The 56,652-nt window shown below is 60.4% G+C and carries 54 protein-coding genes (2 of these 54 cut by a window edge); 29 read left to right on the top strand and 25 right to left on the bottom strand.

What is annotated here, in order from left to right:
* Both ACU688_RS10585 and ACU688_RS10580 read right to left on the bottom strand, forming a co-directional pair.
* Positions 1–315, bottom strand: the beginning of a protein-coding gene (locus tag ACU688_RS10585; RefSeq protein WP_448184651.1) for an ABC transporter permease. The gene continues 633 nt to the left of window position 1, outside the view; 315 of the gene's 948 nt are visible here — the first part of the coding sequence; its start codon is at positions 313–315; its stop codon lies beyond the left edge, outside the window.
* A gap of 3 nt (positions 316–318) precedes the next feature.
* Positions 319–1,206: a proline iminopeptidase-family hydrolase gene (locus ACU688_RS10580; RefSeq protein ID WP_448184650.1), complete on the bottom strand. Its 888-nt coding sequence runs from the start codon at positions 1,204–1,206 to the stop codon at positions 319–321.
* Positions 1,207–1,389: 183 nt separating this feature from the next.
* On the opposite strand from ACU688_RS10580, the gene ACU688_RS10575 reads away from it, so the two are divergent.
* Both ACU688_RS10575 and ACU688_RS10570 read left to right on the top strand, forming a co-directional pair.
* A complete protein-coding gene (locus tag ACU688_RS10575; RefSeq protein ID WP_017734488.1) occupies positions 1,390–2,154 on the top strand; it encodes a LuxR family transcriptional regulator in 765 nt (254 codons plus the stop codon).
* A 94-nt stretch (positions 2,155–2,248) separates the two neighbouring features.
* On the top strand, positions 2,249–3,181 hold the full coding sequence (locus tag ACU688_RS10570; RefSeq protein WP_448184649.1) for a proline iminopeptidase-family hydrolase: 933 nt from the start codon (positions 2,249–2,251) through the stop codon (positions 3,179–3,181).
* A gap of 97 nt (positions 3,182–3,278) precedes the next feature.
* On the opposite strand, the gene ACU688_RS10565 is transcribed toward ACU688_RS10570, so the two are convergent.
* Positions 3,279–4,781 carry a nucleobase:cation symporter-2 family protein gene (locus ACU688_RS10565; RefSeq protein ID WP_448184648.1) on the bottom strand — a complete coding sequence of 501 codons (1,503 nt, stop codon included), beginning with the start codon at positions 4,779–4,781 and terminating at the stop codon, positions 3,279–3,281.
* Positions 4,782–4,954: 173 nt separating this feature from the next.
* Between ACU688_RS10565 and ACU688_RS10560 the strand changes: the two genes are divergently transcribed.
* Complete coding sequence (locus ACU688_RS10560) at positions 4,955–5,902, top strand: LysR family transcriptional regulator (RefSeq protein ID WP_448184647.1); 948 nt, start codon at positions 4,955–4,957, stop codon at positions 5,900–5,902.
* Positions 5,903–6,045: 143 nt separating this feature from the next.
* Positions 6,046–6,879: a nucleoside-binding protein gene (locus tag ACU688_RS10555; protein WP_448184646.1), complete on the top strand. Its 834-nt coding sequence runs from the start codon at positions 6,046–6,048 to the stop codon at positions 6,877–6,879.
* Positions 6,880–7,021: 142 nt separating this feature from the next.
* Here the strand turns inward: ACU688_RS10555 and punC are convergent, their stop codons facing one another.
* Entirely contained in the window at positions 7,022–8,206 is a 1,185-nt protein-coding gene (gene punC, locus ACU688_RS10550; protein ID WP_448184645.1) for a purine nucleoside transporter PunC, read from the bottom strand.
* A gap of 122 nt (positions 8,207–8,328) precedes the next feature.
* On the opposite strand from punC, the gene punR reads away from it, so the two are divergent.
* Entirely contained in the window at positions 8,329–9,270 is a 942-nt protein-coding gene (gene punR, locus ACU688_RS10545) for a DNA-binding transcriptional activator PunR (protein ID WP_448184644.1), read from the top strand.
* Here punR and ACU688_RS10540 read toward each other — a convergent pair.
* Entirely contained in the window at positions 9,251–10,420 is a 1,170-nt protein-coding gene (locus ACU688_RS10540) for an aspartate aminotransferase family protein (RefSeq protein ID WP_448184643.1), read from the bottom strand. The genes punR and ACU688_RS10540 overlap by 20 nt on opposite strands.
* Positions 10,421–10,522: 102 nt before the next feature.
* Here ACU688_RS10540 and ACU688_RS10535 point away from each other — a divergent pair, with 102 nt between their 5' ends.
* Positions 10,523–11,428 carry a LysR family transcriptional regulator gene (locus ACU688_RS10535; protein WP_448184642.1) on the top strand — a complete coding sequence of 302 codons (906 nt, stop codon included), beginning with the start codon at positions 10,523–10,525 and terminating at the stop codon, positions 11,426–11,428.
* Here the strand turns inward: ACU688_RS10535 and ACU688_RS10530 are convergent.
* Together ACU688_RS10530 and fabV are read right to left on the bottom strand one after the other, a co-directional pair.
* Positions 11,425–12,048, bottom strand: coding sequence for an HAD family hydrolase (locus ACU688_RS10530; RefSeq protein WP_448184641.1), 624 nt, complete (start codon positions 12,046–12,048; stop codon positions 11,425–11,427). The two genes, ACU688_RS10535 and ACU688_RS10530, sit on opposite strands and share 4 nt — an antisense overlap.
* Positions 12,049–12,296: 248 nt before the next feature.
* A complete protein-coding gene (fabV, locus tag ACU688_RS10525; RefSeq protein WP_448184640.1) occupies positions 12,297–13,490 on the bottom strand; it encodes an enoyl-ACP reductase FabV in 1,194 nt (397 codons plus the stop codon).
* A 307-nt stretch (positions 13,491–13,797) separates the two neighbouring features.
* On the opposite strand from fabV, the gene ACU688_RS10520 reads away from it, so the two are divergent.
* The 4 genes from ACU688_RS10520 (at position 13,798) to ACU688_RS10505 (ending at position 16,968) form a co-directional block, all read left to right on the top strand.
* The gene (locus ACU688_RS10520; RefSeq protein ID WP_448184639.1) at positions 13,798–14,622 is read left to right on the top strand and encodes an aspartyl/asparaginyl beta-hydroxylase domain-containing protein; all 825 of its coding nucleotides are present in this window, start codon (positions 13,798–13,800) and stop codon (positions 14,620–14,622) included.
* A 150-nt stretch (positions 14,623–14,772) separates the two neighbouring features.
* Complete coding sequence (ppnN, locus tag ACU688_RS10515) at positions 14,773–16,146, top strand: nucleotide 5'-monophosphate nucleosidase PpnN (protein ID WP_448184638.1); 1,374 nt, start codon at positions 14,773–14,775, stop codon at positions 16,144–16,146.
* Positions 16,147–16,318: 172 nt separating this feature from the next.
* Positions 16,319–16,576: an AbrB/MazE/SpoVT family DNA-binding domain-containing protein gene (locus ACU688_RS10510; RefSeq protein WP_207045350.1), complete on the top strand. Its 258-nt coding sequence runs from the start codon at positions 16,319–16,321 to the stop codon at positions 16,574–16,576.
* A complete protein-coding gene (locus ACU688_RS10505; RefSeq protein ID WP_448184637.1) occupies positions 16,573–16,968 on the top strand; it encodes a type II toxin-antitoxin system VapC family toxin in 396 nt (131 codons plus the stop codon). The genes ACU688_RS10510 and ACU688_RS10505 overlap by 4 nt, the downstream gene beginning before the upstream one ends.
* Positions 16,969–16,979: 11 nt before the next feature.
* Here ACU688_RS10505 and ACU688_RS10500 read toward each other — a convergent pair whose 3' ends face one another.
* Together ACU688_RS10500 and ACU688_RS10495 are read right to left on the bottom strand one after the other, a co-directional pair.
* A complete protein-coding gene (locus tag ACU688_RS10500; RefSeq protein ID WP_026136855.1) occupies positions 16,980–17,309 on the bottom strand; it encodes a YXWGXW repeat-containing protein in 330 nt (109 codons plus the stop codon).
* A 90-nt stretch (positions 17,310–17,399) separates the two neighbouring features.
* Positions 17,400–18,326: a LysR family transcriptional regulator gene (locus tag ACU688_RS10495; RefSeq protein ID WP_448184636.1), complete on the bottom strand. Its 927-nt coding sequence runs from the start codon at positions 18,324–18,326 to the stop codon at positions 17,400–17,402.
* 66 nt (positions 18,327–18,392) lie between these two features.
* Here ACU688_RS10495 and ACU688_RS10490 point away from each other — a divergent pair, with 66 nt between their 5' ends.
* Complete coding sequence (locus ACU688_RS10490; RefSeq protein ID WP_448184863.1) at positions 18,393–19,097, top strand: NADPH-dependent F420 reductase; 705 nt, start codon at positions 18,393–18,395, stop codon at positions 19,095–19,097.
* Positions 19,098–19,182: 85 nt separating this feature from the next.
* Here the strand turns inward: ACU688_RS10490 and mqo are convergent, their stop codons facing one another.
* Complete coding sequence (gene mqo, locus ACU688_RS10485; protein WP_207045353.1) at positions 19,183–20,829, bottom strand: malate dehydrogenase (quinone); 1,647 nt, start codon at positions 20,827–20,829, stop codon at positions 19,183–19,185.
* Between the two features lie 490 nt (positions 20,830–21,319).
* Here mqo and ACU688_RS10480 point away from each other — a divergent pair, with 490 nt between their 5' ends.
* The 5 genes from ACU688_RS10480 (at position 21,320) to tal (ending at position 26,676) form a co-directional block, all read left to right on the top strand.
* Positions 21,320–21,970: a Wzz/FepE/Etk N-terminal domain-containing protein gene (locus ACU688_RS10480; protein WP_448184862.1), complete on the top strand. Its 651-nt coding sequence runs from the start codon at positions 21,320–21,322 to the stop codon at positions 21,968–21,970.
* A 264-nt stretch (positions 21,971–22,234) separates the two neighbouring features.
* Positions 22,235–23,422, top strand: coding sequence for an MFS transporter (locus tag ACU688_RS10475; protein ID WP_448184635.1), 1,188 nt, complete (start codon positions 22,235–22,237; stop codon positions 23,420–23,422).
* Between the two features lie 138 nt (positions 23,423–23,560).
* Positions 23,561–24,400, top strand: coding sequence for a protein kinase family protein (locus ACU688_RS10470; protein ID WP_448184634.1), 840 nt, complete (start codon positions 23,561–23,563; stop codon positions 24,398–24,400).
* 100 nt (positions 24,401–24,500) lie between these two features.
* Entirely contained in the window at positions 24,501–25,496 is a 996-nt protein-coding gene (dusA, locus tag ACU688_RS10465; protein WP_448184633.1) for a tRNA dihydrouridine(20/20a) synthase DusA, read from the top strand.
* 253 nt (positions 25,497–25,749) lie between these two features.
* Entirely contained in the window at positions 25,750–26,676 is a 927-nt protein-coding gene (gene tal / locus ACU688_RS10460) for a transaldolase (RefSeq protein ID WP_017737360.1), read from the top strand.
* Between the two features lie 144 nt (positions 26,677–26,820).
* Here tal and rssC read toward each other — a convergent pair whose 3' ends face one another.
* Positions 26,821–27,303: an anti-sigma factor antagonist RssC gene (gene rssC, locus ACU688_RS10455; protein WP_003172602.1), complete on the bottom strand. Its 483-nt coding sequence runs from the start codon at positions 27,301–27,303 to the stop codon at positions 26,821–26,823.
* Positions 27,303–28,484, bottom strand: coding sequence for a two-component system response regulator RssB (rssB, locus tag ACU688_RS10450; protein WP_017737359.1), 1,182 nt, complete (start codon positions 28,482–28,484; stop codon positions 27,303–27,305). Before rssB ends, rssC begins: the two co-directional genes overlap by 1 nt.
* 277 nt (positions 28,485–28,761) lie before the next feature.
* Between rssB and ACU688_RS10445 the strand changes: the two genes are divergently transcribed.
* On the top strand, positions 28,762–29,058 hold the full coding sequence (locus ACU688_RS10445) for a PilZ domain-containing protein (RefSeq protein ID WP_448184632.1): 297 nt from the start codon (positions 28,762–28,764) through the stop codon (positions 29,056–29,058).
* A gap of 63 nt (positions 29,059–29,121) precedes the next feature.
* On the opposite strand, the gene ACU688_RS10440 is transcribed toward ACU688_RS10445, so the two are convergent.
* Positions 29,122–29,811: an MlaA family lipoprotein gene (locus ACU688_RS10440; protein ID WP_448184631.1), complete on the bottom strand. Its 690-nt coding sequence runs from the start codon at positions 29,809–29,811 to the stop codon at positions 29,122–29,124.
* Between the two features lie 196 nt (positions 29,812–30,007).
* Here ACU688_RS10440 and pcrP point away from each other — a divergent pair, with 196 nt between their 5' ends.
* The gene (gene pcrP / locus ACU688_RS10435) at positions 30,008–30,616 is read left to right on the top strand and encodes an HAD superfamily inactivated hydrolase PcrP (RefSeq protein ID WP_448184630.1); all 609 of its coding nucleotides are present in this window, start codon (positions 30,008–30,010) and stop codon (positions 30,614–30,616) included.
* 110 nt (positions 30,617–30,726) lie between these two features.
* The gene (locus ACU688_RS10430; protein ID WP_448184629.1) at positions 30,727–30,993 is read left to right on the top strand and encodes a DUF4404 family protein; all 267 of its coding nucleotides are present in this window, start codon (positions 30,727–30,729) and stop codon (positions 30,991–30,993) included.
* Positions 30,994–31,069: 76 nt separating this feature from the next.
* Here ACU688_RS10430 and queF read toward each other — a convergent pair whose 3' ends face one another.
* Positions 31,070–31,900 carry an NADPH-dependent 7-cyano-7-deazaguanine reductase QueF gene (gene queF, locus ACU688_RS10425; protein WP_448184628.1) on the bottom strand — a complete coding sequence of 277 codons (831 nt, stop codon included), beginning with the start codon at positions 31,898–31,900 and terminating at the stop codon, positions 31,070–31,072.
* A gap of 61 nt (positions 31,901–31,961) precedes the next feature.
* Positions 31,962–32,477 (bottom strand): copper-resistant cuproprotein CopI, encoded by a 516-nt coding sequence (copI, locus tag ACU688_RS10420; protein ID WP_448184627.1) that lies wholly within the window; start codon positions 32,475–32,477, stop codon positions 31,962–31,964.
* 155 nt (positions 32,478–32,632) lie between these two features.
* Between copI and ACU688_RS10415 the strand changes: the two genes are divergently transcribed.
* Positions 32,633–33,313 (top strand): heavy metal response regulator transcription factor, encoded by a 681-nt coding sequence (locus ACU688_RS10415; RefSeq protein WP_448184626.1) that lies wholly within the window; start codon positions 32,633–32,635, stop codon positions 33,311–33,313.
* Positions 33,310–34,650 (top strand): heavy metal sensor histidine kinase, encoded by a 1,341-nt coding sequence (locus tag ACU688_RS10410; protein ID WP_448184625.1) that lies wholly within the window; start codon positions 33,310–33,312, stop codon positions 34,648–34,650. Before ACU688_RS10415 ends, ACU688_RS10410 begins: the two co-directional genes overlap by 4 nt.
* A 120-nt stretch (positions 34,651–34,770) precedes the next feature.
* Here ACU688_RS10410 and ACU688_RS10405 read toward each other — a convergent pair whose 3' ends face one another.
* Genes ACU688_RS10405 through ACU688_RS10395 form a run of 3 tightly spaced genes read right to left on the bottom strand, consistent with a single transcriptional unit; the run spans position 34,771 to position 38,015 of the window.
* Positions 34,771–36,015 carry a lipoprotein-releasing ABC transporter permease subunit gene (locus tag ACU688_RS10405; protein ID WP_448184624.1) on the bottom strand — a complete coding sequence of 415 codons (1,245 nt, stop codon included), beginning with the start codon at positions 36,013–36,015 and terminating at the stop codon, positions 34,771–34,773.
* A 58-nt stretch (positions 36,016–36,073) separates the two neighbouring features.
* The gene (gene lolD, locus ACU688_RS10400; RefSeq protein ID WP_448184623.1) at positions 36,074–36,757 is read right to left on the bottom strand and encodes a lipoprotein-releasing ABC transporter ATP-binding protein LolD; all 684 of its coding nucleotides are present in this window, start codon (positions 36,755–36,757) and stop codon (positions 36,074–36,076) included.
* A 7-nt stretch (positions 36,758–36,764) separates the two neighbouring features.
* A complete protein-coding gene (locus tag ACU688_RS10395) occupies positions 36,765–38,015 on the bottom strand; it encodes a lipoprotein-releasing ABC transporter permease subunit (RefSeq protein ID WP_026136852.1) in 1,251 nt (416 codons plus the stop codon).
* A 94-nt stretch (positions 38,016–38,109) separates the two neighbouring features.
* Here ACU688_RS10395 and ACU688_RS10390 point away from each other — a divergent pair, with 94 nt between their 5' ends.
* Both ACU688_RS10390 and ACU688_RS10385 read left to right on the top strand, forming a co-directional pair.
* Positions 38,110–38,694, top strand: coding sequence for a PilZ domain-containing protein (locus tag ACU688_RS10390; protein WP_017737348.1), 585 nt, complete (start codon positions 38,110–38,112; stop codon positions 38,692–38,694).
* Positions 38,695–38,737: 43 nt separating this feature from the next.
* Entirely contained in the window at positions 38,738–39,460 is a 723-nt protein-coding gene (locus tag ACU688_RS10385; protein ID WP_448184622.1) for a glycerophosphodiester phosphodiesterase, read from the top strand.
* A 42-nt stretch (positions 39,461–39,502) separates the two neighbouring features.
* Here the strand turns inward: ACU688_RS10385 and sthA are convergent, their stop codons facing one another.
* Positions 39,503–40,897 carry a Si-specific NAD(P)(+) transhydrogenase gene (gene sthA, locus ACU688_RS10380; protein WP_017737346.1) on the bottom strand — a complete coding sequence of 465 codons (1,395 nt, stop codon included), beginning with the start codon at positions 40,895–40,897 and terminating at the stop codon, positions 39,503–39,505.
* Between the two features lie 234 nt (positions 40,898–41,131).
* Here sthA and ACU688_RS10375 point away from each other — a divergent pair, with 234 nt between their 5' ends.
* Positions 41,132–41,653 carry a chalcone isomerase family protein gene (locus ACU688_RS10375; protein WP_448184861.1) on the top strand — a complete coding sequence of 174 codons (522 nt, stop codon included), beginning with the start codon at positions 41,132–41,134 and terminating at the stop codon, positions 41,651–41,653.
* A gap of 192 nt (positions 41,654–41,845) precedes the next feature.
* Here the strand turns inward: ACU688_RS10375 and ACU688_RS10370 are convergent, their stop codons facing one another.
* Complete coding sequence (locus ACU688_RS10370) at positions 41,846–43,309, bottom strand: glyceraldehyde-3-phosphate dehydrogenase (RefSeq protein WP_207045392.1); 1,464 nt, start codon at positions 43,307–43,309, stop codon at positions 41,846–41,848.
* Positions 43,310–43,649: 340 nt separating this feature from the next.
* Here ACU688_RS10370 and mfd point away from each other — a divergent pair, with 340 nt between their 5' ends.
* From mfd to ACU688_RS10355, 3 genes are read left to right on the top strand one after another with little or no spacing between them, the layout of a single operon-like run.
* On the top strand, positions 43,650–47,099 hold the full coding sequence (gene mfd / locus ACU688_RS10365) for a transcription-repair coupling factor (protein ID WP_124528040.1): 3,450 nt from the start codon (positions 43,650–43,652) through the stop codon (positions 47,097–47,099).
* Positions 47,100–47,110: 11 nt separating this feature from the next.
* Positions 47,111–47,680, top strand: coding sequence for a CsiV family protein (locus ACU688_RS10360; RefSeq protein ID WP_448184621.1), 570 nt, complete (start codon positions 47,111–47,113; stop codon positions 47,678–47,680).
* A gap of 9 nt (positions 47,681–47,689) precedes the next feature.
* Complete coding sequence (locus tag ACU688_RS10355; RefSeq protein WP_448184620.1) at positions 47,690–50,380, top strand: DEAD/DEAH box helicase; 2,691 nt, start codon at positions 47,690–47,692, stop codon at positions 50,378–50,380.
* Between the two features lie 113 nt (positions 50,381–50,493).
* Here ACU688_RS10355 and nagZ read toward each other — a convergent pair whose 3' ends face one another.
* Entirely contained in the window at positions 50,494–51,504 is a 1,011-nt protein-coding gene (gene nagZ / locus ACU688_RS10350) for a beta-N-acetylhexosaminidase (RefSeq protein ID WP_448184619.1), read from the bottom strand.
* A 145-nt stretch (positions 51,505–51,649) separates the two neighbouring features.
* Entirely contained in the window at positions 51,650–52,357 is a 708-nt protein-coding gene (locus ACU688_RS10345) for a TetR/AcrR family transcriptional regulator (RefSeq protein WP_110624226.1), read from the bottom strand.
* 262 nt (positions 52,358–52,619) lie between these two features.
* Between ACU688_RS10345 and lexA the strand changes: the two genes are divergently transcribed.
* Positions 52,620–53,228 (top strand): transcriptional repressor LexA, encoded by a 609-nt coding sequence (lexA, locus tag ACU688_RS10340; protein ID WP_003172575.1) that lies wholly within the window; start codon positions 52,620–52,622, stop codon positions 53,226–53,228.
* 10 nt (positions 53,229–53,238) lie between these two features.
* Positions 53,239–53,715 carry an SOS-induced cell division inhibitor SulA gene (sulA, locus tag ACU688_RS10335; protein ID WP_124528035.1) on the top strand — a complete coding sequence of 159 codons (477 nt, stop codon included), beginning with the start codon at positions 53,239–53,241 and terminating at the stop codon, positions 53,713–53,715.
* Between the two features lie 224 nt (positions 53,716–53,939).
* Here sulA and ACU688_RS10330 read toward each other — a convergent pair whose 3' ends face one another.
* The 3 genes from ACU688_RS10330 to topA all read right to left on the bottom strand — a co-directional run.
* Positions 53,940–54,173, bottom strand: coding sequence for a hypothetical protein (locus ACU688_RS10330; protein ID WP_026136850.1), 234 nt, complete (start codon positions 54,171–54,173; stop codon positions 53,940–53,942).
* 130 nt (positions 54,174–54,303) lie between these two features.
* Positions 54,304–54,825, bottom strand: a complete 522-nt coding sequence (locus ACU688_RS10325; RefSeq protein ID WP_448184618.1) for a DUF6586 family protein — start codon at positions 54,823–54,825, stop codon at positions 54,304–54,306.
* Between the two features lie 176 nt (positions 54,826–55,001).
* On the bottom strand, positions 55,002–56,652 hold the 3' portion of the coding sequence (topA, locus tag ACU688_RS10320) for a type I DNA topoisomerase (protein WP_017737335.1). 971 nt of this gene lie beyond the right edge of the window; the window shows 1,651 of its 2,622 coding nt (coding positions 972–2,622); its start codon lies off the right edge, out of view; the stop codon is at positions 55,002–55,004.

The raw sequence follows: 56,652 nt of genomic DNA, 5'->3' as shown, positions 1-56,652 counted from the left end.
CAGCACCAGGGTCGGTTCGATGCGGGTGACGATCAGCTTCAGGGCATCGACCTTGTACAACAGCGATTGGCCAAGATCGCCCTTGAGCAGGTTTTTCAGAAAGTAGAAATATTGCAGCCACAACGGCTGGTCGAGGCCGTACTGGGCGCGGATTTTCAGCAGCGCGTCCGGTGTGCTGCGCGAGCCCAGCAAGGCCCGCGCCGGATCGCCGGGGATCGAGCGCACGAGGATAAAGGTGATCAGGCTGATGCCAAACAACACCGGCAGCAATTGCAGCGGCCGGGACAGCACAAAACGGTAGCGCGCCAGGTTCATCCGTCAGCCTCGGTGACGAGCGAGGAAGTCCAGCAACACCGGGAAATAGGCCAGGGGTTCTTCGTAAAACGGCATATGGCTGCTGTTGGGAAATACGTGCAGCTCGGCGTGCTTGACCGCCATCTTCATGCGCATCGCACAGGCCGGGGTGAGTTCGTCGTGCTGGCCGGTGGTGATCAGCGTGGGCATCTTGAAGTCGGCCATCTCGGGGATGCGGTTCCAGTCCTTGAGGTTGCCGACATAAAGGAATTCGTTGGGGCCTTGCATGGTTTCGTAAGGGCCCATGTTCCAGTCGCCGAGGGAGCGCTTGACTGGCTCGGGCCATTCGTCGAGGCGGCACACGTGGCGATAGTTGAGCAAGGTGATGGCGGCCTGGTACTGCGGATGGTCGAGGGTGCCCATGGCTTCGTGGCGCTGCATCATGGCCACGGTTTCACTGCCGAGGGCGCCGCGCAGGCGTTCGAGTTCCTGGGACAGGTGCGGAATGTCGCCGACGGTGTTTTCGAGGATCAGGCTTTTCAGCGCATCGGGGTAATGGATGGCGTATTCGATGCCGAGCCAGCCGCCCCAGGAATGCCCGAGCAGATGCACGCGCCCCAGATTCAGGGTTTGGCGCACGGTTTCGACTTCTTCGACATAACGGCGGATTTCCCACAGGGAAACATCGGTCGGTCTGGCTGATGCGCCGGTGCCAAGCTGGTCGAATGCAACCACTCGCAGGTTATGGTCCTTGAGCCAGCCATGGGCGTCGCGCAAGTAGTCACACGGCAGGCCCGGGCCGCCGTTGAGGCACAAGAGCACCTCATCGCCTTCGCCGAAGCTGTAGACCACGAGGTTATGGCCGTCGACTTGCACGTTGTACTGCTGGTCGGGGGCAATTTCACGCCACATGCATACATTCCTTGTGTGGTTTCGGCCTGGCTGGCAGCGGCCGTTGATCAGGCCAACACTACCGAGGATGCCGTGCGTCCATAACCTAGTATTTCTTATAGGTTTGGCCTGGCAGTCCTTCGCCGGGGCGTGGCATTCTACTTGCCGCAAGTCGAGATTCAAATGAATTCGGGAGCAGAACGGATGCTGGCCAAGCTTACTGCCTTCAATAACCGTCTGATGCCGGGCAGGAGCCTGGACGAACAGATGGACAACACCTTTATCCTCGCCCAACAGTTGGGTTTTGATGCACTGGTGTATGACTACACCCCGGTGCCCATCGACCATGACGGCGCCTTGATCACCCCTTCGGTACTGGAACTGCGCAACACGCCGCCCGACTGGCACGCGTTGTGGTGTGGCGAAGGCTTCTACCAGATCGACCCGGTACAGCACCTGGCCTTGAGCACGGTATCGCCATTTGTCTGGTCCTACGAGGCTAAAGCCCAGACGGCGCTGCAAAAAATCATCGACCCCTGTCACGCCCCTGTTTCTTCGTACCTGCACGAACGCCAACTGACGTGCGGCGTCAGTGTGCCCATCCACCTGCCACGCGGCGGCTTCGCCTCGTTGACCGGCTTGCGCATCGGCAAGGCCCGCAGTGTGTTGCAGGATGCGCAGCAGACCCTGGCGGATTTCAGCCTGATCACCCACGCCTTGCAGGAAGCGGCCTACCCGCTATTCAGCAAAGAGCTACGCACTTACCCGCATATCCACCTGACCAAACGCGAACGCGAATGCCTGAAATGGGCCGCCGACGGCCTAACCGCCGCCGAAATCGCCACGCAATTGAGCCGCTCACTGGCGGTGGTCACCCTGCACCTGGCTTCGGCGATGCACAAGCTGGGGGCCAAGAACCGCGTACAAGCGGTGGTGCGCGCCACCCATTACCGCCTGCTGGAAGATTGACCAATGGGTAAAACCTAGCTGTTTTGCTAGTTACCTAAATCTGGCGTGCCGACTATCGTGTCCCTGATCCTTTTTCCAAAGAGCAGGGTACGAAATGGAATTCATCGAACAGATCCGCGAAGGGTATGCGGCCTTTGGCGCCTACCAAACCTGGTACCGCGTCACCGGCGACCTGTCCACCGGCCGCACGCCGCTGGTGATCATCCACGGCGGCCCCGGCTGCACCCATGACTATGTCGACGCCTTCAAGGACGTCGCCGCCAGCGGCCATGCCGTGATCCATTACGATCAACTGGGCAACGGCCGCTCCACCCATTTGCCGGATAAAGACCCGTCGTTCTGGACCGTCGATCTGTTCCTCGACGAGCTGGACAACCTGCTGGACCACCTGAACATCCGCGATAACTACGCGATCCTCGGCCAGTCCTGGGGCGGCATGCTCGGCAGCGAACATGCGATCCGCCAGCCCAAGGGGCTGCGCGCGTTTATCCCGGCCAACTCGCCGACGTGCATGCGCACCTGGGTCAGCGAAGCCAACCGCCTGCGTAAGTTATTGCCCGAAGGCGTGCACGAAACCCTGCTCAAGCATGAAGCCGCCGGCACCTATCAAGACCCGGAATACCTCGCCGCCTCGCGGATTTTCTATGACCAGCACGTGTGCCGCGTCAATCCGTGGCCGGAAGAAGTCGCGCGAACCTTTGCCCAAGTCGACTCGGACCCCACGGTGTACCACGCCATGAGCGGCCCGACCGAGTTCCACGTGATCGGCAGCTTGAAGGATTGGAAATCGATTGGCCGGTTGTCGGCGATCAATGTGCCGACCCTGGTGATCTCCGGGCGGCATGACGAGGCCACGCCATTGGTGGTCAAGCCGTTCCTGGATGAGATCGCGAATGTGCGCTGGGCGCTGTTTGAAGACTCCAGCCACATGCCCCATGTCGAAGAGCGCCAAGCGTGCATGGGCACTGTGGTGAAGTTTTTGGACGAGGCGTGTTCGGTACCGTACCCAAAGCTTAAAGCTGGCTAAATTAATAGGTGGGAGCTGGCTTGCCTGCGATAGCGGCGGTGAATACACCACCGCTATCGCAGGCAAGCCAGCTCCCACATTGGTTCCTCAATCCGCTTTAGACCTCAGTGGTCTCGGGCTTTGCGGTCTTCTTTTGGACCTCCGCCACCAGCGGAATCTCCTTACCCTCAGCATCAAACAGCTTGCCGCCCCGGAAGTAATCCCCGTCGCGCAACGCGGCCACATCGTGGAAGCACAAACTGCGCTCCGTTCCCGCCACAAACACCGATTGCTGGTCCGAGTTACCGGCGGTGAAGTGGTTGAATGCCAGGTTCAGCAGGATCGCCATGATCGCCGACGAACTGATGCCGGAGTGGAAAATGGTGGCGAACCAGGTTGGGAAATGATCATAGAAGCTCGGTGCCGCAATCGGGATCATGCCAAAACCGATGGAAGTGGCGACGATGATCAGGTTCATATTGTTGCGGTAATCCACCTTCGACAGCGTGCGGATACCGCTGGCCGCCACGGTGCCAAACAGCACAATACCCGCCCCGCCCAGCACTGAGGTCGGCACCGCTGCGATCACCCGGCCCATAAATGGCAGCAGGCCGAGGATCACCAGGAACAACCCGCCCGTCGCTACCACAAAGCGACTCTTCACCCCGGTAACCGCCACCAGGCCGACGTTCTGGGCAAAGGCGCTCTGGGTGAACGAACCAAAGATCGGCGCGAACATGCTCGACAACATGTCGGCGCGCAAGCCGTTACCCAAGCGTTTCGAGTCAACCTTGGTGTCGATGATCTCACCGACCGCCAGGATGTCCGCCGAGGTTTCCACCAGCGTCACCATCACCACGATGCACATTGAGATAATCGCGGCCACATGGAAGGTTGGCATGCCGAAATGGAATGGCGTGGGGAAACCGAACATCGGCCCCTGGGTCACCCCGGAGAAGTCCGCCATGCCCAGGAACACGGCAATCACGGTGCCGATCACCATCGCCAGCAGGATCGACAGGCGGGAAATGGTCGCGCTGCCGATCTTGCTCAACAGCAACACCAGCATCAGGGTCAACGCGGCCAGGCCGATGTTGGACATGCTGCCAAAATCCGCCGCGCGGCTGTTGCCGCCCATCGCCCAGCGCGCTGCAACGGGCATCAGGGTCAGGCCGATGGTGGTGATGACGATACCGGTCACCAGGGGTGGGAAGAATTTGGTTATTCGCGAGAACACCGGGGTAATCAACAGCCCGATAAACGACGCGGCCATCACCGCCCCGAGAATCGCCGGCACCCCGCCGGCGCCATCGCTGCCGACGATCGCCACCATGGTGGCCACACCCGCAAACGACACGCCCTGCACCAGCGGCAACTGACAACCAAAAAACGGTAAACCCAAGGTTTGCAACAAGGTGGCCAGGCCACCGGCAAACAGCGACGCGGCGATCAACAGGCCGATATCCGCCGGCGACAACCCGGCCGCCTGGCCGACGATCAGCGGTACGGCGACGATGCCACCGTACATGGTGAGGACATGCTGCAGGCCGTAAGCCATGTTGGCGGCGACGCCTAGATTTTCATCTTCGGGCCGCTGCGGTGACGCCTTCGGGATAGTCATGGTGAGGGGATCTCTGTTTTTGTTGTGCAATCACTGTATGCAAAGGAAACACGGGATGTCCATAGAGTTGTATACAATCAATTTCACAACAAGCTTGTAATCTCCGTTACAAAAATCCATTCAGCCGCCCTGTCCCATGGCCTGAAGACCTGCGCAAAAGGACCTGAAAAAAAATGCTCAACCGCAAACTGCGCATCCACGCCCCGGCGATCTACTACTTCGACATGGTGCGGCGCTGCCATTCGATCCGCGAAGCCGCACGGCGCTTGAACGTCGCGTCATCGGCGGTGAACCGGCAGATCCTCAAGCTGGAGGATGAGATGGGGACAACGCTGTTTGATCGCTTGCCGGGCGGTCTGCGTGTGACGGCGGCGGGCGAGATCCTTACGCGGCACATCACGCTGCTGTTGCAGGATGTGGAACGGGTACGCGGTGAACTGGATGGGCTGCACGGTGTGCAAACCGGTCATGTGGAAATCGCCACGGTGGAAGGGGCTGCCGTCGAGCTGCTGCCCGCCGCCCTCAAGCGCATGCGCGAGCGCTATCCGAAGGTGACGATTGGTGTCACGGTGCAAGGCTCGCAGTCGATTCCCAGCGCAGTGGTCAATGGCCAGGCGGATTTGGGACTGGCTTTTGCCCTGCCGCGCAGTGGCGAAATCACCCAACTGTGTGTCGGCCATTTCCGCCTCGGCGCGTTGATGACACCAACACATGTATTGGCCGGGGAAAGTCATGTCAGCTACGCACAGTGTTGCGAACACGGGGTGATCCAGGCCAAGAGCGAGCTGTCGGTGCATCACCTGATCGCCCCGCTGCACAAGCGTGCGGCGCCAAACAAGGCGCTGCTGCACAGCAACTCCATGGAGTTGGCCCGGCAGTTGGCACGCCAGCAATTGGGCATTGCGTTCCAAACCCGCATCGGCATTGAGGCCGACCTGGCACGTGGCGAATTGCTGCATATCCCCTTGAGTGACCAGGGCGGAATCTTCAGCGACCTGGGCGTGTATGCGCGCAAAGACCGCGACCTGCCGGTGGCGGTGCAAGCGTTGGCGCATTTGCTGGGTGAAGAAATTGCCTTGCGCGAACGCGATGAAATGAGCGCTGCCCCGCGTATTTCCTGACTTCCAGGGCAGGCCGACTGCTGCCGTTTCGGCATCGGCCCAGGCGAGATTCTGTTCTTTGGCGTGCGCCATCCTTGTGTCGATACTGCGCCCGGCGACCCCTGCAAGGTCGCCATGAGCCAAACGCCAAAGGAATTAAAACAATGAAAAAGGCACTGCACGGCGCAACCGTATTGCTCACCCTCCTCGGCGGCGGGGAGGCTGTCGCGGTGGAATGGATGAACAACAGCGTAGGGTTTCGCTACGGCCAACAGTTCACCAACCCGAATAACCCCGACGAATTCAGCAAGCGTATCTACAGTTTCACCCACGCCAGCGGCTACACGTATGGCAGTAATTTCCTCAACCTGGATGTGTTCCTGTCCGACAGCAGTGACCCGCGCAAGGGCACCGACCACGGCGGCAGCGAGGTGTACGCGGTGTATCGGCACCAGCTGTACGCGTCACGGGTATTCGATGTGCCGTTGGGCACCGGGCTGGTCAAGGATTACGCGCTGACCCTGGGCTTCGATGCCAACCGCAACAACAACTTCGCCTCGGCGAAAAAGCGTGCGGTGGTGGTTGGACCGACCTTGAAGTTCAACACCGTCGGTGTATTGGACCTGAGCCTGCTGTACTACAAGGAAAAGAACCACACCGGCATTCCCGGCGCGCAAGAATCGAACCACACCTTCGACGACACCTACATGCTCAACCTGACCTGGATGCGCCCCTTCGAAATCGCCAGCCACGCGGCGAAATTCCAGGGGTTCATCAATTACGTCGGCGAGAAAGGCGAGGACTACCACGGCCGCGACACCGCGCCCGAAGCGCTGGTGCGCAGCGCGCTGATGGTCGCGGTGCTTCCAGGGAAAAACGTGAAGCCGAACCTGTATCTCGGTGTGGGTTACGAGTATTGGCACAATAAGTTTGGGGTGGATGGTGGTCGGGGTAGCCGCACGTCGACGCCAACGGTGAATATGGAAGTCACCTTCTAGGGCTCTACTGGAGAAACAGGGTCAACTGTGTGGCTTGTGTGGGAGCTGGCTTGCCTGCGATAGCATCACCTCGGAACTACTGAAACACCGAGTCGCCAGCATCGCAGGCAAGCCAGCTCCCACAGTTGATCGCATTACACTTCTAAGCTTGTGCCAGCTTCGAACCGTCAGCCTTAGGCCGCGCCAACCAGTACCCCAACACCGCCAACGGCGCAGTCGCCAGCATCACGATCACGGTAATCAGCAACGGTTGGTCAATCATCGACGACACCAGCAGGCTGCTGAGAAAGCACAGGCCCAGTTGCAGGGTGTTTTGCAGGGCTGCCGCCTTGCCGGAATTTTCCGCAAACGGCATCAGCGCATTCGCCACCACAATCGGGTAACTGGCACCGTTGACTAGCGCCATCAGGCAGAACGGAATCAGCAAGGTGGTGAGGGTCGGCACGGTCAGCGTCGCGACCAGGTACAGCGCCACCATGCTGATGCAATACGCCACCAGCAACCACGGCAATAGAGTCTTGCCCTGAAAGCGCTGCAAGGCGCTGCGGCAACTGTAACCACCCACCAGAAACGCCAATGTCGGCAGCACATAGCTCAGACCAATATCGTTCGGGCTGTAGCCCATATCGCCAAGGATGAAGGGCGAAGCCGTCAGCCAGGCGAAGAAACTGGCAGAGCATGCGGCAAAGATCATCACGTTGCCGGTGAACACACGGGAGGTCAGCAACTGGCCATAGCCGAGACGCGAAGGTGCACCCTCTTCTGCAGGACGTTTCGGCATACGACGCAGGAGCAATGTCGGCAGCAGCAACAGCAACGAGACCCCCAGCAACACGCCGAAGATCGCTTGCCAGCCAAAGTGATTCAACACGATCGCCCCCAACAACGGCGCCAACGCGGGCGACAGGGACATCAGTGGCATGATGCTGGCGAACACGCGATGGGCCTTGTCAGCCGGGTAGCGGTCGATCACCAGTGCCTGCCAGCTCACGGCGGCGGAACATACGCCAATCGCCTGGATAAAACGCAGCGCGAGCAATTGCGCCGCCGTCTCGACCCAGAACATACCCGCACAGCCCAGCACGAACAGGCTCAAGCCGGCAAGCAGAATCGGCTTGCGCCCCAGGCGGTCGGACAACGGCCCCCACAGCAATTGCCCTACCGCAAAGCCGGCGAGGAAAATGCTCAAGCTGGCGCCCACCGCGCCAGCGCCAATCTGCAGTTGCTCGCCCATGGCGCCGAACGCCGGCAAGTACATGTCCATGGCGAGGTAACCGAGCATGCTCAGCCCCGCCAGATACCAAGTAAAACCAAAAGAATTTTTCATCGAAGCCTTGTAGGTCCTGCCATCAAACTATTTGCTGACTGGCACCCATTATGAAGCTGACAGTTTCTGTGTGAAGCGATAATAATTGGACACTCCTATCAATAATTTTGAAGGCAACAGCCATGTGGTCCGAATACTCCCTGGATGTCGTCGATGCGGTGGCACGCCACGGCAGCTTCAGCGCCGCCGCGCAGGAACTGAACCGTGTGCCGTCGGCCATCAGCTATACGGTGCGTCAGATTGAAGAGTGGCTGGCGGTGCCGCTGTTTGTACGTCGGCACCGTGATGTCGAACTGACCGCCGCCGGGCGCCTGTTTGTAGACGAGACACGGGGCGTGATGAAAAAAATGCTCGGCACCCGGCGCTTGTGCCAGCAGGTGGCCAATGGCTGGAGCGGCCAATTGAAAGTGGCGGTGGACTCCATCGTCAAACCCCAACGTTGTCGGCAACTGGTGCTGGATTTCTATCGGCAGTTTCCCGAGGTGGAATTGCTCCTGGAGTACGAGGTGTACAACGGCGTATGGGATGCCCTGGCCGACGAGCGCACCGACATCGTCATCGGCGCCACCAGCGCAGTGCCGGTGGCCAGTCACTTCACCTTTCGCGACATGGGCCTGTTGAACTGGCTGTGCGTGGTCAGCACACGGCATCCGTTGGCGGCCGTGGAAGGCTTGCTCAGTGACGATCAACTGCGGCCCTTCGCCTCGCTGTGCATGACCGACACCTCGCGCAACCTGCCCAAGCGCGACACCTGGACCCTGGATAACCAACGCCGGCTGGTGGTGCCGAATTGGGCCTCGGCCATCGATTGCCTACGCGACGGCCTATGTGTCGGCATGGCGCCGGCGCATCAGGTGCTGCCGTGGATCGAACGCGGTGAGTTGGTGGCGTTGCAGTTGAGCCGGCCGTTTCCGGCCAGCCCATCGTGTGTAGCGTGGGCGCAGAGCAAGTTATCGCCGGCGATGGCTTGGTTGTTGGAGTACCTGGGGGACAGGGAGACCATGAACCAGGAATGGCTCAATGGCCCCCCCATTGGATCCACGGTTAATTCAATAGGCGGGTGATGGCCCGTACGATCATCTCGACCTCTTTGGCATCCAGGGTCAGCGGCGGCAACAGGCGAATGATCTTGCCCCGCGTCACGTTGATCAACAAACCGTGCTCCTGCGCCGCACGCTGGGCCAGGTCACGATAGGGGCTGGCCAGCTCGATGCCGATCATCAAGCCCTGACCGCGAATCGCCAGCACCTGAGGATGCTCACTCAACTCCACCCGCAGCCGGGCCAGCAGGCGCTCGCCCTGTTGCGCGGCGTTTTGGAGCAAACCTTGCTCTTCAATAATATCCAGCACGGTGCACCCCACACGGCAGGCCAGCGGGTTGCCGCCAAAGGTGCTGCCGTGACTGCCTGGGGTAAACAACTGCGCCACCGCCGACCGCGCCAGGCAGGCGCCGATGGGCACACCGTTGCCAAGGCCTTTGGCCAGGGTCATTACGTCCGGGAGGATGCCTTCGTGCTGGAATGCAAACCAGGTGCCGGTGCGGCCGATGCCGGTCTGGATTTCGTCGAGCATCAGCAGCCAACCGTGGCGCGTACAGTGATCACGCAGGGCTTGCAGATAGCCGGGCGGTGCGGGCAGTACGCCACTTTCGCCCTGGATGGGTTCCAACAGGACGGCGGCGATACGCGCGCCGCAAGCCTTTGTGATCGCCTCGATCGCGGTGATATCACCAAAGCCCACCTTGATGAAATCCCCCGGTAAACGCTGGAACCCCAACCGTACGGACGGCCCGTCGCTGGCCGCCATGGTGCCCAGGGTGCGACCGTGGAAGGCGTTTTCCATCACCACTACCAAAGGCTCTTCGATGCCCTTTTTCCAGCCATGCAAGCGCGCCAGTTTCAGCGCCGTCTCGTTGGCCTCGGCGCCGGAGTTGTTGAAGAACGCGCGGTCGAGGCCGGATAGACGGGCCAGGCGCTGGGCCAAGCGTTGTTGCCAGTCGATGCTGTAGAGGTTGGAGGTGTGCAGCAGCAATCCCGCCTGCTCACTGATGGCGCTCACCAGTTTCGGATGGGAGTGCCCCACATTGGTCACCGCCACACCCGCCACCGCGTCCAGGTATTCGCGGCCTTGCTGGTCCCACAGGCGCGTGCCCAGGCCACGGGTAAAACTCAGGGCCAAGGGTTGGTAAGTGGTCATCAGGCAGGTGGCGGTCATGGTTGCAGCTCCAGTACATCGTTGTGGTGCCTGCAGTATCGTTAGCCACCTGAGCTGGATAAACTGCGCTTTCGTGTAATGACTTTGAATCAGGACTTGATAATGGATTTGTTCCAGGCGATGTCGGTGTACGTAAAAGTCGTGGAAACCGGCAGCATGACGGCCGCCGCCCAGAGCTGCGGGATGTCGACTACCATGGTCGGCAATCACCTGCGCGCCCTCGAACAGCGCCTTGGGGTCAGCCTGCTCAAGCGCACCACGCGCAAACAAAGCCTCACGGAATTCGGCGGGCAGTATTACCAGCGTTGCCTGGAAGTGCTGGGGCTGGTGGCTGACTCCGAACAACTGGCCGAGCAGGCCCACAGCGACGTGCCCAAAGGCACCCTGCGCATCACCGCGCCACCGGCCTTTGGCACCGAGCGCCTGGCCCCGGCCTTGAGCGAATTTTCCCAGCGTTATCCGCTGATCAAGCTCTATGTCGTGCTCAGCAACCAGCGCATGGACATGGTCGACAGCGGCTTCGACGTCGCGATCCGCCTGGGCGACCTGGAGCCCTCCAGCCTGATCGCCCGGCCGATGCAGGATTACACCATCACCCTGTGTGCCTCACCGAGCTACCTGGCGCGACGCGGCACCCCGCAAACCCCCGAAGACCTGCAACAGCACGACTGCCTGGCCTTCGCCTACCCCTCCACCGACGATTGGCGCAACGCCGACAAGCTCTGGCGCATGAGCGGCGAAGAAGGGGAAGTGGAAATTCCGGTGTCTGGTTCACTGACCATCAACAGTTCGCAAGCGCTGCGCCAGGCGGCCGTGCAAGGCATGGGCATCGTCATGCTGCCCGATGCCCTGGTGCAACCCGACTTGCAGGACGGCAAGCTGACGGCCTTGCTGACTGCCTATCAACTGCCCAGCCGCCCCATGCACTTGCTGTACGGCCAGGATCGTTATCGCCTGCCAAAACTGCGGGCGTTCGTGGATTTTGCCATGGAGAAATGGGCGCGCTAGAAGCCCACTCCAAGCTCCCGCAGGCAGGCGGCGGTGTGCTCGGCGGATACGTGATGAATGCCTTGCCAACCCAGGGCAACCGCCGCGTCGATATTGCCGGCCACATCATCGATGAACACCACTTCTGCCGGCTGGATATCCGGTAGGTGGACGCGTATCTGGTTGAGGCTCGCGTGGTAGATCGCCGCGTTGGGCTTGATCAACTGCAGTTCGCCGGACACCACGATGTCGCGAAAACACTGCAGGAACGGGTAATTGGCCCGCGCGTAAGGAAAGGTTTCGGCCGACCAGTTGGTGAGCCCGAACAACGGCATATTGGCCTGGTGCAATGCCTTGAGGATCGCCACGCCTTCCGGCAGCGGACCGCGCAGCATCTCGTGCCAACGCTCGTAATAAGCGCGGATCAACGCTTCATGATGAGGGTGCTGCTCGACCAGGCTGCGGGTGCCTTCGGCCAGTGAACGGCCGGCGTCCTGCTCGGTGTTCCAGGCCTGGGTGCAGATGGTGTCGAGGAACCATTGCCGCTCGCGGTCGTCGGCAATCAGCTTGCGGTACAGATGGTGCGGGTTCCAGTCGAACAGGACACCGCCGAAATCAAAAACTACTGCACGAATCGTCATCAGATCCTCCGTTAGTGTGAGTGATAGCGCACGGAGTCTGGCAGATTTGGCAACCCGGGCACGCTCTAAAGAGCGTACGAAGATTCTGAGAATACACAAAACAAATGTGTGGGCTTATGTGGCGAGGGAGCTTGCTCCCGCTGGGCTGCGTAGCGGCCCAAAAAATCTTGGGAGCGCTTCGCACTCCAGCGGGAGCAAGCTCCCTCGCCACAGCAAGCCCACACCTACATGTTTTGCTCGCCCGGATTTTAGGCCTGGATCAGGCCCTTGATCTTCACATCCGGGTTCACATCAGCGTCGTAGTCAACGCCGTCGATTTCAAAGCCGAACAAGCGCAGGAACTCCGCCTTGTAGCCGGCAAAATCGCTGATCTCGTTGACGTTGTCGTCAGTCACCTGGTTCCACAGTGCAGCCACGGCGTCCTGGACCTTGGGTTCCAGCTCAGCCAGGTCCGCACGCAGGCGGCCGTCGGCGTCGAGTTTCGGCTCGTTACCGTACAGGCTGTCCTTGAACAGGCCGTAGACCTGCTCGATGCAACCTTCGTGGGTGCCCTGCTCTTTCATCACCTTGAACAGCAGCGACAGGTACAGCGGCATGATCGGGATCGCCGAGCTTGCCTGGGTGACCACGGCCTTGAGCACCGACACACGGGCGTCACCCTTCAGCGCAGCGAGATTGTCGCGCAGGGTCAGGACTTTTTTGTCGAGGTCTTTCTTGGCTTCGCCGATGGAGCCATTCCAGTAGATATCCTGGGTCAGCTTTTCACCGAGGTAGGTGAACGCAGTGGTCTTGGCGCCTTCGGCCAGGACGTCGGCGTCACGCAGGGCGTCGATCCACAGCTGCCAGTCTTCGCCGCCCATCACTTTGACGGTGCCGTCGATTTCTTCCTGGGTCGCAGGCTCAAGGGTGGTATCGACCACAACGCCTTTGTCGGTGTTGATACCGCGCAGGGTCACAGGCTTGCCGATTGGCTTGAGGGTGGAGGTGTGCACCACGCCTTGCGGGTCGGTACGGCGTGGCGCGGCCAGGCTGTAGACCACCAGGTCGATCTTGCCCAGGTCTTTCTTGATGGTCTCGATGGTCAGGCGCTTGATCTCGTCGGAGAACGCGTCGCCGTTGATGCTCTTGGCGTACAGGCCTTTCTCGACAGCGAACTTCTCGAATGCGGCGCTGTTGTACCAGCCGGCCGAACCGAGCTTGCCGTCTTCACTTGGCTTCTCAAAAAACACGCCCAGGGTGTCGGCACCGCAGCCAAACGCAGCACTGATGCGCGCAGCCAGGCCGTAGCCGGTGGAAGCGCCGAGGACCAGCACCTTCTTGGCGCCGCCTTCGATGACGCCGTGTTGGGTCACGTAGTCGATCTGTTGCTTGACGTTCGCTTCACAGCCAACAGGGTGAGCGGTCACACAGATAAAGCCACGAACCCGCGGTTTGATGATCATAAAATTTCTGCCTCTTCCAAGGGGTCGATGGCCAGTGGTGGCCATTCAACTTCAATCGTACCGGTCTATGACGTCCGAAAAACCGAAGCGTCACGATAGTCGCAAATCTTCTGTTTACAAAATCCAATCGGTAAACGCGTATGCCGTTAAAAACTGTGTAAAGCGTTCACAATTTCGCAATATTTGTAACGCCTCTGCGGCGCTGAACGCCTTATCATGACGCAGTTGTTTCATCATGTTTCAAAACCCACCACTCGCAGCCACGGATACGGACCTGTCGATTGGCGTCCAGCCGGAGCTGAGTTTCATGAACAAGTCTGCCCTACGCAAAAAAGCAGTGTCCATCGCCTGGATACTTGGCGTGCTCCTATTTATCGGTCTGTTTCCCCTGACCACCGTGGTGTTCCTCGGCCTGGTGCTGGTGTGTGGCATCTATGATTTCCTGCGCAACGGCCTGTATGACGCGCCCACCATCAAGAAATACTTTATCGGCAGCGGCCGCAACACCTGGTTGCTGGCGCCGTTCAACACGCTGTTCGACCTGTTGAGCTCACGCAACCGCCACATCTACACGATGAACGACCTGCCGCCTGCCTGGCGTGCAGACCTGCAGCAGGTGCTCAAGGAAGCCATGGACCACAAGGATGAAATCATCGGTTACCTGGATGAACGCATGGCCGAGAAGAAGCGCGGCATGTTGTTTTTCCAGTGGTACGGGCGTCCGATCGAAACCACCCTGGACATTCCGAAACTGCGCGAGAAACTGCCGTTCGTGAAGACCATCGGCGTGTCGGTGTTCAACGAAAACCGTTCCACCTCTTTTCACTTCGGCCCACTGCGCATGATGTTCCGGGTGCTCTACAACATGGCACCCGCGCCCCATCATGACGGCGTCTACATCCAGGTCGGCGAGCACAAACATTACTGGCACGACGACCCGCTGTTCATCTTCGATGACACGCTGATGCACGCCTCCTTCAACAAGAACGATGCAAAGCGTTACTGCCTGTTTATCGATATCGTGCGGCCGACCCCGCTACCGCGGGTGCTCAATGCCGTGATCGCGGGGTTTGCTGCAATGGTCTTTACCCTGCGTCGGGTTTTCTACAAAAACTGGAAGCTGATTCAGTAAGTTCTGCGGCATGATGGTGCGCGACACTGTTTGCACTCGGCCTTGCGCCTGAGGTAAACAACGGTCTCGTGCGACCGAGTTCGGCGCCCATCATTCTCAAGCCATCGCGGCCCCCTGCGGGTGCGGTGGCTGCGCTTTCAAGGAATCAGAATGCCCCAACGTCAAGTCATCAATGCCTCCGTCAGCCCCAAGGGCAGCCTCGAAACCCTGTCCCAACGTGAAGTGCAGCAACTGAGCGAAGCCGGCACCGGCAGCACCTACACCCTGTTCCGCCAGTGCGCCCTGGCGATCCTCAATACCGGCGCGCATATCGACAACGCCAAGACCATCCTCGACGCCTACAAAGATTTTGAAGTGCGCATCCACCAGCAGGATCGCGGTGTGCGCCTGGAACTGCTGAACGCGCCGGCCGATGCCTTCGTTGATGGCGAAATGATCGCCAGCACCCGTGAGATGTTGTTCAGCGCCCTACGCGATATCGTCTACACCGAGAACGAACTGGACAGCCAGCGCATCGACCTGAGCAATTCCCAGGGCATCACCGACTACGTGTTCCACCTGCTGCGCAACGCCCGTACGCTGCGTGCCGGTGTCGAACCGAAAATCGTGGTGTGCTGGGGTGGCCACTCGATCAATACCGAAGAATACAAATACACCAAGAAAGTCGGCCACGAACTGGGCCTGCGCAGCCTGGACGTGTGTACCGGTTGCGGGCCTGGCGTGATGAAAGGTCCGATGAAAGGTGCGACCATTTCCCACGCCAAGCAACGCATTACCGGCGGGCGCTACCTGGGCCTGACAGAGCCCGGCATCATCGCCGCCGAAGCGCCCAACCCGATCGTCAACGAGTTGGTGATCCTGCCGGACATCGAAAAACGCCTGGAAGCGTTCGTGCGCGTCGGCCACGGCATCATCATCTTCCCGGGCGGCGCCGGCACGGCCGAAGAATTCCTGTACCTGCTGGGCATCCTGATGCACCCGGACAACCGCGACCTGCCGTTCCCGGTCATCCTCACCGGGCCGAAACACGCCGCGCCGTACCTGCAACAACTGCACGCGTTCGTCGGGGAAACCCTCGGTGAAGCGGCACAGGCGCACTACCAGATCATCATCGACGACCCCGCCGAAGTGGCCCGCCAGATGACGGCCGGGCTCAAGGGCGTGAAGCAGTTCCGCCGTGAGCGCAACGATGCGTTTCACTTCAACTGGCTGCTGAAAATCGACGAAGGCTTCCAGCGCCCGTTCGACCCGACCCACGCCAACATGGCCAGCCTGCAACTGAGCCATGCGCTGCCGCCCCACGAACTGGCGGCCAACCTGCGCCGCGCGTTCTCGGGGATCGTGGCAGGCAACGTCAAGGACAAGGGCATTCGCCTGATCGAAGAACACGGCCCGTACGAGATCCACGGTGACCCGGCCATCATGAAACCGCTGGATGAGCTGCTGCAGGCATTTGTTGCCCAACACCGCATGAAGTTGCCCGGTGGCGCGGCCTATGTACCGTGCTATCGCGTGGTGCAATGACGCCAGCAACTGGTCATACGTTGTAGCGCTTTGGGCGGGTTCCAGGGCGTGCTGATGGTGTGAATCGGGCTAGGGTTTAGTGAGTCCGATTCACTCACAACAGAAGGCACAACCTATGGACCAACGGATCTTGTCCTCCATAATTCCTTACCCTAAGGTAAGGAGTATCACGATGGAGATTTTCAATATGGCGACCGCCACACTGACCTCGAAAGGGCAAATCACCATTCCTGTCCAGGTAAGGACCGCCCTGGGCCTTGAGACAGGCGATCGCGTTGAATTTGTCGAAATGGAAGACGGCAGGTTTTCGATCATTGCCGCGAGCAAAACCGTGCATGACCTGAAGGGCCTGATCCAGAAACCCGCCAAGGCCGTATCCCTTGAAGACATGAACCGCGCTATTGCCGCACAGGGAGCAAAAGCCGGATGATCGGCCTGGATACCAATGTGCTGGTGCGCTATGTCACCCAGGATGATCCCATCCAATCGGCCAAGGCTTCAGATCTGATTGAATCGCTCACCACGCTGTCGCCGGGCTTTGTAAGCCTGGTCTCAGTGGTGGAACTGGTATGGGTGTTACAAAGCTGCTACCAATCGGCCAAGAGTGACGTGGTGGTGGTTCTGGAGACGTTACTGCGCACCCGCGAGCTGACTATCGAGCATGCCGAAATCCTTTGGCAGGCACTCCGACGATTTACCGCAAGCAAGGCCGACTTCGCCGACTGCCTGATTGAACGCTGCGCCCATGCAGCAGGATGTGAGTACACCGCCACCTTCGATCTCAACGCCGCGAAGGCAGCGGGCATGAAGCGGCTGATCTAGCCGTGCAGGTCTCAACGAACCCAGCCACCGCCCTGCCAGTGGTAACCGTCATTGCGTTGTACCCAGTGCGGGTGTACATAACGATAGCCTTCGCGCACCGGCTCCCAATGACCGTGTACAGCGACATAGCGCCCGCTTTCCCAACGCCAATAACCGCGTGACCACACATAGCCGTAACGTGGCACGGGTTCGACTTCGATCACTTGCACCGGCGGTGGCTGTGGCGCGATGACTTCGACATACTCTCGTTGCACTGGCCTGCGCTCATGCACGACACGTTCCTGTACACACCCAGACGCGGCAACCACCACTGCCGCCAATGCTGCATAACGTAGCAACATACAAACCCCTCGGGCGTTATCGCCCTAAGCCTACACCGGTAAAAAATCCCCCCTTGTCACAGCCGCGCTCCTGCTTGGCCTGGGTTCTTTTTAACAGGTGGTGTCTGTCGGATTGCTGAACTCATCGCCGCCAAAACGCTGCAGCACGGCGTCGACAAAGCGACGCAACTTGGCGGTGCGCTGGCGGTTCGCGGTGTAGACCAGGTGCATCGGCCGGCTCGGCGCATCAAAGCCCGGCAGCACCCGCACCAGTTCGCCCTTGGCCAACGCCGTACGTAAAAAGTCTTCCGGGCCGAGCACGATGCCAAAACCGTCCAGCGCCGCAGACATCAACGCCCGGCTTTCATTGATCTGCAACCGGCTGGCTACCCGTACGCGGTAAGAAGCCGAGCCTTGATGCAGAACCCATTCGCGATCCGCCGGGCGCGACCAGAAGGCGTACCCCAGGCATTCATGCTGTTCAAGATCTGCCGGCACCCGCGGCATGCCTCTTGCCGCCAGGTAAGCCGGCGCTGCGCAGACCACAAGCCGATACGGCGCCAGCGGGCGAGCGGTAAGACTGGTCGTCGCAAGTGGCCCGATACGAAAAGCCACCTCGTAGCCTTCCTCCACCAGATCGACAAAACGGTCAGTCAAATGCAGGTCGATTTCCACATCGGGGTGGTCACGTAAAAACCGGGTAATCAGCGGCATCAGGCTGTAGGAGCCGAACGTCACCGGCGCGGTGATTTTGAGCTTGCCACGCGGCGTGTCATTCATGATCTGCGCGAGGGAATCGGCGGCATCGGCCTCTGTCAGGATGTGTTTGCAGCGCTCGTAGTACGCACTACCCAACTCCGTCAGGCTTTGCCTGCGCGTGGTGCGATTGAGCAGACGGGCGCCAAGGCGCTGTTCAAGCGCAGCGACATGCTTGGCCACCATCTGCGCGGACATGTTCAAGCGCTCGGCAGCACGCGCGTAGGAGCCCAACTCGGCAGCCATCACAAAGGCATTCATGCTTGAAAGACGGTCCATCATTCACCACTCTGAGTAACAACAGCGACACTAAAATGGTTATTTATCACAAAATGGTAGCCAATCATCATAACCACTCCCGCAACTCACCGGAGCAAGGATATGAAAATTGGCGTTATTGGAGCAGGTTTCATCGGGCGCGCCGTGGCGCAATTGGCACTGGCTGCAGGGCATGAGGTGATGCTCAGCAACTCCCGTGGCCCGCAGAGCATGACCAGTGTGGTCAGCGGCATACTCGGCGTGCAGGTCGGTAGCGCTGAAGAGGCCGCCAGGTTTGGTGATGTAGTGCTCGTTGCCATTCCTTTTGAGCATTGCCGCAGTATTTCCCCGCAATGGCTGGCAGGAAAAACGGTGATGGACGCCAACAACTATTATCCAAACCGCGACGGACATTTCCCCGTGCTGGACCGCTTTGAAACCACTACCAGCAGGCTGCTCGCCGAGCACCTGCCACAGGCGCACGTGGTGAAGGTGTTCAACGCGATTTTCGCCCCCGACCTGACTCAGGACGCCCGCCCCCATGGCGCAACAGACCGCCGTGCACTCCCGGTGGCTGCGGACAATGCAACGGCCAAGGCGCAAGTGATCCACCTGCTCGACGAGCTTGGTTTTGACGCCGTGGATGCAGGCGGGATAGACGAAAGCTGGCGATTTGAGCGGGCTAAACCAGCCTATTGTGTGCCGCTGGACCAGGCCGGCTTGAAAGCGGCGCTGGCCGCAGCCGAGCGAACGGTGGAATTGCCTGCGGTCGAGCGGGTTCGCACCCACGCGTAATCACACGCACAAAAAAGCCCGCTGACCGTTACCGGTTCAGCGGGCTTTTTCTGTCTCAGCGTGGCCTTAGGACCACGGCTGTTTCTTACAACGCCAGGTCAGACGCGGGCTTGCTCGGCTCAGCCGCTGGCTTGGCAGCCTCGACAGCCTTCGGCGCAGCGCTCTGTGGGATCACAGGCGGTGTCGGCAGTTGCAGGACTTCGGCGGTGTAGGCCCATTCCTTGGCAACAGCCTCAGGGCTATCGTTCAGCTTGGTGCCGTAGCTCGGTACGATCTGGTGCAGTTTTGCCTGCCACTCAGGGGTCGCAACCTTGTCCTTGAACACTTTCTGCAGCACGGTCAGCATGATCGGAGCCGCGGTGGACGCGCCTGGCGATGCACCCAACAGGCCGGCGATGGTGTTGTCGGCGGAGCTGACCACTTCAGTACCGAGTTTCAGGACGCCGCCCTGCTCTTCGTCACGCTTGATGATCTGCACGCGCTGACCGGCTTGCCACAGGCGCCAATCTTCTTTCTTGGCGTTCGGGAAGTACTCTTGCAGCGCCTTGAAGCGATCGTCATCCGACAGCATCAGTTGGCCAGCGAGGTACTCGACCAGTGGGTATTCACGAATACCGACTTTGGTCATTGGCCAGATGTTGTGGGTGGTGGTGCTGGTCAGCAGGTCCAGGTACGAACCTTCCTTCAGGAACTTGGTGGAGAAGGTCGCGAATGGGCCAAACAGGATCACGCGCTTGCCATCCAGCACACGGGTGTCCAGGTGCGGAACCGACATCGGTGGCGCGCCAACCGACGCTTTACCGTAGGCCTTGGCCAGGTGCGCCTCGGCCACGGTTGGGTTATCGGTCACCAGGAACGAGCCGCCTACCGGGAAGCCAGCGTATTCCTTGGCTTCAGGAATGCCCGACTTTTGCAGCAGGTGCAGTGCACCGCCGCCCGCGCCGATGAACACGAACTTGGCGTCGGTTTCGGTCTTGGTGCCGTCTTTCAGGTTTTTGTAGCTCACACGCCACGAACCGTCGGCGTTCTTGGTGATGTCCTGCACTTCGCTCGACAGTTTCAGGTCGAACTTAGGCGTGGTTTGCAGGTGAGCAACGAACTGGCGGGTGATCTCGCCGAAGTTCATGTCGGTACCCAGCGGGCTCCAGGTGGCCGCGATCTTCTGGTTAGGGTCACGCCCTTCCATCATCAGCGGAACCCACTTGGCGATCTGCGCCGGGTCTTCGGAGTACTGCATGCCGGCGAACAGCGGGCTGGCTTGCAGGGCTTCGTAGCGTTTTTTCAGGAACTTGATGTTGTCATCGCCCCACACAAAGCTCATGTGCGGCGTGGTGTTGATGAACGAACGCGGGTTCTTCAGCACGCCCTGCTGGACCTGCCAGGACCAGAACTGACGGGAAATCTGGAACGCTTCGTTGATTTCGACCGCTTTCGGGATCTCAACGTTGCCGTTCTTGTCTTCCGGGGTGTAGTTCAGCTCAGCCAGGGCCGAGTGACCGGTACCGGCGTTGTTCCAGCCGTTGGAGCTTTCTTCGGCTACGCCATCAAGGCGCTCGACCATTTCCATCGACCAGCCCGGCTCCAGCTCATTGAGCCAAACACCCAGGGTTGCACTCATGATGCCGCCGCCGATCAGCAGCACATCGACTTTCTTTGCCTCTTCCGCGTGAACGGACGTGATCCCCATCGACAAAGCCAGCCCCAGCAGGGCAGTGTTTACTTTCTTAAACATCAGTAGCACCTATGATAAAACGCCATCCGCCCCACTGCCCCTGATCGTGGGCAACCCTCCTTCACGCTGCGCCAGGCAACGCACCGCGGGGTTTGCACACTCACATAAAGGCCGCAGGGTGGGCACACAAGGCCGACGTATCGACCTCACTTTTATGTCCCTTCTGCGCTGACTTCTTATCATTATTGGCTTCAGCTACCTGGGCGACAGCCAACCGTCGGCGCGTATTCGGGTGAACGCACCTTGGAAAGCGTAGACCAAGACGGCGCGCAGAATATCACGCTCGGGGAGGATGGGGCGTCTGATATGGACTTGGCGGTCGAATGCCGTCATCGGCAGGCGGGCCTGGGCGGCGCCAACATGCGCGGACGCGGAACTATTCATCTCGCACTCCGGTCAATCCGATGCCAAATGTAACAACTGCCAGCGCAAATATTTCCATTTACTCTACAATCAGCCACACGTAAAAACAGGACTCTTTGTGAGTAGTATGACGACACCAAACGATCGATACAGAGATGATGAAATAGATCTTCTGCCGTTTATTCTTGCGCTGTGGAAGAGCAAGATCAAAATCATTGCTGCAACCGTGCTTGGGGTGGCAATTTCTCTCGCGATCTTTTATACCTCTGCGCCGAAATGGATCGCCAGCACTTACATTTCAAAACCCTCGTTATTGAGCCTGTATAACGAAATGCGCAATACCAATATTGCGCCCACTGCCGAGCAGCCTTCCGAGATCAGACTCTACAATTCGGTACAGGACGATGTGTTCAATACCGCCATGGGCATCCTGACGGCCAACGGGGTCGAGAGCGCGGGAACGCAGCAGCCCTACATATTCCGCGTGTCCTCCACGGCCAGCACAAGAGAGCTGGCCGTATCCCAATTGAAGTCGGCACTGGAAACCGCCAACACCCAGGCGCTCAAGCTCAATCTGCCCTCCCTCGCTGCCGACAACCGTCTCAGGGCATTCAATCCACTGAGTGATTTCAGCGCGTTCAATTCAAAAAGCTTTAAACCCTATTTGGCGCCCGGTATTTTCATTGGGTTTGCATTAGGGTGTTTAGTTGCCCTGATCCCGTTACTCACTTTTAATTTCAAACGTGTGATTCAGCGCCACTCAAAGTCCGGACAGTAAAAAACCGCACCGCAATAGAAAGCACTGAACAATAAATATCGTCATAAAACTGTCACTTTAGTTAAGCATTCATCAGCCCTTGATTAGTGGCATAGCGCCACTTTTTTCGATACCCGATTGCAACTGCCGTACAAGCCAGACTGCGAGGGCCTCGCCAACGGCTGATCGGGCAGCGACTTCGCATGAAACGCCTGTCCTAGACGCCTCCGTCGATGTTCTTTAGCATCACCGGCTAACCTTGCGCGCCGTAGAGAGCTGAGCCCCATGTCTATCCACCAAACACCCGGCCACGTCTTGCCCGCGCGCAGCGCCGCCAAAATGGAAGCGGCCATGGCCGTCGGCAGCTTCGCTATCGGCACCGGTGAGTTCGCGATCATGGGATTGATGCCCGACATTGCCAGCAATCTAAACCTGAGCGAACCCCAGGTCGGACATGCCATCAGTGCGTACGCCCTGGGCGTGATGGTCGGCGCGCCGCTGCTGGCAATCCTCGGTGCCAGGCTGTTGCGCAAACATATGCTGTTGTTGCTGATGGGGCTTTATGCCCTCGGCAACCTGGCCACTGCGTTCACCCCGACATTCAGCTCATTGGTGGCTTTTCGCTTTATCAGCGGCCTGCCCCACGGCGCCTACTTTGGCATTGCCGCCGTAGTGGCCTCTAGCATGGTGCCCTCGGACAAACGCGCCGGTGCCGTTGCCCGAGTGATGATGGGCCTGACCCTGGCCATGCTGCTGGGCAACCCGATCGCGACCTTCCTCGGGCAGCATCTGGGATGGCGCTCGGCGTTCGCACTGGTGAGCCTGATCGCCCTCTGCACCATCGCGCTGGTCTGGCGCTTCGTGCCCGAGCGCCGCGACGAACCACGCAGCGACCCGCGCAAAGAACTGCGTGCCTTCACCAAACCCCAGGTGTGGATGGCACTGTCGATTGGCGCCATCGGTTTCGCCGGGATGTTCTGTGTATTCAGCTACCTCGCGCCGACCATGCTCGAAGTGACCAAAGTGGCCCCTCAGTGGATTCCATTCGGCCTGGCGGCATTCGGCGTCGGCGGCATTATCGGCAACATCGCGGGGGGCAAACTGTTCGACCGCATGCAGTTTCGCGCCGTGGGCTTGATCCTGGTGTGGTCGATGGCGGTGCTGGTGTTCTTCCCATTCGCTGCCGGTTCGCTCTGGGGCGTGCTGCTGGGCATCGGCCTGGTTGGCACCATGGTGGCACTGGCGGCACCGCTGCAAATCCGCCTGATGGACATCGCCCACGAAGCGCCGAGCCTGGCAGCCGCGTCCAACCATGCGGCGTTCAACCTGGCCAATGCACTGGGCCCGTGGTTTGGCGGGATCGCCATTACCGCTGGCCTGGGCTGGACCAGCACCGGCTATATCGGCGCCGCCACTGCATTGATTGGCCTGGGGGTCTACCTCGTCGCACGGCGGATGCATGGAGGCACCTAGCGCTCCCCTGCAATGGCGGCAAGAAAAGCCGCCATCAGGATGACTATTTATTTTTCAGACAGGTTAGGTTCAGGTTGGATCCAATAGCGCCATCCATGTAACATCTCTGTAACATTTACCAGGTGACAAGGATGTGTTTTGATTTTCCCCGACAGAGGTGTGCTCCAGAGTTTTCCATCGATACTCGACCACCGCAAAGCCAGGATTTTTCTGACTGAAGACACAGATATCAATGTCGAGCTGGCGATCCAGGAACTGATCGACAGCCGACATCAGTTGCAGGACCGCATCAGCGCCCCACTCCAGGGCATGGAAAGCGACCTCTTCGCCAAATTCCAGCCCCTCGACAGCTTCAAGCCCAAATTGCGAGTGACCCTCGGGCGTGCAAAGCGCGACGGCGCGTTCGACTGGCCGGTCGAAGAGGTCATCAATACCCATGTCGCACAGCAACGTGGCGCACCGATCGCCAACTTGCTCGGATTTGGCTACCGAAAATCCACGCTTGGTTTGATCCAGGAGTTCTTCATCTTCACCGAGATGCTCGATGACCATCTCAACGGCCTTCAGTGGCTCGACCAAACCCGCGACATCCGCAGCCTGGTCACACTGTCGTTCGACCTGCTGCGTGCCTTGCATGACAAGGGCATCGTGCACATGGACTTCTGGGCAAACAACGTGATGATCCAAACCGATGCGCCAGACTCAGCCAAAGCCATTGACCTGGAAAACTGCTTCCTGACCCCTACCGACTACTTGGCCGAAGTACTGGCGTTTCAATTCGGGTTCTATTATCGACGGGAAGTTTTCCGCTTCATGATCGAGCAGGAATACGATCAGATGGTCATGGAAGAGCTGAGCAAATACGGTGAAATCGACCGCAGCCGATTTGACGGCATGTATGCGTCGTGCAAACACGAGAATATAAGCCGTCGCGCCAGGCGGGAGATTTTTCATAAGGGCACGGTTGTTGCGGGATGACTGCGACGGCACATGTCGGAGCCGGGGCGGCAGAGCACGATTTCTGCCCCCTGATTCCTGATAAACTCGCGGCCTCTGTCCTGCCCACTCAGATTGTCCAATGTCCTTGACTACTGCTGCACCGCAATCCTTCTCCCGGCGTTTTTCTGTGGCGCCCATGATGGATTGGACCGACCGCCACTGCCGCTTCTTCCTGCGTCTGCTGTCGAAAAACGCCCTGCTCTACACCGAGATGGTTACCACCGGCGCGATCCTTCACGGCGACCATGAGCGCTTCCTGCGCCACAACGACGCCGAGCACCCGCTGGCATTGCAACTGGGTGGCAGCGTTCCGGCGGACTTGGCCGCGTGTGCGCGGATGGCTGAGGCCGGTGGTTACGATGAGGTGAACCTCAACGTCGGCTGCCCCAGCGATCGCGTGCAGAACAACATGATCGGCGCGTGCCTCATGGCCCACCCCGCGCTGGTGGCGGATTGCGTGAAGGCGATGCGTGATGCGGTGGCGATTCCGGTGACGGTGAAGCATCGCATCGGGATCAATGGCCGCGACAGTTATGCGCAGCTGTGTGATTTTGTCGGCCAGGTGAAGGACGCGGGGTGCACCAGTTTTACCGTGCATGCGCGCATTGCGATTCTGGAGGGTTTGTCGCCCAAGGAGAATCGGGATATTCCGCCTTTGCGCTATGACGTGGCGGCGCAGTTGAAGCGGGACTTTCCAGAGTTGGAGATCATTCTTAACGGCGGGATCAAGACACTGGAACAGTGCGCGGAGCACTTGCAGGTGTTTGATGGGGTGATGCTGGGCCGCGAGGCTTATCACAACCCTTATCTGCTGGCGGAGGTGGATCAGCAGTTGTTTGGAAGTGCTGAGCCTGTGATCACCCGGGCCGAGGCGCTGGCGCAATTGCGGCCTTATATCGCGGCGCATTTGGCGGCGGGCGGCGCAATGCATCACATTACCCGGCATGTGTTGGGGCTGGGGACGGGGTTTCCCGGGGCACGGAAGTTTCGCCAGTTGTTGTCGGTGGATATTCATAAGGCCAGCGATCCGCTGGCGTTGCTGGATCAGGCAGGGGCACTGCTGGAAGGGCGTTGATGGCGCCGCGGTTTCTGGGGCTGCTGCGCAGCCCAACGGGAGCAAGCTCCCTCGCCACGGGGACTGGGGGGGCAACCACTAGCATCAGGGTTGAACCTGCTGAGCTTTTTGCCCTCCTATCTAGCAGCAAGGCCGGTCATTCAAACGGCTGTTTTCAGGTTGTTGCCCTCGCAAACGATCGAACGCATTTGCGCCCTTGAGCGCCTGTCGGCGCTCGGGTAATGTCATCAGACCCATAGGACAGAGCACGCCCATGACTTCCAAGCTGGAACAACTCAAGCAAATCACCACCGTCGTAGCCGATACCGGCGATTTTGAAGCTATCGCTCGGGTCAAGCCGCAAGATGCCACCACCAACCCTTCCCTGCTGCTCAAGGCGGCGTCGATCCCCGCCTACGCCAAGCTGCTGGACGAGTGCGTCAAAGACTGCAACGGTGATGTCGGCCTGGCCAGCGATCGTTTTGCGGTTGCGGTGGGTCAAGAAATCCTGAAAGTGGTTCCGGGGCGTATTTCCACCGAGGTGGACGCGCGCCTGTCGTTCGATACCGACGCTGTACTCAAGCGTGCGCACCGTCTGATCGACCTGTACGAAAAAGCCGGCATTGGCCGTGACCGCGTACTGATCAAGATCGCGTCCACTTGGGAAGGCATCCGCGCCGCCGAAAAGCTGGAAAAAGAAGGTATCCAGACCAACCTGACCTTGCTGTTCTCCTTCGCTCAGGCCGTGGCTTGCGCAGAAGCCGGAGTGTTCCTGATTTCGCCGTTCGTAGGCCGTATCTACGACTGGTACAAGAAGGCCAACGGCAGCGACTACACCGGTTCGGAAGACCCGGGCGTGCAGTCGGTGACGCGCATCTACAACTACTACAAGGCCAATGGCTACAAGACCGTGGTGATGGGCGCCAGCTTCCGCAACCTCAGCCAGATCGAAGAACTGGCCGGCTGTGATCGCCTGACCATCAGCCCGGACTTGCTGGAGAAACTGGCGGCCGACAACGGCAAGCTGGAGCGCAAACTGGCTCCAGGCCACGCCGGTGAGGCGCGTGTGCATCTGACTGAAGCGCAGTTCCGTTGGGAGTCCAACGAGGATGCGATGGCGACTGAGAAGCTGGCGGAGGGGATTCGTCAGTTTGCTCGCGACCAGGAGAAGCTGGAGGCACTGCTGAGCGCCAAGTTGTAAGGCAGGCAGTAACAAAAAGGGCGATACCTGTGAGGGTATCGCCCTTTTTGTGCTTGCCGGTTTCGGCAGTACGTCTTGTGTTGTCTGAGCTGGCGCTATCGCAGGCAAGCCAGCTCCCACAGAGACCGAGTTTTTACTGGGGGATCAGTGGCGTTCGAGGGCGTTGACCAAGTCGTGGAACGCTTCGCGGTTGGACTCGTTCAAGCCCATCAGGATCTTGTGCGCTTCCAGCACCTTGACCCGTACCACTTCTTCGGACTGATCCTGCGATGGCAGGTCGGTCAGGCATTCCGGGCACGGGATCGGACGGTCAACGATGTTGAAGACCTGGTCGAAACCCATGGACTGCAACAGACGGGTGATGTCTTCGTGGGTGGTGACGACCGTGGGCAACAGGCCGACCTTCTGCCGAGACAGAATGGACAACTTGGCCAACAACCCAAGGGTGGTGCTATCGATGCTGCGGGTTTCGGTCAGATCGATCACGATCGCCGAGAAATTCAGCGCGGTGAAAATCCGCTCAATCGTCGCATCCAGCGCCGAACACAAGGTCAGGCGCACTTCACCGACAAACTTCAGGACAAAGGTCCCGTCTTGCTCGGCGAATTGGATTCTTCCGGTACTCATCAAAGATTCCTGCTCAACACCAATAGGGCGATATCATCCGGCATCTCCCCCAGCGTGGCCAATCCAAACACTTGCCGCAGGCCATCCAGGCTGCCGCCCGCCGACTTGACCTTTTGGGGCAAGGCGGCTTCTTTCTCCTTGAGTGTAGGCTCTGGAAGCAAGTCCAGGATACCGTCGGACATCAGCGTCAGGCTGAAGGTCGGCGGCAGCTCCAGGATGTGATCTTCGTAGGTGGCTTCATTGAACAAGCCTACGGGCAGACCACGTCCTTCCAGGTAGCGCACACTGTCAGGCGTATACAAAACAGGCATCGGCAGGTGACCGCCAATACTGTAGGTCAAAAGACCGGTTTCTTCATCAATCACGCCGCCGACCATCGTCACGTGCTTGCCCAGCTTGCAGCTGATCAAGCCTCGGTTGATGTGGCCCAGCACCTCGGACGGAGTGAACTCCGGCAAGGTGCCATTGCGCTTGGATTCGAACAGCAACCGCGTGGTCATGAACTTCAACAACACGGTGACAAACGCGGAAGACGCGCCGTGGCCGGAGACGTCGGCCAGATAGAACGCGACACGGCGCTCATCTACGCGGAAATAATCGACAAAATCACCCGACAGGTACAAAGACGGGATGATCTGGTGGGCAAACTGAAACTCGTCGATGGTCCACGGACTCACCGGCAGCATGTTCATCTGTACCTGGCGACCGGCGTTCTGGTCTTCCTGGAGCAGGTTCAGGCTGGCTTCGAGCTCGCGGTTGGCGGTTTCGAGTTTTTCGCGATAACGCTGGTTTTCCAATAGCAGGCGTGCACGATCCAGGGCGCGGCGCACCGAGTGCTCCAGCACCGCCAGGTCTTCCAGGGGCTTGATCAGGTAGTCGGCAGCGCCCAGGCGCAGGGCCTCGACCGCGTCGTTCATCACCCCGGCACCGGACACCACAATCACCGGCGTCTGCGGCGCAAGCTCAGTCACCTGGCGAATCAGCTCCAGGCCGCCCATCTGGGGCATGCGCAGGTCGCAGATCACAAGGTCGGGCTTGTCGCGCTCGAATACCTGGAGACCCTGTTGGCCATTGCTGGCCTGCAGGACGCTGAAGCCACTGTCTTCCAAATAGGCCGCGAGACTCGCGCGCACTACTTCGTCGTCATCGATTATCAGCAGCGTGGCACTGGTTTTTTGCATGTGGGCAAACGGCGCCAGAATTAGGTTGGCGTAGGCAGCTCGGCAATGGCCGGACTCACACTACTGGATTCGCTTTCTAGCCACTCTGTCCTACAAAGCGCGGGCTTTTGGCCTACGCACAACAGTAAAGCAGAGGTGCCCTTCTAAGGCGCAGACGGTACTCCCATCCGTCAGGGGTTTCAAGCTCATGCCGATGGTCGCCGGGCGTCTTTACATCGCAAATCACTGGGAGTTATAAGAACAGCCAATACCACAACACAAAGTAAGGATGGAACCCGTGAGCGAACACGAGCGCGACTACGCCGAAAAACGCGATTTCATCCGCATGCGAGTGGATGCCGATGTGTCTTTGATCCACGCCGGGCAAGAGATTGCAGGGGTTTGCGTGGACCTTTCCAGCTCCGGCATGCAGGTGCAGGCGCCGCGCCAATTCCAGGTGGGTGACCAACTGACGGTGCGCATCGATTCCGAGCACACTGCCCTCACGGGCCTGGAAGCGGACACTGAGGTGGTCTGGACCAAGACAAACGGCCAAGACCAGCACCTGGGCCTCAAGATCTTGAAAATGCACTGAAATCCGCGCACAAAAAAGGCGACCTTCGAGGGTCGCCTTTTTTTCATTTCAAGACATCACAGCTTAGAAATCATCAACAACCTTGCCATCCTTGACCTTGAACTCGCGGTTCTGCAGGTAGGCATTGCGGATGAAGGTGTACTTGTCGCCGGTGATCAGTTTCTCGCTGTCGAGCAGGCTGGCACGGGTATCGATAATATTCAGGCCGATGGTGCTGTTGCGCCAGCCAATATCGTTCATGTAGCGGTACGGCTGGGTGTAGCTGTCCACGTACTTGGACGGCGCGTCACGCAAGGTGCTAGGACCCAGCAGCGGCAGCATCACGTAAGGCCCGCTGCCCACGCCCCAGTAGCCGAGGGTCTGACCGAAGTCTTCATCGCTGCGATGCAGCCCCATTTTGGTGCCGACGTCGATAAAGCCCAGCACGCCAAACGTGGTGTTCATCAGCAAGCGCGCCGTGTCCACACCCGCCGCATGCGGCTTGAGCTGCAGCACATTGTTGGCCAGGTTGCCCACATCGCCGATATTGCGGAAGAAGTTATGAACGCCGTCCTGCATGAATTGCGGGGTCACGAACTGATAGCCTTGGGCCAATGGCTTGAGGGCATAGGTATCAACGGTGTCGTTGAAGGTGAAGATCGGGCGGTTGACGCTTTCCCAAGGATCAGCTTCGGATGCGGCTTGAACGGCAAACGGGGCCAGCAGGACAGTGGCACACACCGACAGCTGAGCGAAGTAGTGGCTCCAGCGCATAGCTTTTGCTCCTTGAATGGTCTGTCATGGGCGCTATGCCCTGAATAAGGCCGTGAGTATATGACGGAAGTGTCCATTTAGGCAGCAACCAGGAAAGGTCCGGCCAAAAATGCACAAAATTCCTACAATTAAAGCGCGGTGTCATCCACCTGTCATCCCGCTCCGATAGGGTCAGAGCTATTTCAGGGATGTCGTCATGCCTCACGCCGAGATTGCCATCGCCAGCGCGCCTGCCTTGACTGCCGTTTTGTTTGGCCTGAGTGGTTGCCTGGTGGACTTCGGTTCCCAGGCCCGCAGCGATTCGCCCTCGCCCGATTCCCTGGCCACCCCCGGCGCCCTGAAAATCCTGCGCAGCCTGCAAGAGCAAGGCGTGCCCTGCGCCTGGCTGGATGAACTCCCCGCTTCGATCACGACGCCACTGGCCGCCGTCCTGCCCGGCTGGCTGAAAGCAACATCGCCCTCCTCCATTCGCTGGCCTGCCCCTCATGCCTGCTGGCAGGCCTTGATGGAATTGAACATCGAACGCCTGGAAGGCTGTGTGCTGGTCAGCGGCGAACCGCGCTTGCTGCAATCGGGGCTCAACGCCGGCCTATGGACGATTGGCCTGGCGTCCTGCGGCTCGCTGTGCGGCATGGCCCCGACGCAATGGCAGGCATTGAGCGAGCAAGAGCGCGAACACATGCGCGGCAAGGCCACCGTGGCCCTGTACGGGCTGGGCGTGCATTCGGTGATCGACCACCTGGGCGAGCTCGGCACCTGCCTGGCCGACATCAGCCTGCGCCAGCTCAAAGGCGAGAAGCCCTGATCGAGATCATGCACAGTCGGCGCAGGTGGATTAGTCTACAGGTCAGCCCGTAGACCTTTCTCGGCGTGCCGCGGTCTATGCCAGTGCCTATCGATAAAAGGAAACACGTCATGCCTGATCGCAAAAAACTGGAAGAACAGGTCGAGATCCTGCGCGGGCAGTTGGAACAGGAGCCGCCCCTTTCGGAAGAAAAACGTACAGCACTGGAAGCCTTGATTGCCAAGTTCGAGCTACAACTGGAACTTGAACCGGCGACCCAGACACCTAGTATTTCCGACGATGTGAATCAAGCGGCCATCGAGTTCGACGCTGAGCACCCGCTGATTTCTGGGACATTGCGCAATATCATGATCACCTTGGGCAACATCGGGATCTGACCCGAACTCAAAGCCAAACCCTGAAACCAGTGTGGGAGCTGGCTTGCCTGCTCCCACATTTGGTTCTGTGTGAAGGCTATTGGCGGGCCAGGCGCACATTCTGGAACGCCACATCCTCAGTGCTGCGATACGGGTTGATATCCAACCCGCCACGCCGCACATAGCGCGCATACACCGTCAGTTTCTCAGGCTTGAGCAAACGTTGCAGGTCGAGAAAGATCCGCTCCACACATTGCTCATGGAAGTCCGAGTGCTGGCGAAAGCTCACGATGTATTCCAGCAGGCTCGCGTGATCCAGCGCGGACCCACGGTACTCCACCACCACGCTGCCCCAGTCGGGCTGGCTGGTCACCGGGCAGTTGGACTTGAGCAGGTGGCTGTGCACGCTCTCTTCGACAATGCGCGAATCATCGCAACGCAGCAGCTCGGGGCGCGGGTGCTCGTAGTTGCTGACGCTGATATCCAGCTTATCGATGCACGCACCCGGCAACGCCATCACGCCTTCGGCCTCGATCTCGGCCAAGCTGCGGATGCGCACACTCACCGGCTTGCCGGCAGCGGCGCTGAGGTCGGTGCGCAGGGTCGCTTCCAGGCTCGCCGTGTCGGCGAACGCGGTTTGGTTCAGCGAGTTGAGGTACAGCTTGAAGGACTTGGACTCGATGATATTCGGCGAGTCAGCCGGGATGCTGAACTCACCGATGGCCACCACCGGCTTGCCCGAAGGCAGCAGCCAGGACAGTTCGAAGCAGTTCCAGAAGTCCACGCCCTTGTAAGGCAGCGTCTCGGCGCTCAGGCCAAGCTCAGCCCATTTGGCGGCGCGAGGAATCGGAAACAGCAACGATGGGGTGTAGGTGGAGATGTATTCACTGGACTTGCCCAGCGGCGAATGTTCGGCTGCGGGATGCATGGCGGAAACCTGGCTAAATAAACGCAACCAGTCTACCAGCCTTTGCCCCCGCCTTTGCGGCCTACTCGACGTTCAACTCTCCCACCATGCCCGCTTGGTAATGCCCCGGCAGGTTGCAGGCAAACTCCAGGCCCGTGGTCCGGGTGAAGGTCCAGGTCAACTCGGCGGTTTTACCGGGCTCGACCAACACGCTGTTGGGATCATCATGTTTCATCATCGAGCCGTGGCCCATCGCACTGTGATCCATCTTGCCCATGCCGGTGGCGGTGAGCATGCCACTGGCCTGCATCTGCAACATTTCCTTCTGGTGTTCGGCATGCATCGCCGCATCGCCCAGGTTGAACTCATGCAGCAGCTGGCCTTTGTTGACCAAGACAAAACGCACCGTCTCACCGGCCTTTACGTCCAGTGACTTGGGAGAAAAGGAAATGTCCTGCAAGGTCACTTCCACGGTACGCGTGGCCTGCGACGCTGGCGCCGCATGGCCAAATGCATAGGTATGCGCCGCATCCGCCATCGCACCAAAACTCGCTACCAACAGGCAACCCGCCAACAACAGGGGTGTACGCAATGCCATCTCTACTCTCCAAAAATGTGTAACACACTGAACAGCACTTTAAGATGGGGCCGCTGCCAGCCAGCTGACTGCTAGATTACAACTTTGTCAGGTAGCGCCCCTACCCTGGAACCCACGGTATAAAGCGCCTCGTGCACCGCCATTCAGAGCCGCCCATGAAACTGCTGATCGTCGAAGACCAACCGAAAACCGGCCATTACCTGCGCCAGGGCCTGGCCGAAGCCGGCTTTACCACCGAGCTGGCGGCCGACGGCACCAGCGGCCAGCACCTGGCACTGACCGGTGACTACGATCTGCTGATTCTCGACGTCATGCTACCCGGTCGCGATGGCTGGCAAATCCTGCAAGCGGTGCGCGGCGCCGGCCTGGAGACGCCGGTGCTGTTTCTCACCGCCCGCGACGCCGTGGAAGACCGCGTGCATGGCCTGGAACTGGGCGCTGACGATTACCTGGTCAAGCCCTTCGCCTTTTCCGAACTGCTGGCCCGGGTACGCAGCCTGCTGCGCCGTGGCAGCAGCGCGCCACAGGAAACCGCCCTGCAATTGGCTGACTTGCGCCTGGACCTGATCCGCCGCCGCGTCGAGCGGGACGGCCAGCGCATCGACCTCACGGCCAAGGAGTTCGCCCTGTTGGAGCTGTTGCTACGCCGCCAAGGCGAAGTGCTGCCCAAATCGCTGATCGCCTCCCAGGTCTGGGACATGAACTTCGACAGCGACACCAACATTATCGAAGTGGCGATCCGCCGCCTGCGCCTGAAAGTCGACGACAACTTCCCCAACAAGCTGATCCACACCGTGCGCGGCATGGGTTACGTGCTGGAGGAGCGCTTCAATTGATCCAGCGCCTGTCCCTGGCCAGCCGCCTGGCACTGTTGTTTGCGGCGTGTACCGCGGTGGTCTCGTTGCTCGCCGGCGTGCTGTTCAACCGCGCCAGCGAGGCGCACTTCATCGAGCTGGACCAACAACAGCTCGACAGCCAGCTCGTGGCCCTGCGCAGCACCTTGCAGGGCGTGGACTCGGCCGAATCCTTCGCCCAGCGCGAAGCCCAACTGCGCGCCGAACTCAGTCACCAACCCGACCTCACCCTGCGCATTACCCGCGCGGGCCAGCGCTGGTTTGACGGCGCACCCGGCATGACCTTGCCCGAATCCCCCGGCCTGCACAGCTTGCAAGACGCCGGTACCGACTACCGGGTGTACAACGCGCCGTTGATGGCCGGCACACCTGGCTCGCCGCAACTGAGCCTGATGCTCGACATCACCCATCACCAGCACTTCCTGCAACGGATGCAACATCTGATCTGGCTAACGGTTGGCCTCTCGGCACTCGCCACCGCCTTGTTGGGTGCCTGGGCCGCGCGCAGTGGGCTACGGCCGTTGCGGCGCATGGGTGAAGTGGCGGCAGGCGTATCGGCCCACTCCCTGACCCAGCGCCTGCCCCAGGCGCAGATGCCGGCCGAGCTGGCCGAACTGGCCCAAGCCTTCAATGCCATGCTCGGCCGCCTGGACGATGCCTTCCAGCGCCTCTCGGCGTTCTCCGCCGACATTGCCCATGAGCTGCGCACACCGCTGTCGAACCTGCTGACCCACACCCAGGTCATCCTCACCCAACCGCGCCCGCTGGAGGACTACCGCGAAGCGCTGCACAGCAATCTGGAAGAGCTGCAATGGATGGCGCAATTGGTCAACGACATGCTGTACCTGGCCAAGGCGGACCACGGCTTGCTGATGCCCAAGCGCGAGCCCTTGGTATTGGCCGATGAAGTGGACACCTTGCTGGAGTTTTTTGCGTTGCTGGCGGAGGACGCTCAGGTCGGCCTGGTGCGTGAAGGTTCTGCGCACACGGCTGGCGATCGCGGCATGTTGCGCCGGGCACTGTCGAACCTGCTGGATAACGCCTTGCGGTTTACGCCGACGGGGGGCGAAGTGCGCGTGCGTGTTGAGGAAGGCGTTAGGCTGACCGTTGAAAATACCGGGGAAGGTATTCCAGCAGAGTTGCTACCAAGGCTGTTTGACCGATTCTACCGGGCGGACCCGGCGCGCCACGAGGGCAGCAGCGAACATGCGGGGCTGGGGCTGGCGATTACCCAGTCGATTGTGCGGGCTCATGGCGGGCGGATTTTTTGTGAGTCGGGGAAGGGTTGGACCAGGTTTGTGATTGAGCTGCCGTCCTGATCATTCTCACACTGTGGCGAGGGAGCTTGCTCCCGCTGGAGTGCGAAGCGCTCCCCAGTTTTTTAGGGCCGCTTCGCAGCCCAGCGGGAGCAAGCTCCCTCGCCACAGCGGTCCAAAGGCTTACGAATATCTCAGAGCATGCGCCGGCTCAATCTTCGCCGCCCGATACGCCGGATACAGCGTCGCCAAAAAGCTCAACACAAACCCAGCCGTGCAAATCAGCAGCACATCCCCACCCTGCAGCTCCGAAGGCAGGTTGCTGACAAAGTACACGTCCGAACTGAAGATATGCTGCCCGGTCACGCGCTCCATCCAGCCCACCAGCGCACTCACGTTCAGCGCCGCAATCACCCCTAGCACACCGCCGATCAAGGTGCCGACGATGCCGATCACCGTGCCCTGCACCATGAAGATCGCCATGATCTGCCGTGGCGTGGCGCCGATGGTGCGCAGGATCGCGATGTCGGCGCCCTTGTCGTTCACCACCATGATCAGGGTCGCGATGATGTTGAACGCCGCCACGGCGACGATCATCAGCAACAGCAGGCCGATCATGGTTTTTTCCATTTTCATTGCGCTGAACAGGCTGCCCTGGGTATGGGTCCAGTCATCCGCCTTGTAGGCCGCGCCCAGGCTGCCGGCGATATCCGCCGAGACCTTGGGCGCCGCATACAGGTCTTTCACCGCCAGGCGCACGCTTTGCACCTGGTTCGGCTGCCAGTGCTGGATCTCTGCCGCGTCGGCCATGTGGATCAAGGCCATGGAGCCATCCAGCTCGGCGCCGACCTTGAAGATACCGACCACGTTCAAACGCTGCATGCGCGGGGTGATGCCACCCGGCGCGGTGCTGATTTCCGGGACGATCAGGGTCAGCTTGTCACCCACATTCAAGCGAAAGCGCCGTGCGGTGATTTCGCCGACCACCACGCCGAACTCGCCGGGCTTCAGGTCCTCCAGTTTTCCCTGCACGATGTGCTGGGCCACGATCGACACCTTGCCTTCCTGGGCCGGATCGACGCCGCTGATCTCAATCGGCTGCATCGCGCCTTTGTAGGAGAACATGCCATCCATCTGCGTGAACGGTACTGCGGCTGTCACTTCAGGATTCTTCATCGCAGCAGCGGCCACTGGCTGCCAGTCGTCAATCGGGTTCACGCCGACAATAGTGGCGTGGGGCACCATGCCGAGGATGCGTGAGCTCATTTCGCGCTGGAAGCCGTTCATCACCGACAACACCACGATCATCGCCAACACACCCAGGGCGAGGCCGATCATCGAGGTCATCGAGATAAACGAAACAAAACGGTTGCGGCGCTTGGCGCGGGTATAGCGCGTGCCGATGAAAATCGATAACGGTCTGAACATTCGCGGGCACCGTTGGAAAAATAGAAAACCCGATGTCAGACACCGGGCTTGAAACAGGTCAGATGGCGACCAGATGACCTTCCTGCAGGTGCAGCACACGGTCCATCTGGCGGGCCATGCTCATGTCATGGGTCACCACCAGGAACGCGGTGCGCATCTGGGTGCTCAGTTCCAGCATCAAGTCCTTGATGCCCTGGGCGGTGTGGGAGTCGAGGTTGCCGGTCGGCTCATCGAGCATCACCAGGCCCGGGTTGTTCACCAGGGCGCGGGCGATGGCCACACGCTGGCGTTCGCCGCCGGACAGTTCGGCCGGCTTGTGCTCCAGACGATGGCCGAGGCCGACGCGTTCCAGCAGCGCCTTGGCACGTTGACTGGCTTCCGGGATCGCGGTCTTGCCGATCAACAGCGGCATGCACACGTTTTCCAGGGCGGTGAACTCCGGCAACAGGTGGTGGAACTGGTACACAAAACCAAGGGAGCGGTTGCGCAACTGGCCACGGGCCTTTTCACCGAGGGCCGACAGTTCTTCCCCGGCCAGCCAGACGCTGCCCTGGGACGGCGTATCAAGGCCGCCTAACAGGTTCAGCAAGGTACTTTTGCCAGAGCCGGAACTGCCGACAATCGCCACGCGCTCGCCCGGGTGCAACTCCAGTTGCAGGTTGGACAGCACCACCACCGACTCCGGGCCTTCCTCGTAGGATTTGCCCAGGTTGCGGCAGCTCAAGATTGCTTTTTCACTCATGCCCGATTCACTCATAACGTAAGGCCTGTGCTGGCTGGGTGCGTGCCGCGCGCCAGGCTGGATACAGGGTGGCAAGGAAGCTCAATACCAACGCGGCACCGCCCACCATCAACACGTCCTGGGCTTGCACCTGAGACGGCAAGTAGTCGATGAAGTAAACGTCGGCGTTGAGAAACTTGTGGCCGATCAGGGTTTCGAGGCCGGCGATGGCGGCGCTGACGTTCAGCGCGGCCAGGATGCCGACGGCGGTGCCGATCAGGGTGCCGACCACGCCGATCACCGTGCCCTGCACCATGAAGATCGCCATGATCTGCCCCGGCGTGGCGCCAAGGGTGCGCAGGATGGCGATGTCGCCTTTCTTGTCATTCACCACCATCACCAGCGTGGAGATGATGTTGAACGCAGCCACGGCGACGATCAGCAGCAACAGCAGGCCGATCATGGCTTTTTCCATGCGGATGGCCTGGTACAGGTTGCCGTGGGTACGGGTCCAGTCGCGGGCGTAGTACTGGGATTCGCCCAGATGCTGGGCGATTTCCCACGAGGTACGCGGGGCGTCGAACAGGTCATTGAACTTGAGGCGCAGGCCCTGCACCTGGTCCGGCTTCCAGCGATGCAGACGGGCCAGGTCGGTGAGGTTGGTCAGGCCCAGATAGCCGTCGATCTCGCCGGCGCCCACGTGGAAGGTGCCGACCACGGTAAAGCGCTTCATGCGCGGGAACATGCCGGCCGGGGTCACGGTGACTTCCGGGGCGACGAAGGTCAGCTTGTCGCCCAGGTTCACGCCGAGCTTGGCCGCGGCCTTGTCCCCGATCACGATGCCGAACTCGCCAGGGGCCAGGTCATCGAGCTTGCCCGACAACATGAACTTGTCGATGATCGAGACGTTGCGCTCCTGGGCCGGGTCGATGGCATTGAGCAGGATCTTCTGCACCTTGCCGTCGTTGGTCAGCAGCCCCTGCATCTGGGTAAACGGCGCGACGGCCAGTACCTTGGGGTTCTGCTTGACCTTGTCGGCCAGGCTTTGCCAGTCACTGATGGGCGCATCGCCCTCGATGGTCGCGTGGGGCACCATGCCCAGCACGCGGGTACGCATCTCATGATCGAAGCCGTTCATCACCGACAGCACCACGATCATCACGACCACGCCCAAGGCGAGCCCGATCATCGAGGTCAAGGAAATGAACGACACAAAATGATTGCGACGCTTTGCACGGGTATAACGCGTGCCGATAAATACGAAGAGAGGTCTGAACATGTCGGGGCTTGTTCGGAGGAAAAGAAGACGTCCCGGTGGCGGGGTCTGGTAAGCAGCTTTACACTCAGACCATTAACGCTAGCTGGGGTTCGCCATGTCGACATTAGATGAAGAAGAGCGCCGCGAATACTACCGTATCGACGACATGATCGCACTTCAAATCAAAAGCCTGTCCGCCCCTGAAGCGGCGAGCAAGGAAGTGTTGCAGGATGAGTCGCCGCTGTTCAATTTGCTCAGCGAACTGCACCTCAGCGAATTCGAAGCCCAGCACCTGCTGCGCCAGATCAGCGAGAAAGACCGCAGCCTCGCCGCCTTCCTCAAAGTGCAGAACAAACGCCTGGACCTGCTCAGCCAGGTCATGGCGCAAAGCCTGCGCACGGCCGTTGGCGAGCCGCAGCCGGTGATCATTTCCGAAGGCGGTATCGACTTCCAGCACCCTACCCCGCTCGCCCCCGGCGCACACCTGGCGGTCAAGCTGGTGCTGATGCCCCAGGCGCTCGGCCTGCTGCTGCGCGCACGGGTCACCCATTGCGATCCCAAAGGCGCTGGCTTTGACGTGGGCACGGAGTTCGAATCCATGACCGATGCCCAACGCCAACTGCTCGCCCGCTACATCCTGCAGAAACAAGCCCAGGAACGCCGCCTGGCGCGGGAACAAAGCGACGCCCAAGACACCTGAATAGCATTCACCCCGCCAGACACGCTGGCGCATAGGAGCAACTGTGACCCTGATTTACGGCCACCGCGGTGCCAAAGGCGAAGCACCGGAAAACACCCTGACCAGCTTTCAGGAATGCCTCAAGCACGGCGTACGCCGCTGCGAACTGGATTTGCACCTGTCCATGGACGGCGAGTTGATGGTCATCCATGACCCGACCCTCAAGCGCACCACCGACCGGCGCGGCAAAGTCGTCGAGTACTCGGCAGCGGACCTGGTGAAGATGGACGCACGCAAAGGCGGCCCGGGCTGGGTCAAACCGTGCCCGATCCCGCGCTTGGAAGAACTGTTCGAACAATGCGACTTCGAGCACTGGCAACTGGAAGTCAAAAGCGCCTCACGCACCCGCGCAGCCACTACCGTGCTGGCGATTCGCGAGATGGCCGTGCGCCACGGCCTGATGGACAAGGTCACGGTCACGTCAAGTTCGCGGGAAGTGCTGAAAGCGGCGGTGGAACTCACCCCCGACCTGTCACGCGGCCTGGTGGCCGAATACGCCTGGCTCGACCCGCTGAAGGTCGCGCAAAACTACGGCTGTGAGATTCTGGCGTTGAACTGGACGTTATGCACCCCCGAGCGTCTGGAAAAAGCCCAGCGCCAGGGCCTGCACGTGTCCGTGTGGACGGTCAACGAACCTGCGCTGATGCGCAGGCTCGCCGACTTCGGCGTAGATAGCCTGATTACAGACTTTCCCGGTTTGGCCACTGCCACCCTCGAGAATTACTGAAATCGGTCTCCCCGGCCGGCTCAGGCCACCGGCCGGAGCCGCTCAAAAAAGCCGGTTGAGGCCGTCGTAGGCCGCTACCCGATAGGCTTCAGCCATGGTCGGGTAGTTGAACGTGGTGTTCACAAAATACTTGAGGGTATTTTGCTCACCCGGCTGGTTCATGATGGCCTGGCCGATGTGCACGATCTCCGACGCCTGGTAGCCAAAGCAATGCACGCCGAGGACTTCCAGGGTTTCCCGGTGGAACAGGATCTTCAGCATGCCTTGCGGCTCGCCGGCGATCTGCGCACGCGCCATGCTCTTGAAGAACGCCTTGCCCACTTCGTAAGGCACCTTGGCCTTGGTCAGTTCGTGCTCGTTCTTGCCGATCGAGCTGATCTCGGGAATGGTGTAGATCCCGGTCGGCACGTCGTTCACATAACGCCAGCTGCCGTTGTCAACGATGCTGCCAGCGGCCGAACGGCCCTGGTCATGCGCCGCACTGGCCAGGCTCGGCCAGCCGATCACGTCGCCGGCGCCGTAGATGTTCGGCACGCAGGTGCGGTAGTTCTCGTCCACCTCGATCTGGCCACGGCCGTTGACCTTGACCCCAATGTTTTCCATGCCCAGCTTGTCGGTGTTGCCGGTACGGCCGTTGCACCACAGCAAGGCATCGGCCTTGATCTTCTTGCCGGACTTGAGGTGCAGGATCACGCCGTTGTCGAGGCCTTCGACCCGCTCATACTCTTCGTTATGGCGCACGGTGATGTTGTTGTTGCTGAAGTGGTAGCTCAACGCCTGGGAGATTTCCGAGTCGAGGAAGCTCAGCAGCTGGTCGCGGTTGTCCACCAGCTCCACCAGTACACCCAGGCCGCTGAAGATCGAGGCGTATTCACAGCCGATCACGCCGGCGCCGTAGATGATCAGTTTGCGCGGGGTGTGGCCCAGGCTGAGGATGGTGTCGCTATCGTAGATACGCGGGTGGTGGAAATCGATATCCGCCGGGCGATACGGGCGCGAACCAGTGGCGATGATGATGTGCTTGGCCACCAGCTTCTCGACCACGCCGTTGGGGCAGACCACTTCGACGGTTTGCTCGTCGGCGAAGCTGCCGGTGCCGAAGAACAGGTCGACACGGTTACGGGCGTAGTAACCGGTGCGCGAGGCCACTTGCTTGGAGATGACTTTCTCGGCGCTTTTCAGCACGTCCGGGAACGAGAACCAACGCGGCTCACCAATGGCCCGGAACATCGGGTTGGTGTTGAACTGCATGATCTGGCGCACCGAGTGACGCAAGGCCTTGGACGGGATGGTACCCAGGTGGGTGCAGTTACCGCCGACCTGGCGACGGCTATCGACCATCGCCACCTTGCGCCCTGCCTTCGCGGCGTTCATCGCCGCACCTTCTCCAGCTGGGCCGGAACCCAGTACCACCACGTCGTAGTTGTAGACAGCCATGCGTACTCCTCAGAACAGGCCAGGCGTACGGTTGGACGCCGGGCTAAATCATGCCGCGGCCAGCGGTCATGAAGGACATTTTGGCTCAAGTGTGTGAACCGGGGCACAGTCTATATAAGGCTCAACGCCGCGCACATTAACCCTTGGTCGCGTCGTAGGCCAGTCTTGCCTTTACTACAGCATCAGGAAATTGCAATTACACTGCCAGCAAGCCCCTTTGCAGGTCCGGCCATTATGCGGCATGTCGCTTTCTGTTTATTGATGATGTTGTCGGCCATGGTCCAAGCCAATGAGGCTGACCGGCTCAGGCAAGCCGGTTTTCCTGCGCAATCCCATGCACTGGTGTTGAAAAACCAGGTGGTGCTGACCTATCTCTGGGCGGATGTCTACGCGGCAGCGCTGTATGCCCCAGCCGACATGCGCGCAAAGCTCGCCTGGGAGCAGCAAAAGGCCCTTCGCCTTGAGCTGTATTACTTTCGCGATATCGACCGCGGCGATGTGATCAAGGCTGCCAATACCACGCTGCAACGCCAACAGGTCGGCGCCCGGTTAAAACCCGAGGTGGACAGTTTGCATGCCCGCTTTCGCGACATCCAAAAGGGTGATCGGTATGCGCTGGATTTTCGCCCGGGGCGTGGGTTGAATCTGGAGATCAATGGGGAGGTGGTGTTCAGTAGTCCCGATGATGAGCTGGCGAAGGCTTATCTGGGGATTTGGTTGGCGCCCAAGGGGTTGTCGGAGGGGTTGCTGAATTGAGGGTGTGTCAGTGCTGCCGCCATCGCGGGCAAGCCCGCTCCCACATTGGACTGGGTTCACAGGTTTCTATTTGTGAATACATTCAACTGTGGGAGCTGGCTTGCCTGCGATGAGGCCCTCACAGCCCCTGCAAAACCTTCAGCCACAAAAAAGCCCCGAACCAGTCGGGGCTTTTTCATTCAGCGCAAAGGCTTAGCGCGGAAACGCAGGCGGGTTGACCCCAGCCATGTCTTCCATCACGCGAACCACCTGGCAGCTGTAGCCGAACTCGTTGTCGTACCACACGTACAGCACAACACGGTTGTCCTGGGTAATGGTCGCCTCGGCGTCCACCACACCGGCGTGGCGCGAGCCGACGAAGTCGGTGGAAACCACTTCCTGCGAGTTGACGAAGTCGATTTGCTTATGCAGATCGGAGTGCAGCGCCATGAAGCGCAGGTACTCGTTCATCTCTTCACGGGTGGCGGCTTTCTCAAGGTTCAGGTTGAGAATGGCCATCGACACGTTTGGCGTCGGCACGCGGATCGCGTTACCGGTCAGCTTGCCGGCCAGCTCAGGCAGGGCCTTGGCAGCAGCGGTGGCAGCACCGGTCTCGGTAATCACCATGTTCAACGCGGCGCTACGGCCACGGCGATCGCCCTTGTGGAAGTTGTCGATCAGGTTCTGGTCGTTGGTGTACGAGTGAACCGTCTCAACGTGACCGTTGACGATACCGAACTTGTCATTCACAGCCTTCAGCACCGGCACGATGGCGTTGGTGGTGCAGGAAGCAGCGGACACGATCTTGTCGTCAGCGGTGATTTCGCCATGGTTGATACCGTGAACGATGTTCTTCAGCTTGCCCTTGCCCGGTGCGGTCAGGACAACGCGGTCGATACCCGGGCAGGCCAGGTGCTGGCCCAGGCCTTCGGCATCACGCCATACGCCGGTGTTGTCCACCAGCAGCGCGTCTTTGATGCCGTACTGGGTGTAGTCCACTTCAGCCGGGTTCTTCGCGTAGATCACCTGGATCAGGTTACCGTTGGCGGTGATGGTGTTGTTTTCTTCGTCGATGACGATGGTGCCGTTGAACGGACCGTGTACCGAGTCGCGACGCAGCAGGCTGGCGCGCTTGGTCAGGTCGTTGTCGGCGCCTTTGCGCACAACGATGGCACGCAGGCGCAGGCCGTCGCCGCCACCGGTTTTTTCGATGAGGATGCGCGCCAGCAGACGGCCGATACGACCGAAGCCGTACAGCACTACGTCAGTGCCCTTGCGGCCACCGGCGTTTTGCTGGCCAACCACATCGGCCATCTCTTCACGCACGAACTGCTCGGCGGTACGCCCAGCGCCTTCTTTGCGGAATTTATAGGCCAACTTGCCCAGGTCTACCGAAGCCGCGCCGAGCTTGAGCTCGCTCATGGCTTTGAGCAGTGGGAATGTTTCGTGGACGGAGAGTTCGCTGTCGTCGGCAGAACGGTGACGCGCAAAGCGGTGGGCTTTGAGAATCGCGATGACAGACTGGTTGATCAGGCTGCGGCCATAGATCGAGCTCACCACATTGTTATTGCGGTACAGCTGGCCGATAAGCGGAATCATCGCTTCTGCGAGTGCTTCACGGTCGATCCATTCACCAAGACACTGGTCGGGCTTCTGAGTCACGGGAACCTTCCACATGTAGGGGCAGAAAAAAGGGGCTACATTATGCCGCCCGACCGGCCTCGGAGCAATGCGCTCCAGGCAACAAAAAGTGCTTGCGAAAAAAAGGCACCCCGCTGGAGCCCAGTAAATACGCGGGTTCCAGAAGGCCACCAGTTGAGCGAAGCGCACGACTTGTCCGTAACCCTCCGAAAACCTCGCCGGTTTTGGCACTACATAATGAGTCAAAACCCGCCTTTGTTTGTCTTAGCCACTACATTTCCTACAAACCGTAATAGGCTCAGTCAGCAACTGACAGACGGCGCCTCGCACCGTTACAATTACCGACTTTGTCGCAACGCTTGGAGCTCAACCTTCCGTGCCCGTCCTGCGTCTACCGCTTCTCCCTGCTGCGGCAGGCAAACAGCACTGGGGCAACCTGCCCGGTGCCGCCCTGAGCCTGGCCATTGCCGAGGCTGCCAGCGCAGCCAAGCGCTTTACCCTGCTGCTTACCGCCGACAGCCAAAGCGCCGAACGGTTGGAGCAGGAGCTGAGCTTCTTCGCCCCCGATTTGCCGGTGCTGCACTTCCCCGATTGGGAAACCCTGCCCTACGACCTGTTCTCGCCGCACCAGGACATCATCTCCCAGCGCATCGCCAGCCTTTACCGCCTGCCAGAACTGGCCCACGGCGTGCTGGTGGTGCCGATCACCACCGCGCTGCACCGCCTGGCGCCGACCAAATTCCTGCTGGGCAGCAGCCTGGTGCTGGATATCGGCCAGAAGCTGGATGTCGAGCAAATGCGCACGCGCCTGGAAGCCAGCGGCTACCGCTGCGTGGACACGGTGTACGAGCACGGTGAATTCGCGGTGCGCGGTGCGCTGATCGACCTGTTCCCGATGGGCAGCAAACTGCCCTATCGCATCGACCTGTTCGATGACGAAATCGAGACCCTGCGCACCTTCGACCCCGAAAACCAGCGCTCCATCGACAAGGTGGATTCGGTCAAGCTGCTGCCCGCACGGGAATTCCCGCTGCAAAAAGACGCGGTCACCCGCTTCAAGGCGCGCTTCCGTGAACGCTTCGACGTGGACTTCCGTCGTTGCCCGATCTTCCAGGACTTGAGCAGCGGGATTACACCCGCCGGTATCGAGTACTACCTGCCGCTGTTCTTCGACGAAACCTCCACCCTGTTCGACTACCTGCCCCAGGACACCCAAGTGTTCTCGCTGCCGGGCATCGAGCAAGCCGCGGAAAACTTCTGGAACGACGTGCGCAACCGCTACGAAGAGCGCCGCGTCGATCCGTCCCGGCCTTTATTGCCGCCCGCCGAGCTGTTCCTGCCGGTGGAAGACTGCTTCGCCCGCCTGAAAAGCTGGCCGCGCGTGGTCGCCAGCCAGCAGGACGTGGACGCCGGCAGTGGCCGCGAACGCTTCCCCGCGCAAGCGCTGCCGAACCTGGCGATTGAAGCCAAGGCCAACCAGCCACTGGAGGCGCTGTCCAACTTCCTCGGCGACTTCCCCGGCCGCGTGCTGTTTACCGCCGAGTCCGCCGGTCGCCGCGAAGTCCTGCTGGAGCTGCTGGAACGCCTGAAACTGCGGCCGAAAACCGTCGACAGCTGGCCGGACTTCGTCAAAGGCAAAGACCGCCTGGCGATCACCATCGCGCCGCTGGACGAAGGCTTGCTGCTGGATGACCCGGCGCTGGCACTGATCGCCGAGAGTCCGCTGTTCGGCCAGCGCGTGATGCAGCGCCGCCGCCGGGAAAAACGCGCCGACGCCAACAACGACGCGGTGATCAAGAACCTCACCGAACTGCGCGAAGGCGCGCCGGTGGTGCACATTGACCATGGCGTGGGCCGTTACCTCGGCTTGCAGACCCTGGAGATCGACAACCAGGCCGCTGAATTCCTCACCATGGAATACGCCGAGGGCGCCAAGCTCTACGTGCCGGTGGCCAGCCTGCACCTGATCGCCCGCTACACCGGCAGCGACGACGCCCTGGCGCCGTTGCACCGCCTGGGTTCCGAGACCTGGCAGAAAGCCAAGCGCAAGGCCGCCGAGCAAGTGCGCGACGTCGCCGCCGAACTGCTCGACATCTATGCCCGCCGCGCGGCGCGCGAAGGTTATGCGTTCGCCGACCCGAAAGCCGACTACGCCACCTTTAGCGCCGGCTTCCCCTTCGAAGAAACCCCAGACCAGCAAACCACCATCGAAGCGGTGCGCGCCGACATGCTCGCGCCCAAGCCGATGGACCGCCTGGTCTGCGGCGACGTGGGCTTCGGCAAGACCGAAGTGGCCATGCGCGCCGCCTTCATTGCCGTGCACGGCGGCCGCCAAGTGGCGATCCTGGTGCCCACCACCCTGCTCGCCCAGCAACACTACAACAGCTTCCGCGACCGTTTTGCCGACTGGCCGGTGACCGTGGAAGTGATGAGCCGCTTCAAGTCGGCCAAGGAAGTGAATGCCGCCATCGCCGATTTGGCCGAAGGCAAGATCGACATCGTGATCGGCACCCACAAGCTGTTGTCGGACGATGTGAAGATCAAGAACCTGGGCCTGGTGATCATCGACGAAGAACACCGTTTCGGCGTGCGCCAGAAGGAACAGCTCAAGGCCCTGCGCAGTGAAGTCGACATCCTCACCCTCACCGCCACGCCGATTCCGCGCACGCTGAACATGGCGGTGTCGGGCATGCGCGACCTGTCGATCATCGCCACGCCGCCGGCGCGTCGTTTGTCGGTGCGCACCTTCGTGATGGAGCAGAACAAAAGCACGGTCAAGGAAGCACTGCTGCGCGAACTGCTGCGCGGCGGGCAGGTGTACTACCTGCACAACGACGTGAAGACCATCGAGAAATGCGCCGCCGACCTCGCCGAACTGGTGCCGGAGGCGCGTATCGCCATCGGCCACGGGCAGATGCGCGAGCGCGAACTCGAACAAGTGATGAGCGACTTTTACCACAAGCGCTTCAACGTGCTGATCGCCTCGACCATCATCGAGACCGGCATCGACGTGCCGAGCGCCAACACCATCATCATCGAGCGCGCCGACAAGTTCGGCCTGGCGCAGTTGCACCAGCTGCGTGGCCGCGTCGGACGCAGTCACCACCAGGCCTACGCCTATTTGCTCACGCCGCCGCGCCAACAGATCACTTCCGACGCAGAGAAGCGCCTGGAAGCCATCGCCAACACCCAGGACCTGGGCGCCGGTTTTGTGCTGGCCACCAACGACCTGGAAATCCGTGGCGCCGGCGAACTGCTGGGCGACGGCCAGAGCGGGCAGATCCAGGCGGTAGGTTTCACGCTTTATATGGAGATGCTTGAGCGGGCGGTGAAAGCCATCCGCAAGGGCGAACAGCCGAACCTCGACCAACCGCTGGGCGGCGGCCCGGAGATCAACCTGCGCTTGCCGGCGTTGATCCCCGAAGACTACCTGCCCGACGTGCATGCGCGGCTGATCCTGTACAAGCGTATCGCCTCGGCCACCGACGAAGAAGGCCTCAAGGACCTGCAAGTCGAGATGATCGACCGTTTCGGCCTGCTGCCGGAACCGACCAAGAACCTGGTGCGCCTGACCCTGCTGAAATTGCAGGCCGAGCAGTTGGGCATCAAGAAGGTCGATGCCGGACCACAAGGCGGGCGCATCGAGTTTGAAGCGCAGACGCCGGTGGACCCACTGGTGCTGATCAAGCTGATCCAGGGCCAGCCCAACCGCTACAAGTTCGAAGGGGCTACGCTGTTCAAGTTCATGGTGCCGATGGAACGCGCCGAAGAACGCTTTAATACATTGGAGGCGTTGTTTGAGCGCCTCATTCCGAAATCCGTATGAAGGACGCCCCAATGCGCCTGTTCCGCATTTTGAGCCTGTTGTTGGTGGTCGTGGCCCCATCGGCGTTTGCCGATAGCCCGTACCAGGTGGAAATGATCCTGGTGCGCCAGAATGCGGAGCCGGTCATCAACAGCCGCGCCGCCCCGGAAAACTGGGATGCGGGGGCTGTGCGCCTGGCTTCCGACAAACTGAGCCCGCCGCGCCTGAACAATATCGTCGACAAGCTCAGCGCCGATAACAGCTACACCGTGCTGGCGCACAAGGCCTGGGAGCAAAACCTCGGCGAGCAACCGGTGAAAATCGCCATCACCGACGGCGCGGAACAGTTCGGCCAATTCCCTATCGAGGGTGTTCTCAACCTGCAACTGGGCCGTTTCACCGACATCGACGCGAACTTCTGGATCAACCAGTTCGACAGCAACGGCAGCGTGATCGCCAGCGAGCACCTGAGCCAGGCCGACGTACGCACCAAGAACAACCAGCTCAACTACCTGGACGGCGGCCACTTGGCGCTGCTGATCAAGATCACTTCGCTGACCGCCAAGCCGCCCAGTGCACCACCGCCCGACGTTCAGGACTGATCACGCGCCATGCCCCTGACGTCGCAGTTGACCAAACCCCTGGCCCCGTCGTGGGCCAATCGCTTTAAAGAGCAGAGCCTGGAGCGCGGGCGCCGTTATGCCCTGGAGAACCGCGTGCGCATCGTCGAGTGCGGCGACAGCACCATCGTCGCCAGTTGCGAAGGCTCGGGCGGCAACGTCTACCGGCAGACCATCGCGCTGCGCGAGTCGGCCAAGGGCACGCTGATCCTCGTCGACAGCCGCTGCACCTGCCCCGTCCACACCAACTGCAAACACATCGCCGCCGTGCTGCTCAAGGTCCAGGAAACCCTGGCCTACCCGGCCGCCGCCCAGGATGCCGAGCTGCTGGAAAAGCTCCAGGCCGTGCTGGACAACCGTGTGGTGTTGCCACAAGTGGTGATGGAGGACGTGCCACCGGTGCCACGCCTGTGGCTGGCCAGTGTCGAGTTCAGTGCGTTTGAACCGCGCAACGGCAAGATGCAGCGTTACATCCAGCACCGGGCGGCGCTGTCGTTCAACTACCTGGGCAACTATGTCAGCGGGCAGAAGAACGCCGACATCATCGTCCGCCAGGACACCCAGAGCCTGCGGATCAAGCGCCATCCCGAGCTGGAACAGCCCTATCGCGAGCAACTACGCTTGCTCGGCTTCAAAATCGCCACGCGCCAGAGCAAAGCCTTGCCGGAGAGCGCCGGCGAGCTGTTCGAGATGGTCAATGACAGCGCCTGGCTGAACTTCACCCTGAACGTGTCGCCCACCTTGCGCGCCGAGGGCTGGGAGCTGCTGATCGATGATGATTTCGGCTTCGACCTGAGCGCCGTCGATGACTGGTACGCCACCGTCGACGAGGGGCCGGAGCGCGATTGGTTCGACCTGGAACTGGGGATCATCGTCAACGGCGAGCGCCTGAGCCTGCTGCCGATCCTGTTGAACCTGATGCGCTCCCACACCGAAATCCTCAACCCGGAGAAGCTCGCCCGGCGGCGTGATGATGAACTGATCCTGGTGAATATCCCTGGCCTGCCCAACGGCCATGGCCCGCTGCAAGTGGCGCTGCCCTACGGCCGATTGAAGCCCGTACTGGCGACCCTCGGCGAGTTTTACCTACAGGAAGCCGGCACCACCACCTTGCGTCTGGCCAAGGCCGACGCCATTCGTTTGAACCCGCTGGAAGACCTGCCCCTGCAATGGGAGGGCGGCGAAAAAATCCGCAACTTCGCCCAGCGCCTGCGGGACATCAAGGACTTCACCTGCGTGGCGCCCGAGGGGCTGAACGCGACCTTGCGCCCGTATCAGCTGGAAGGCTTGAGCTGGATGCAGTCGCTGCGCCAGCTGGACGTCGGCGGCATTCTTGCGGACGACATGGGCCTGGGCAAAACCCTGCAAACCCTGGCGCACATTCTCACGGAGAAAGCTGCCGGACGTCTGGACCGTCCGTGCATGGTGGTGATGCCCACCAGCCTGATCCCCAACTGGCTCGATGAAGCGGCGCACTTCACCCCGCAACTCAAGGTAGTGGCCCTCTACGGCGCCGGGCGCAAGAAGCACTTCAAGAACCTGCAGGACTATGACCTGCTGCTGACCACTTACGCCCTGCTCCCCAAAGACATCGAACTGCTCGCCGCCCAGCCGCTGCATGTGCTGATACTCGACGAAGCCCAGTACATCAAGAACCCCAACAGCAAGGCGGCCCAGGCCGCACGCGAGCTGAATGCGCGGCAGCGCCTGTGCCTGAGCGGCACGCCGCTGGAAAACCACCTGGGCGAACTGTGGTCGCTGTTCCACTTCCTCCTGCCGGGCTGGCTGGGTGACGTGAAGAGTTTCAACCGCGATTACCGCGTGCCCATCGAAAAGCGCGCCAGCGAAGTGCGATTGCAGCACCTCAACGGTCGGATCAAACCCTTCCTGCTGCGTCGCACCAAAGAACAGGTGGCCACCGAGTTGCCGCCGAAGACCGAGATCATCCATTGGGTCGATCTCAATGAAGCCCAGCGCGACGTATACGAAACCATGCGCCTGGCCATGGACAAGAAGGTGCGCGACGAAATCACCCGCAAGGGTGTGGCGCGTAGCCAGATCATCATTCTTGAAGCGCTGTTGAAGTTGCGCCAGGTGTGCTGCGACCTGCGCCTGGTCAACGACGCCGCCCTGCCCGCCCGTGGCAGCAGCTCGGGCAAGCTCGACAGCCTGATGGAAATGCTCGAAGAACTGTTTGCCGAGGGGCGGCGGATCCTGCTGTTTTCGCAGTTCACCTCGATGCTCAGCCTGATCGAAGCCGAGCTGAAAAAACGCGGCGTTGCCTACGCCCTGTTGACCGGCCAGACCCGTGATCGGCGTACGCCGGTGAAGGACTTCCAGAGCGGCAAGCTGCAGATTTTCCTGATCAGCCTGAAGGCCGGCGGTGTGGGTCTTAACCTGACGGAAGCGGACACGGTGATCCATTACGACCCGTGGTGGAACCCGGCCACGGAAAACCAGGCCACCGACCGCGCGTACCGCATCGGCCAGGAGAAGCCGGTGTTCGTCTACAAGATGATTGCGCGGGGCACGGTGGAGGAGAAAATCCAGCATCTGCAGAAGGAAAAGTCCGACTTGGCGGCGGGCGTGCTGGATGGGCGTACGACGGGGGATTGGCAGTTGGGTAATGAGGATATCGAGGCGTTGTTTGCGCCGTTGCCCAATAAGCAAGAGAAGCGCTGACTGTTAGACCGCTATCGCGGGCAAGCCCGCTCCCACATTTGACCGAGTTTCTTCAGGCAGTACGCGGTCAAAATGTGGGAGCTGGCTTGCCTGCGATGGCCGCAACGCGGTCTTCAGCCAATCAACTGAGCATCCCGCAACGCAGTCAGCGCCGCCAACCACCGCGGGTCTTGCTTGTAATCCGTCGAAGCCATCGCCTGCCCACGCATCCGCGCAATCCGCGCCGACGGCGTCACTTTCATCCGCTGGGCGGCCGTCAATGCCAACTCCGCCGCCGCTCGATCGTTACACACCAACCCCATGTCGCAACCCGCCGTCAGCGCGGCCTCGATCCGACTGGCCGCATCACCGACCACATGGGCGCCTGCCATGGACAGGTCATCGCTGAAAATCACCCCATCAAACTGCAACTCGCCGCGCAAAATGTCCTGCAACCAGCGCCGCGAAAAGCCTGCGGGCTGGGAATCGACCTGCGGGTAGATCACGTGGGCCGGCATGACTGCGGCCAACTGCTTACTCAGGCGTGCGAAAGGCACCAGGTCATTGGCGCGAATCTGTTCCAGGCTGCGTTCATCATTGGGAATGGCAACGTGGGAATCGGCCTCAGCCCAACCGTGCCCCGGGAAATGCTTACCGGTGGCGGCCATGCCGGCGCTGTTCATGCCACGGATAAAGGCCCCGGCGAGCACGGCGGCGCGCTCGGGGTCGCCTTCGAAAGAACGGGTACCGACCACGGCGCTGCGCTGGTAATCCAGGTCCAGTACCGGGGCAAAGCTCAGGTCGAGCCCCACGGCCAGCACTTCAGTGGCCATGATCCAGCCGCACTGCTCGGCCAGGTATTCGGCGTTGGGGTTGTCGGCCAGCGCACGCATGGCTGGCAGGCGTACAAAGCCTTGGCGCAGGCGCTGCACACGACCGCCCTCCTGGTCGACGGCCAGCAGCAGGTCCGGGCGCACGGCGCGAATCGCCGCGCTCAGCTCCCGCACCTGGCGTGGGTGCTCGATGTTGCGCGCAAAAATGATCAGGCCGCCCACTTCAGGCTGGCGCAACAGGTGACGATCCTCGGCCGTCAGCCAGGTGCCGGCCACGTCAACCATCAAAGAACCTTGCAGGGCAGCAGTCATAAACCTTCCTTAAATAACGCACACAACCCGCGGCACTCACCCGATGCGATAAGCACGGTGAGTACAGCGGGTTGCGAGTAAATAGCTGAATTCGGCATGGGCGGCTAGCTTAGCGGATGCAAGCGGCCGCGCACACCCGGGACGGTCAAACCTTGGCGACGGCCGGCGTGGATTTGCTGCGTGGGCGCAATTGCGCGGCAGCCATGGCCTGGTCGGTCACCCCGGTTTCGGCGCGCATGCCGGCGGCGAGGAACGGCACCATCAAGCGCATGACCTGCTCGATAGAGGTGTTCACACCGAAGTCGGTCTCGGCAATGGCGCGCAAGGCCTTGATCCCGGACATGCTGAACGCCGCGGCGCCGAGCATGAAGTGCACACGCCAGAACAGCTCGATGGGCGGAATACGCGGGGCGGCTTCATTGACCAGCAACATATAGCGACGAAAAACCTTGCCGTACATGTCTTCCAGGTAACGGCGCAAGTGACCCTGGCTCTGGCTGAACGCCAAGCCGAGCAAACGCATGAAGATCGACAAGTCGTTGCCGCTACGCGGTTGTACCACCAACGCTTGCTCGACGAGGATCTCTAGCAGGTCTTCCAGGCTTGGCTTGTTTTCGGGCTTGGTCTGGCGGCGTTCCAACTCGCGGTCGAGACTGGCGCAAAACGGCCCGAGGAAGCGCGAAAACACCGCCTGGATCAGGGCTTTTTTCGAGCCGAAATGGTAGTTCACAGCGGCGAGATTGACCCCGGCCTTGCTGGTGATCAGCCGCAATGAAGTTTCAGCAAATCCTTTTTCCGCGAACAATTGCTCGGCAGCATCGAGAATGCGTTCAACGGTTTCCGACTGGGCCATGGCTACTCCGCCTGACAAACACTTGTTTGAAACATACGTTTCAGGTTGTGTCTTGTCAACCCTGAGGTCCATTTTCCGGCCGGGCAGTCATCTATTTCATCGCTATTTAATCACATCCTTCCCGGTCTGTAGGCAGCGCTATCTCCGGCTTGTAGGAGGAGTGACGAATGACCGTCCAGCGGAGTGGCAGAAAAGGATGATTGCCAAGCGCAGTTCACTGTATATAATCCCAGTCACTGTATAAAAAGACAGAGCGATCAACATGCTAAAACTGACGCCACGCCAAGCTGAGATTCTGGCTTTTATCAAGCGCTGCCTCGATGACAACGGCTATCCGCCGACACGAGCTGAAATTGCGCTGGAACTGGGGTTCAAGTCCCCCAACGCCGCCGAAGAACACCTCAAGGCCCTCGCTCGCAAAGGCGCGATCGAGATGACCCCAGGTGCCTCACGCGGCATTCGCATCCCTGGCTTCGAAGCCAAGGCCGACGAATCGACCCTGCCGATCATCGGTCGCGTCGCCGCCGGTGCGCCGATCCTGGCGCAGCAGCACGTTGAGGAATCCTGCAACATCAACCCGACCTTCTTCCATCCTCGCGCCGACTACCTGTTGCGCGTCCATGGCATGAGCATGAAGGACGTGGGCATCTTCGATGGCGACCTGCTGGCCGTCCATACCACCCGCGAAGCCCGTAATGGCCAGATCGTCGTCGCCCGTATCGGCGATGAAGTCACCGTCAAACGCTTCAAGCGCGAAGGCAGCAAGGTCTGGCTCCTGGCCGAGAACCCTGAGTTCGCCCCGATTGAAGTGAACCTGAAAGATCAGGACCTGGTGATCGAAGGCTTGAGCGTCGGCGTCATTCGCCGCTAAAGGAGGCATCATGCAGCTCGTGCACACCCCGCAACACACACAACTGTCGCTGTTCGAGGCCTTTATGGCCCAACCCCTTGCGCCTATCCTCAAGGAAACGGTCGAGGCGCCCTGGAGCGCCGAGCCCGAGGCGTTCAGTGAATTGTCGTTGCGCGGTGCGGCCGGGAGCTGCCTGAGCCTGCTGGCGCCAATCCTGCGCGAACTGAGCGAAGAACAAGACGACGCCCGCTGGCTGACGCTGATCGCCCCGCCCGCCAGCCTGACCCAGGCCTGGCTGCGGGACGCCGGCCTCAACCGTGAGCGCATCCTGCTGCTGCAACCGCGCGGCGCGCAAAGTGCCCAGCAGTTGACCTGCGAAGCGTTGCGCCTGGGCCGTAGCCATACGGTGGTAAGTTGGTTGAATCCGTTGAATGCAAGCGCCAAGCAGCAACTGATCAGTGCTGCACGTACGGGCGATGCTCAGAGCTTGAATATTCGATTGGGATAAAGCCACAAGCCTAGCGCGCGCTCACTGTGGCAAGAGAGCTTGTTGTGGCGAGCGAGCTTGCTCGCGCTGGGCTGCGGAGCAGCCCCAGAACCAGACACCGTGGAATGCCTGATACACCGCATCAATCTATTCAGGGCCGCTTCGCAGCCCAGCGCGAGCAAGCTCGCTCGCCACAAAAATCCCGCCAAGTCCGCATAGCCACCACAGCCCCTTAACCACAGCTCTCAGTGCAGAACCCGCGGCCCATCATCCTTCTCCGGCTCGCCTTCCGCCAGGCGGCCTGCCATCTGCACACCCACGCTCAACATGGCTTTTGCCACTTCCACGTGCTGGCCTTGCAGGAACGCCTTGGCGTCCTCGGAAAAGTCCAAAGTCACCAGAGAACCCTCGTCCTCAGCCCGGCGCAGCTCGATTCGGCCGTCAGGCAGTTCAACAATTTCCAGAAAGGACGTTGGCATAAAAGTCTGTTCTCCACGAAAGGCCGCGATTATATCAGTCATCCACACGGCCCCGCTGAGGATCTGAAGAGGTTTCTTTACAGCATGATGAATGGTGCTCTCTGCTGTGTAACTGAACAATGGGGGTGCCTCAGCACTCGTTCAAGCCTTCGCGAAAGCGCAAGGCCAGCTTTTTCAGTTCCTGGCGCCAGCCTTCCAGCTCTTCGCGACTCAATGGCTTGGGCTCGCCCTCTTCCAGCGCAACCGCCACGATCAGCGGCTGGGTCACGTCGCCCTTGGGCACATGGGGAACGCGCGGCGGCTGGAACATATCGGCATGGGCCTTGAGCAAGCGCGCCACCCAACTGTCGGGGCTCTGGGCCATTTCCACCAGCTCGGCCAGTTCGGGGATGGCCATGGTCTCCAGGACTTCGTGGGTCATGATCATTTCTGCGCGAGGCGAACCGGCCTGAGGCAAGCGATAGAACCCGGCGATTTCATGGCACAAGCCCAGCAACGCACCGTAGAGGTGGAACAACGCCGCTTCACGCCCCGCCTGGACCAACGCGATGGCATTCATCTCCTTCCCTTCCTCGGCGCGGCCAAGGGCTTCCAGGGACAAACCCGCGAAGTAAATTTTCTGATTGGTACGGGTATAGAGTTCGTTGGCCATAACGGCAGTCTCCACAACGAAAAGAGGCGTGATGCTGGCTGTGTAATGTGGCGAGGGAGCTTGCTCCCGCTGGGGTGCGCAGCGCCCCCAAAAGCTTGGGCCTGCTGCGCAGTCCAGCGGGAGCAAGCTCCCTCGCCACAGCAAGCCCGTCCCTACAACCTAGTCAGACTAGTCGATCAAGCCCCCTGGCGCTTGTCCTCGACCTTCCACTTGCCGCCGTCGTAGAACGCCTTCCAGCCAGTAGGCTTGCCGTCCACTTCGGTCTGCACGTACTGCTCCTTGGTCTTGCGGCTGTAGCGGATCACAGCTGGGCGACCATCCGGGTCCTTCTTCGGCGCTTCACACAGGAAGTGGTACTTAGGATCGATCTCGTCCTTGTGCGGCACGATCTCCATGACCAACGGCGCACGGGTCTCGCGGTTTTTCGGGAACTGGCTTGCAGCCAGGAACAGGCCCGAAGCACCGTCACGCAGGATATAGGTGTCGTTGACCTTCTCGCACTTGAGCTCCGGCATCTTCACCGGGTCCATTTTCGGCGGCGCCGCATCACCGCTTTTCAGCAGCTTGCGGGTGTTCTTGCAGGTCGCGTTGGTGCAGCCAAAGAACTTGCCGAAGCGGCCGGTCTTGAGCTGCATCTCGCTGCCGCACTTGTCGCACTCCAGGCTCGGACCTTCGTAGCCCTTGATGCGGTAGGTGCCCTCTTCAATCTCGTAGCCGTTGCAATCCGGGTTGTTACCGCAGATGTGCAGCTTGTGCTTCTCGTCCAGCAAGTAGGCGTCCATCGCCGTGCTGCAGATCGGGCAGCGGTGCTTGCCACGCAGTACCAGCGACTCGGATTCACCCTCGTCGTCAGCCGCAATTTCATCGCCCGGCACTAGGTTGACCGTGGCCTTGCAGCGCTCTTTCGGCGGCAGGCTGTAGCCCGAGCAACCGAGGAACACGCCGGTGGATGCGGTACGGATCTGCATCGGACGGCCGCACGTCAGGCACGGAATGTCCGTCATCACCGGCTGGTTGGCGCGCATGCCGTGCTCTGGGCTTTCGGCCACTTCAAGCTTCTTCTTGAAGTCGCCGTAGAACTCGTCCAGCACGCTTTTCCAGTCGCGCTCGCCCTGGGCCACGTCATCGAGGTTCTCTTCCATGCCGGCGGTGAAGCCGTAGTCCATCAGGTTGGAGAAGCTCTCGGACAGGCGCTCGGTGACGATGTCGCCCATCTTTTCCGAGTAGAAGCGACGGTTATGCAGCGCCACGTAGCCACGGTCCTGAATGGTCGAGATGATCGCCGCATAGGTCGAAGGACGACCGATACCGCGTTTTTCCATCTCTTTCACCAGGCTGGCTTCCGAGTAACGGGCCGGCGGCTTGGTGAAGTGCTGGGACGGATCAAGCTTGATCAGTTTCAGCGTGTCGCCCTGGGCCATGTCCGGCAGCACGTCGTCGTCGCCTGGCTTGGCGATTTGCGGCATCACGCGGGTGTAGCCGTCGAACTTGAGGATACGGCCCTTGGCGCGCAGCTCGAAATCAGAAGCGGCCACCGTCACGGTAGTGGACAGGTATTGTGCCGGCAGCATCTGGCAGGCCAGGAATTGACGCCAGATCAGCTCGTAGAGGCGCTCAGCGTCGCGCTCCATGCCGGTCAGCTTGGCCGGCGTGGTGTTGGCGTCAGAAGGACGAATCGCTTCGTGAGCCTCTTGTGCGCCTTCCTTGCTGCTGTAGACGTTCGGGTTCTCCGGCAGGTACTTCTTGCCGAACTCGCCTTCAATATACGTACGCGCCATCGCCACCGCGTCTTGCGACAGGTTGGTGGAGTCAGTACGCATATAAGTG

This window comes from Pseudomonas acericola (SeqCode), assembly GCF_053456465.1.
This window is presented reverse-complemented; position numbering and strand designations above follow the sequence as displayed.

Bases quoted from the DNA above. Each gene is read 5' to 3' on its own strand.
- ACU688_RS10580 (WP_448184650.1), bottom strand. From the start codon at position 1,206: ATGTGGCGTGAAATTGCCCCCGACCAGCAGTACAACGTGCAAGTCGAC.
- ACU688_RS10575 (WP_017734488.1), top strand. From the start codon at position 1,390: ATGCTGGCCAAGCTTACTGCCTTCAATAACCGTCTGATGCCGGGCAGG.
- ACU688_RS10570 (WP_448184649.1), top strand. From the start codon at position 2,249: ATGGAATTCATCGAACAGATCCGCGAAGGGTATGCGGCCTTTGGCGCC.
- ACU688_RS10565 (WP_448184648.1), bottom strand. From the start codon at position 4,781: ATGACTATCCCGAAGGCGTCACCGCAGCGGCCCGAAGATGAAAATCTA.
- ACU688_RS10560 (WP_448184647.1), top strand. From the start codon at position 4,955: ATGCTCAACCGCAAACTGCGCATCCACGCCCCGGCGATCTACTACTTC.
- ACU688_RS10555 (WP_448184646.1), top strand. From the start codon at position 6,046: ATGAAAAAGGCACTGCACGGCGCAACCGTATTGCTCACCCTCCTCGGC.
- punC (WP_448184645.1), bottom strand. From the start codon at position 8,206: ATGAAAAATTCTTTTGGTTTTACTTGGTATCTGGCGGGGCTGAGCATG.
- punR (WP_448184644.1), top strand. From the start codon at position 8,329: ATGTGGTCCGAATACTCCCTGGATGTCGTCGATGCGGTGGCACGCCAC.
- ACU688_RS10540 (WP_448184643.1), bottom strand. From the start codon at position 10,420: ATGACCGCCACCTGCCTGATGACCACTTACCAACCCTTGGCCCTGAGT.
- ACU688_RS10535 (WP_448184642.1), top strand. From the start codon at position 10,523: ATGGATTTGTTCCAGGCGATGTCGGTGTACGTAAAAGTCGTGGAAACC.
- ACU688_RS10530 (WP_448184641.1), bottom strand. From the start codon at position 12,048: ATGACGATTCGTGCAGTAGTTTTTGATTTCGGCGGTGTCCTGTTCGAC.
- fabV (WP_448184640.1), bottom strand. From the start codon at position 13,490: ATGATCATCAAACCGCGGGTTCGTGGCTTTATCTGTGTGACCGCTCAC.
- ACU688_RS10520 (WP_448184639.1), top strand. From the start codon at position 13,798: ATGAACAAGTCTGCCCTACGCAAAAAAGCAGTGTCCATCGCCTGGATA.
- ppnN (WP_448184638.1), top strand. From the start codon at position 14,773: ATGCCCCAACGTCAAGTCATCAATGCCTCCGTCAGCCCCAAGGGCAGC.
- ACU688_RS10510 (WP_207045350.1), top strand. From the start codon at position 16,319: ATGGAGATTTTCAATATGGCGACCGCCACACTGACCTCGAAAGGGCAA.
- ACU688_RS10505 (WP_448184637.1), top strand. From the start codon at position 16,573: ATGATCGGCCTGGATACCAATGTGCTGGTGCGCTATGTCACCCAGGAT.
- ACU688_RS10500 (WP_026136855.1), bottom strand. From the start codon at position 17,309: ATGTTGCTACGTTATGCAGCATTGGCGGCAGTGGTGGTTGCCGCGTCT.
- ACU688_RS10495 (WP_448184636.1), bottom strand. From the start codon at position 18,326: ATGATGGACCGTCTTTCAAGCATGAATGCCTTTGTGATGGCTGCCGAG.
- mqo (WP_207045353.1), bottom strand. From the start codon at position 20,829: ATGTTTAAGAAAGTAAACACTGCCCTGCTGGGGCTGGCTTTGTCGATG.
- ACU688_RS10480 (WP_448184862.1), top strand. From the start codon at position 21,320: ATGACGACACCAAACGATCGATACAGAGATGATGAAATAGATCTTCTG.
- ACU688_RS10475 (WP_448184635.1), top strand. From the start codon at position 22,235: ATGTCTATCCACCAAACACCCGGCCACGTCTTGCCCGCGCGCAGCGCC.
- dusA (WP_448184633.1), top strand. From the start codon at position 24,501: ATGTCCTTGACTACTGCTGCACCGCAATCCTTCTCCCGGCGTTTTTCT.
- tal (WP_017737360.1), top strand. From the start codon at position 25,750: ATGACTTCCAAGCTGGAACAACTCAAGCAAATCACCACCGTCGTAGCC.
- rssC (WP_003172602.1), bottom strand. From the start codon at position 27,303: ATGAGTACCGGAAGAATCCAATTCGCCGAGCAAGACGGGACCTTTGTC.
- rssB (WP_017737359.1), bottom strand. From the start codon at position 28,484: ATGCAAAAAACCAGTGCCACGCTGCTGATAATCGATGACGACGAAGTA.
- ACU688_RS10440 (WP_448184631.1), bottom strand. From the start codon at position 29,811: ATGCGCTGGAGCCACTACTTCGCTCAGCTGTCGGTGTGTGCCACTGTC.
- pcrP (WP_448184630.1), top strand. From the start codon at position 30,008: ATGCCTCACGCCGAGATTGCCATCGCCAGCGCGCCTGCCTTGACTGCC.
- ACU688_RS10430 (WP_448184629.1), top strand. From the start codon at position 30,727: ATGCCTGATCGCAAAAAACTGGAAGAACAGGTCGAGATCCTGCGCGGG.
- queF (WP_448184628.1), bottom strand. From the start codon at position 31,900: ATGCATCCCGCAGCCGAACATTCGCCGCTGGGCAAGTCCAGTGAATAC.
- copI (WP_448184627.1), bottom strand. From the start codon at position 32,477: ATGGCATTGCGTACACCCCTGTTGTTGGCGGGTTGCCTGTTGGTAGCG.
- ACU688_RS10415 (WP_448184626.1), top strand. From the start codon at position 32,633: ATGAAACTGCTGATCGTCGAAGACCAACCGAAAACCGGCCATTACCTG.
- ACU688_RS10405 (WP_448184624.1), bottom strand. From the start codon at position 36,015: ATGTTCAGACCGTTATCGATTTTCATCGGCACGCGCTATACCCGCGCC.
- lolD (WP_448184623.1), bottom strand. From the start codon at position 36,757: ATGAGTGAAAAAGCAATCTTGAGCTGCCGCAACCTGGGCAAATCCTAC.
- ACU688_RS10395 (WP_026136852.1), bottom strand. From the start codon at position 38,015: ATGTTCAGACCTCTCTTCGTATTTATCGGCACGCGTTATACCCGTGCA.
- ACU688_RS10390 (WP_017737348.1), top strand. From the start codon at position 38,110: ATGTCGACATTAGATGAAGAAGAGCGCCGCGAATACTACCGTATCGAC.
- sthA (WP_017737346.1), bottom strand. From the start codon at position 40,897: ATGGCTGTCTACAACTACGACGTGGTGGTACTGGGTTCCGGCCCAGCT.
- ACU688_RS10375 (WP_448184861.1), top strand. From the start codon at position 41,132: ATGCGGCATGTCGCTTTCTGTTTATTGATGATGTTGTCGGCCATGGTC.
- ACU688_RS10370 (WP_207045392.1), bottom strand. From the start codon at position 43,309: ATGTGGAAGGTTCCCGTGACTCAGAAGCCCGACCAGTGTCTTGGTGAA.
- ACU688_RS10360 (WP_448184621.1), top strand. From the start codon at position 47,111: ATGCGCCTGTTCCGCATTTTGAGCCTGTTGTTGGTGGTCGTGGCCCCA.
- ACU688_RS10355 (WP_448184620.1), top strand. From the start codon at position 47,690: ATGCCCCTGACGTCGCAGTTGACCAAACCCCTGGCCCCGTCGTGGGCC.
- nagZ (WP_448184619.1), bottom strand. From the start codon at position 51,504: ATGACTGCTGCCCTGCAAGGTTCTTTGATGGTTGACGTGGCCGGCACC.
- ACU688_RS10345 (WP_110624226.1), bottom strand. From the start codon at position 52,357: ATGGCCCAGTCGGAAACCGTTGAACGCATTCTCGATGCTGCCGAGCAA.
- lexA (WP_003172575.1), top strand. From the start codon at position 52,620: ATGCTAAAACTGACGCCACGCCAAGCTGAGATTCTGGCTTTTATCAAG.
- sulA (WP_124528035.1), top strand. From the start codon at position 53,239: ATGCAGCTCGTGCACACCCCGCAACACACACAACTGTCGCTGTTCGAG.
- ACU688_RS10330 (WP_026136850.1), bottom strand. From the start codon at position 54,173: ATGCCAACGTCCTTTCTGGAAATTGTTGAACTGCCTGACGGCCGAATC.
- ACU688_RS10325 (WP_448184618.1), bottom strand. From the start codon at position 54,825: ATGGCCAACGAACTCTATACCCGTACCAATCAGAAAATTTACTTCGCG.